At 62.0% G+C, this 42837-nt stretch carries 39 protein-coding genes and 1 pseudogene; 19 read left to right on the forward strand and 21 right to left on the reverse strand.

From position 1 onward, the window contains the following. Positions 1–665: alpha/beta fold hydrolase (locus tag VFB05_RS11495; protein WP_325012306.1), on the forward strand; the 665-nt coding region annotated here is incomplete at its 5' end. Between the two features lie 31 nt (positions 666–696). Here the strand turns inward: VFB05_RS11495 and VFB05_RS11500 are convergent. From VFB05_RS11500 to VFB05_RS11525, 6 genes are all read right to left on the reverse strand, one after another. Beyond that, positions 697–1644, reverse strand: a complete 948-nt coding sequence (locus tag VFB05_RS11500; protein WP_325012308.1) for a sensor domain-containing diguanylate cyclase — start codon at positions 1642–1644, stop codon at positions 697–699. A gap of 260 nt (positions 1645–1904) precedes the next feature. After that, positions 1905–2726, reverse strand: a complete 822-nt coding sequence (locus VFB05_RS11505; protein ID WP_325012310.1) for a TIGR04222 domain-containing membrane protein — start codon at positions 2724–2726, stop codon at positions 1905–1907. A gap of 4 nt (positions 2727–2730) precedes the next feature. Further along, a complete protein-coding gene (locus tag VFB05_RS11510; protein WP_325012312.1) occupies positions 2731–3285 on the reverse strand; it encodes a hypothetical protein in 555 nt (184 codons plus the stop codon). A gap of 150 nt (positions 3286–3435) precedes the next feature. Then, a complete protein-coding gene (locus VFB05_RS11515; RefSeq protein WP_325012314.1) occupies positions 3436–4242 on the reverse strand; it encodes a pentapeptide repeat-containing protein in 807 nt (268 codons plus the stop codon). A gap of 45 nt (positions 4243–4287) precedes the next feature. Then, positions 4288–4572, reverse strand: a complete 285-nt coding sequence (locus VFB05_RS11520) for a GYD domain-containing protein (protein ID WP_325012316.1) — start codon at positions 4570–4572, stop codon at positions 4288–4290. Positions 4573–4733: 161 nt separating this feature from the next. Then, entirely contained in the window at positions 4734–5435 is a 702-nt protein-coding gene (locus VFB05_RS11525) for a TetR/AcrR family transcriptional regulator (protein ID WP_325012318.1), read from the reverse strand. Between the two features lie 172 nt (positions 5436–5607). Here VFB05_RS11525 and VFB05_RS11530 point away from each other — a divergent pair, with 172 nt between their 5' ends. Next, on the forward strand, positions 5608–6864 hold the full coding sequence (locus tag VFB05_RS11530; RefSeq protein ID WP_414643182.1) for an HlyD family secretion protein: 1257 nt from the start codon (positions 5608–5610) through the stop codon (positions 6862–6864). Next, entirely contained in the window at positions 6861–8459 is a 1599-nt protein-coding gene (locus tag VFB05_RS11535; RefSeq protein ID WP_325012320.1) for a DHA2 family efflux MFS transporter permease subunit, read from the forward strand. The genes VFB05_RS11530 and VFB05_RS11535 overlap by 4 nt, the downstream gene beginning before the upstream one ends. 54 nt (positions 8460–8513) lie before the next feature. Here VFB05_RS11535 and VFB05_RS11540 read toward each other — a convergent pair whose 3' ends face one another. Further along, the gene (locus tag VFB05_RS11540; protein WP_325012322.1) at positions 8514–10205 is read right to left on the reverse strand and encodes a methyl-accepting chemotaxis protein; all 1692 of its coding nucleotides are present in this window, start codon (positions 10203–10205) and stop codon (positions 8514–8516) included. Between the two features lie 311 nt (positions 10206–10516). On the opposite strand from VFB05_RS11540, the gene serA reads away from it, so the two are divergent. Then, positions 10517–11752, forward strand: coding sequence for a phosphoglycerate dehydrogenase (serA, locus tag VFB05_RS11545; protein WP_325012325.1), 1236 nt, complete (start codon positions 10517–10519; stop codon positions 11750–11752). Between the two features lie 62 nt (positions 11753–11814). Here serA and VFB05_RS11550 read toward each other — a convergent pair whose 3' ends face one another. Then, positions 11815–13107, reverse strand: a complete 1293-nt coding sequence (locus VFB05_RS11550; RefSeq protein WP_325012327.1) for an aminotransferase class I/II-fold pyridoxal phosphate-dependent enzyme — start codon at positions 13105–13107, stop codon at positions 11815–11817. 335 nt (positions 13108–13442) lie between these two features. Here VFB05_RS11550 and VFB05_RS11555 point away from each other — a divergent pair, with 335 nt between their 5' ends. Continuing rightward, entirely contained in the window at positions 13443–14234 is a 792-nt protein-coding gene (locus VFB05_RS11555; protein ID WP_325012329.1) for an outer membrane protein, read from the forward strand. A gap of 49 nt (positions 14235–14283) precedes the next feature. On the opposite strand, the gene VFB05_RS11560 is transcribed toward VFB05_RS11555, so the two are convergent. Continuing rightward, positions 14284–14676: a response regulator gene (locus VFB05_RS11560; protein ID WP_325012330.1), complete on the reverse strand. Its 393-nt coding sequence runs from the start codon at positions 14674–14676 to the stop codon at positions 14284–14286. Next, positions 14669–16147: a sensor histidine kinase gene (locus VFB05_RS11565; RefSeq protein WP_325012332.1), complete on the reverse strand. Its 1479-nt coding sequence runs from the start codon at positions 16145–16147 to the stop codon at positions 14669–14671. Before VFB05_RS11565 ends, VFB05_RS11560 begins: the two co-directional genes overlap by 8 nt. 213 nt (positions 16148–16360) lie before the next feature. Between VFB05_RS11565 and VFB05_RS11570 the strand changes: the two genes are divergently transcribed. From VFB05_RS11570 to VFB05_RS11580, 3 genes are all read left to right on the forward strand, one after another. After that, positions 16361–17785: a sensor histidine kinase gene (locus tag VFB05_RS11570; RefSeq protein ID WP_325012334.1), complete on the forward strand. Its 1425-nt coding sequence runs from the start codon at positions 16361–16363 to the stop codon at positions 17783–17785. 2 nt (positions 17786–17787) lie between these two features. Then, positions 17788–19683, forward strand: a complete 1896-nt coding sequence (locus VFB05_RS11575; RefSeq protein WP_325012336.1) for an EAL domain-containing response regulator — start codon at positions 17788–17790, stop codon at positions 19681–19683. A gap of 286 nt (positions 19684–19969) precedes the next feature. Beyond that, positions 19970–20506, forward strand: coding sequence for an antibiotic biosynthesis monooxygenase (locus VFB05_RS11580; RefSeq protein WP_325012337.1), 537 nt, complete (start codon positions 19970–19972; stop codon positions 20504–20506). Here VFB05_RS11580 and VFB05_RS11585 read toward each other — a convergent pair. From VFB05_RS11585 to VFB05_RS11610, 6 genes are all read right to left on the reverse strand, one after another. Next, positions 20503–21570, reverse strand: coding sequence for a hypothetical protein (locus VFB05_RS11585; RefSeq protein ID WP_325012339.1), 1068 nt, complete (start codon positions 21568–21570; stop codon positions 20503–20505). The genes VFB05_RS11580 and VFB05_RS11585 overlap by 4 nt on opposite strands. 5 nt (positions 21571–21575) lie before the next feature. Beyond that, positions 21576–22604, reverse strand: coding sequence for a hypothetical protein (locus VFB05_RS11590; RefSeq protein WP_325012341.1), 1029 nt, complete (start codon positions 22602–22604; stop codon positions 21576–21578). A gap of 5 nt (positions 22605–22609) precedes the next feature. Then, positions 22610–23446, reverse strand: coding sequence for a hypothetical protein (locus VFB05_RS11595; protein ID WP_325012343.1), 837 nt, complete (start codon positions 23444–23446; stop codon positions 22610–22612). Beyond that, positions 23439–24893 (reverse strand): hypothetical protein, encoded by a 1455-nt coding sequence (locus tag VFB05_RS11600; RefSeq protein ID WP_325012345.1) that lies wholly within the window; start codon positions 24891–24893, stop codon positions 23439–23441. The genes VFB05_RS11595 and VFB05_RS11600 overlap by 8 nt, the downstream gene beginning before the upstream one ends. A 206-nt stretch (positions 24894–25099) precedes the next feature. Then, positions 25100–25894: a 2-keto-4-pentenoate hydratase gene (locus VFB05_RS11605; protein ID WP_325012347.1), complete on the reverse strand. Its 795-nt coding sequence runs from the start codon at positions 25892–25894 to the stop codon at positions 25100–25102. 117 nt (positions 25895–26011) lie between these two features. Next, the gene (locus VFB05_RS11610) at positions 26012–27553 is read right to left on the reverse strand and encodes a PAS domain S-box protein (RefSeq protein ID WP_325012349.1); all 1542 of its coding nucleotides are present in this window, start codon (positions 27551–27553) and stop codon (positions 26012–26014) included. Between the two features lie 166 nt (positions 27554–27719). On the opposite strand from VFB05_RS11610, the gene VFB05_RS11615 reads away from it, so the two are divergent. Then, positions 27720–28952 (forward strand): rhodanese-like domain-containing protein, encoded by a 1233-nt coding sequence (locus tag VFB05_RS11615; RefSeq protein ID WP_325012351.1) that lies wholly within the window; start codon positions 27720–27722, stop codon positions 28950–28952. A 57-nt stretch (positions 28953–29009) separates the two neighbouring features. On the opposite strand, the gene VFB05_RS11620 is transcribed toward VFB05_RS11615, so the two are convergent. Beyond that, positions 29010–29771 carry an alpha/beta hydrolase gene (locus VFB05_RS11620; RefSeq protein ID WP_325012353.1) on the reverse strand — a complete coding sequence of 254 codons (762 nt, stop codon included), beginning with the start codon at positions 29769–29771 and terminating at the stop codon, positions 29010–29012. Between the two features lie 115 nt (positions 29772–29886). Here VFB05_RS11620 and VFB05_RS11625 point away from each other — a divergent pair, with 115 nt between their 5' ends. From VFB05_RS11625 to VFB05_RS11650, 6 genes and pseudogenes are all read left to right on the forward strand, one after another. Continuing rightward, a complete protein-coding gene (locus tag VFB05_RS11625; RefSeq protein WP_325012355.1) occupies positions 29887–30285 on the forward strand; it encodes a metalloregulator ArsR/SmtB family transcription factor in 399 nt (132 codons plus the stop codon). Further along, the gene (locus VFB05_RS11630; RefSeq protein WP_325012357.1) at positions 30272–30721 is read left to right on the forward strand and encodes an SRPBCC domain-containing protein; all 450 of its coding nucleotides are present in this window, start codon (positions 30272–30274) and stop codon (positions 30719–30721) included. Before VFB05_RS11625 ends, VFB05_RS11630 begins: the two co-directional genes overlap by 14 nt. 40 nt (positions 30722–30761) lie before the next feature. Then, positions 30762–31259: a hypothetical protein gene (locus VFB05_RS11635; RefSeq protein WP_325012359.1), complete on the forward strand. Its 498-nt coding sequence runs from the start codon at positions 30762–30764 to the stop codon at positions 31257–31259. A 15-nt stretch (positions 31260–31274) separates the two neighbouring features. After that, positions 31275–32708 (forward strand): adenylate/guanylate cyclase domain-containing protein, encoded by a 1434-nt coding sequence (locus VFB05_RS11640; RefSeq protein ID WP_325012361.1) that lies wholly within the window; start codon positions 31275–31277, stop codon positions 32706–32708. 288 nt (positions 32709–32996) lie between these two features. After that, positions 32997–33881 (forward strand): annotated as a pseudogene (locus VFB05_RS11645) (bifunctional transcriptional activator/DNA repair enzyme AdaA); the annotation flags it as partial. Positions 33882–34021: 140 nt separating this feature from the next. Beyond that, on the forward strand, positions 34022–34708 hold the full coding sequence (locus VFB05_RS11650) for a type 1 glutamine amidotransferase domain-containing protein (RefSeq protein ID WP_325012363.1): 687 nt from the start codon (positions 34022–34024) through the stop codon (positions 34706–34708). A gap of 101 nt (positions 34709–34809) precedes the next feature. Here VFB05_RS11650 and VFB05_RS11655 read toward each other — a convergent pair whose 3' ends face one another. After that, a complete protein-coding gene (locus VFB05_RS11655) occupies positions 34810–35505 on the reverse strand; it encodes a flavin reductase family protein (RefSeq protein ID WP_325012365.1) in 696 nt (231 codons plus the stop codon). Between the two features lie 283 nt (positions 35506–35788). Between VFB05_RS11655 and VFB05_RS11660 the strand changes: the two genes are divergently transcribed. From VFB05_RS11660 to VFB05_RS11675, 4 genes are all read left to right on the forward strand, one after another. Further along, positions 35789–36250, forward strand: a complete 462-nt coding sequence (locus VFB05_RS11660) for an ester cyclase (RefSeq protein WP_325012367.1) — start codon at positions 35789–35791, stop codon at positions 36248–36250. Positions 36251–36374: 124 nt separating this feature from the next. Next, positions 36375–37580: a serine hydrolase gene (locus tag VFB05_RS11665; RefSeq protein WP_325012369.1), complete on the forward strand. Its 1206-nt coding sequence runs from the start codon at positions 36375–36377 to the stop codon at positions 37578–37580. 39 nt (positions 37581–37619) lie between these two features. Then, positions 37620–38312 carry an HAD hydrolase-like protein gene (locus tag VFB05_RS11670; RefSeq protein WP_325012372.1) on the forward strand — a complete coding sequence of 231 codons (693 nt, stop codon included), beginning with the start codon at positions 37620–37622 and terminating at the stop codon, positions 38310–38312. 79 nt (positions 38313–38391) lie between these two features. Then, positions 38392–39108 (forward strand): isoprenylcysteine carboxylmethyltransferase family protein, encoded by a 717-nt coding sequence (locus VFB05_RS11675; RefSeq protein WP_325012374.1) that lies wholly within the window; start codon positions 38392–38394, stop codon positions 39106–39108. A 91-nt stretch (positions 39109–39199) separates the two neighbouring features. Here VFB05_RS11675 and VFB05_RS11680 read toward each other — a convergent pair whose 3' ends face one another. From VFB05_RS11680 to VFB05_RS11690, 3 genes are all read right to left on the reverse strand, one after another. Next, a complete protein-coding gene (locus tag VFB05_RS11680) occupies positions 39200–40969 on the reverse strand; it encodes a PQQ-dependent dehydrogenase, methanol/ethanol family (protein WP_325012376.1) in 1770 nt (589 codons plus the stop codon). A 41-nt stretch (positions 40970–41010) separates the two neighbouring features. After that, entirely contained in the window at positions 41011–41502 is a 492-nt protein-coding gene (locus VFB05_RS11685) for a Rieske (2Fe-2S) protein (RefSeq protein WP_325012378.1), read from the reverse strand. A gap of 422 nt (positions 41503–41924) precedes the next feature. Continuing rightward, positions 41925–42509, reverse strand: a complete 585-nt coding sequence (locus tag VFB05_RS11690; RefSeq protein WP_325012380.1) for a hypothetical protein — start codon at positions 42507–42509, stop codon at positions 41925–41927. Between the last annotated feature and the right edge of the window lie 328 nt (positions 42510–42837).

A 42837-nucleotide genomic window follows, 5' to 3' on the forward strand; every position in this document is an offset into this window, starting at 1 on the left:
CCTATTTCGATCTCGCGCGGCACACGCTTGTTGTCATGGATCTGCGCGGCTACGGCTGGTCGCGCGGCTTGAGCGGCAGCTACACGCTGGAGGAGGCCTCCGCGGACGTGCTGCGCACTGCCGACCGGCTCGGGCTGACACGCTTTCATCTGATCGGGCATTCGATGTCCGGACTCGTCGCCCAGCGCGTGGCATTGGCGGGCGCCTCGCGCATCCAGAGCGTGACCCTGTTCTCGCCGGTGCCGCCGACGGCCTTTCACGCCGATGAGGCGGCGCTCAAGGCGCTCAATGCCGTGATTGACGAGGACGAGGCGGCCGCGCGTGCGATCACCGCACGCACCAGTAATCGCTACGGTGCAGGCTGGCTGCAGCGCAAGCTCAAGATTGCGCGCGATGCGGCCACGACCGAGGCGGCGCGCGGCTATCTCGCGATGTTCACGACCCCCATCGCGGACGACCCGCACCGTCTCGCTGCGCCGATGCACGTCGTGAACGGGGCGCAGGACATCGCCTTCTATCGCGGCGAAGCCTCGCACAGCGCCTTTGCCGCGGCCTACCCGCAGGCGACGTTCGAAATGATCGACGATGCGGGCCACTATTCGATGCTGGAGACACCGGTGCGCGTCGCCAGCATCATCGAGAAGCACGTGGCGGCCGCTGGTTGAGACAGGCAGGGCGATTGCAGCCAAAAGGATTTCAAGCCGCCCGGCTGTGTCCCTCGTCGCCGAACAGATGCACCTTGTTGCGGCCGGCCGCCTTCGCGTCATAGAGCGCGATGTCGGCCTCCGCGAACAATTCGGCAATCCGCCGGCGATGCGGGCGGCCGATCAGGGCAGCTCCAATCGACGCGCCGACCTCGATACGAAGACCGTTCCAGAACAGCGGCCGGCTCAACATCGCGACCGTCTGCTGCAGCACGTGGGCGATCCGGGCCGGGTCTGTCGGAGAGCGCAGGATGATGGCGAATTCGTCGCCGCCGAGCCGGCCGACCAGGCCGGCATTGTGGAAGGCGCGCCGCAGGCGCCCGGCGACCTCGCACAGGCATGCATCTCCGGCCGAATGGCCGTGCGTATCATTGAGCTCCTTGAAACGATCGAGGTCGATCAGAACAAGGGCTGATGCGAAGCCATGATTCAGATTGTCGTCGATGACCTCGCGATAGCGGGCCTGGAAAACCAGGCGATTGGCGAGCCCGGTGAGAGGATCGGTTTCGGCTTGCCGCCGCAGGCGCTCGATGATTTGCCGGTCGGAGGTGATGTCCTGTTTGGAGCCGAAGATTCGCGCCGTCCGTCCGTCTTCTCTCATCGCGTTGATCGAGAGCCGCATCCAGCGTCTTTCGCCGCGCCAGGTTCTGATCTCGGTATCGAGCGTGACCGCGCGGCCGCTGCGGATCACCTCGGCCCGAGCGAGTTCCATGTTGCGCCGCGACTCGTCGATATAGAGATCGACGATGTTCGCGCGCCGCAGCGGGTTGCCTGTCGGGTAGCCGAAGATGTCGTAGACGCCCGGAGTCCAGGTCAGGCGTTCCGTCTCGAGTTCACATTCCCAGGCGCCGACGCGCGCGGCGTTCAAGGCCTGATCATAGAGGCGGACGCGAACGTCGTCCGGCAGACCCGCGGCAGCATGGTCTGCTTCATCTCTCATCGATGATCCGGCGGCATTTCGGGATTCTGCCCATCTGCTTAACGAGTAGGGCCGCCGTGTTAACGAATTCTATACGTCCGGCGGCGCGATCGCCGCCTGCCGGCAAACCGAAGCTCGCTTTCGCCCGGGGCAGATGATGGTCTGTTACAAAATCACATAACTATTTGAATCAAGAGCGCACCGTTTCGGCAAACCGATTGCGCGACAACCCGCCGATCGACATGCCGTTCGGTGGTCCGATTGGGGTCCGCTCCCACCGCTCAGCTGCAACCGCCGCAGCCGCCACCACCGCCGCCTCCGCCGCAGCCGCTGCCGCCGTCACCGCCATTGTTCATTGTGCGTGAGGCGGCATAGACCGATGCGTAGGCGGTCCCGGAGAGAACGATCGGGCCCGAAAGCGCCAGCGCAAGCAGCAGTTCGTGTTCTAGCGGCGCGCGTGAGGCCCGCGCATTGAGGTTTTGGTAATTCTGGAGCGCCTCCTTGCCGGCGCGTGTCCGCTTCGGCCGCGTCGCCACGGCGAAGCCGAAGACTGCCGTCAACACGAGCAGCACGATCAGAATCCCGACCGGGTGATGCCGTTCGACGCCGCCGATGAAGACCTTGATGATCCCAAACAGCATGAGCAGTCCGACAAAGGGCAGCACGTTCCAGCGGAGCGACGCCATCTGCTCGTCGCTCGGCACATAGCCGAGTTTTTGCAGGCGCTCGCGAACCCGCTCGACGATCGCCGTGACCGCTTTCTGGAACTGCTGTCGGGTCATGTCGGGCTGGAACGACAATGGGCCCGATCGGCCGCCCATCAGCTCAGCCAGCGGCGTCTGATTGGTGACGGTGATCTTGTTGCCTGCGGGCGCGATGCTGACGCCGTTGCCCGATGCCAGACCAAGCAGGATCGCATCACCGAGGCGGTGCGCGCCGCCGGCGAGATAGGCAAGTTCCGGCACGTCCAATTGATGGGTCATCCGCGCAGGCGGGCCGATCGTCGATCTCTGAAGGAAGCCCCACGCGAAGACGATCGCTGCGATGGCAACGTAGAGACTGAGGAAAGGTTCGGCAGTCCAGTTGAACGGATTCCATGTCATGGGATCATCTCTGCAACAGACGCCGAATCCATGCGAAGGGTCGGGGTATGATAAGCCAGCGGTCGCGGTCGGTCATATGATATCGAGGGCCCGCAAAGCGCAGATGCGTCGCCGGCCAGAGCTTGGGGCGCGGCGGCCCGAAAGCGAGCTCGTGCAGCGCCAGCGTTTGCGCATATTGGCGGCGATAGGTCATTTGTGCTGCCTCGCCGCCGGGCGTGGGGTCGTGGTGCAGCGGTGTCTGCAGCGTCTCGCCGCACCAGGTTTTCCAATAGTCGCGCGAGTAGACGAGGTGCTGGTGCCAAACCTCATCGACGACCTCGCTTGGCGTGACCGGCGTCGGCGAGACGACGGCGAGAAAGCAGAAGCGGCGATAGGCATCGACGGCCGCGCGGGCCTCATCAGGACTCCAGCCGTGGTCGCGGGCGAGCCTGCGGGTGAAATTCAGCGGTGTATCGGGTTCGAAATCGTGGCTCTCGATTCGCCGCCACAGCTCCTGGCGTGCAGGCGTCCAGACCGGCTCGTCCGACTGAAGATCGATTTTGAGCTGTGCCCGTTGCAACGAAAGCTCGAAGCTGATCATCCACGGCCAATGATAGCACGGGATCACGAAAAAAGCGGCTATCGAACGTGGCGCATTCTTACATAAAACGGTAACAAAACAGGCGCGCTGGATTACCCGTCATTGCGGCACGCGGTCGTTTGTCGACCGTTAACGCGGGCGCTGCGCCTGATTGAGGTGCAAGGCCTTGTCCAGATTACGCGCCTTTTCCAGCGCAGCCGGGCTCGGCAACAGGCTCGAGGCGAGATCGGTCCCGGTGAAATCGGCGCCGGCGAGATTGGCGTCGGAGAGATCGGCTCCCGAAAGGTCGGCATGGCTGAGGTTGCAATTCGCCAGATTGGCATTCCTTAGCTTCGCGAATTCGAGATCGGCGCGCGCCAGATTGGCGCCGGAAAGATCCGCATTGGTCAGATCGGCAGATCTGAGCACGCCACGCATCATGCCCATCGATTGGTTGCGCATGTCAGCGCTCAGGTCGGCGCCCGCGAGCTTCGCCCCGACGAGGCTCGCACCGGAAAGATCCGCCGTGATGCGGCTGTCGGACAAATCCGCCCCGCCAAGCCTGGCGCGTTGCATCTGCGTGCCGAGCAGCGATGCCCTTGTGAGCGAGGCCTGCGTCAAATCCGCGTCGATGAGCCAGGCCTGGTTCAGGATGGCGCGATCGAGGCGCGCGCCTTTCAGGCTGCTCCGGTTGAGCTTGACGAGGCGGAGATTGTTGCCTGAGAAGTCGAGGCCGGAGAGATCGAGGTGCGACAGCCGCTTTCCTTGAAATGGGCTTGCGGCGTCGTGAGGCGGTGTTTTGAGAAGCGCTTCGACCTCGGCGCGCGTCATCTCCGATGTCGACATTTCGGGTCCGTTGAGATCGACATTACTCAGCATGCCCTGCGAGACGGCTTCAACGGGATCGAGCAGCAGCGCAGTCACGGGCACAAGGGCAAGCGCGAGACGAAACAACATCGCCTTTTCCAGTTCTGCGATCGGTGCGCCGGCGCGTGGCGCGATTTAAGCCGCTGCGTCCTTGAGCGCGGTCTCGAAGCTCTTCGCGTCGAAGGCCGGCATGCTTTGGATTCGTCCCAGACCCTGGGTCGCGTACCAGACCGAGAACGCAAGGACCGCTTGCGGATTTGGGGCATCGACGACGTCGATGAAATCGTAGTGGCCTTGCGTGTAGTGGATCGACTCGATCTTGATGCCCAGCTTCTCGAGCTTTGCCTTCGCCTTGCCGACCCGATCGGCCTGCCTGCTTGCCCACTCCGTGTTCAAATTGCCAAGCAGCACATATTTCATGGCTACCTCCACAGGAGATTGATCATCCTGCCTTGGCTCAGATCATACGCCTTCCGGCGGTCCGCGGCCATGCCGTCCGGCATGCCGGGAACGGTTCCGGGCCGTCTAGCTTGGCCGTCAAGCGCGACAGCGGCTTTGACGTCGGTCGATTTCGTCGACGCTCACCAGCCGTGCCGGCAGGCCGCCAGAAAGAACGGGACACGGCGCTTGACGTGATCGTCGATCTCTTCACTTAAGAGGTCGGTCTCCTGCACGAACAGCGCACGTGTCAGCATCGGGATCACGATCAGGTCCAGGAACGTTCTCGCCGTGAGGGCGATGCGGTCCGGAGCGAAGGCCGGAAGGGCTCCGATCTCGTCCGATTGCGCCATTTCGCCGAGGAAGCCAACGGCGACTTCGGTGCTCAGCTGTTGCGCCATCCGGCTGACCTCGCTTGCGAGTTCGGGAAAGCGGTTGACCTCGGCGACGGCAAGCCGCAGCAGCGCCATCCTTTCGCTCTCCAGTACCCATCGCAGCAGCGCGGTCGCCACGCGCGTGAGGCGCTGCTCGATCGTGCCGCCGCCTGCCGGGACCCGGTCCTTGAATTGCGTGATCCTTTCCACGACGTCACGCATTACCACCGCAGTGAAGAGGGCGCGCTTGTCGCCGACGCGTGCATAGATCGTCGGCTTCCCGGCGCGCGCTTCCACCGCGATCTCATCGACGCTGCTGCCCTCGAAACCGTGGGCGAGGAAGACCTTTCGCGCCGCCCTGAGAATGCGCTCCTCCACCTCGCCCTCGAGCTCCTTGGGCGGCCGCCCGAGGCGGACGCTGGCGCGAGCGTGAGGCTTGCGGCGGGCCGGCTTTTCTTTCAAGTAATTCATTTCATTCACTAATTCTGAAGTTTGCTGCCCCAAAAGGGGCTGATTGCCTTCTGCAATCTATGCGCATCCGGCCTCGAAATCAAATAAAACTGAACAGTAAAGTTCTTATTGACGAGGCGGATCCAAAGGATTATAGAACGATACAGTTTCGTTTCTTTCCGAGGAGCAGACGATGTTTGACGACGGAGTTCTAGAACGAGGGGCGCGCGCGACGATGGAGGCGGGCACACCGCCGACAACCAACGAACTGTCCTGGCAGCGCGAGGTCGCAACGGATGTGACGGCGAAGGCGCCCGCTCCGAAAAATCCGGAACAGCCTCAGCCACGGAACGACAACGCGCCGCTGGTCGCCAAGCCGAACCAAAAGGGTTTTCTGCGCCGGCGTCCGATGTTCGCGACGATCGGCGCGCTGCTTTTGGCTTCCGTTGTGGGCGGCGGCTATCTCTATGTCGATCAAGCCGGTCATTTTCAGTCGACCGACGATGCCTTCATCGCCGCGCGGCAATCCTCGATTGCCCCGAAAGTGTCCGGTTACATCACCGCCGTTCCCGTGACCGACAACCAGCATGTCGAAGCCGGCCAGGTCATCGCCCGCATCGATGACCGCGACTATCGCATCGCGCTGGAGCAGGCCGAGGCGCAGGTCGGAGCCGCTCAGGCCAGCATCGAAAACATCGATGCGCAGCTTGAAGTGCAGAAGGCGCAGATCAATGCCAACCAGGCGCAGGTCGACCAGACGCAGGCTGCCCTGGTGTTCGCGCAGCAGCAGGCGACGCGCTACCAGCATCTTGAGCAGACCGGCTACGGCACGGTGCAGAATTCCGAGCAGTACACCTCGCAGCTGCGTCAACAACAGGCCGCTCTGCAAAGCGCGCAGGCGACATTGAACCTGGCGCAGCGGCAGGTGGAAGGGCTCAAGGCGCAGCGCAAGAGCGCGGAAGCCAACCTCGCCCAGGCCCAAGCGCAGCGCGATCAGGCCAAGCTCAATCTGTCCTATACGACTGTGACGGCGGCGCAGCCCGGTCGCGTCGTCAACCTCGGCGCGGCGGTTGGACAGTTTGCGCAACCGGGGACGAGCCTTAGCGTGTTCGTGCCGGACGAGACCTGGGTCACCGCGAACTTCAAGGAAATTCAGCTCGATCGGATGCGGCCGGGCGATCCGGTGACGCTGAAGATCGACGCCTATCCCGGCCGTGTGATCCAAGGCCATGTCGACAGCGTCCAGCCGGGATCGGGCACCGCGTTCTCGCTTTTGCCCGCGCAGAACGCCACCGGCAACTACGTCAAGATCGTCCAGCGCGTACCGGTCAAGGTCGTGATGGACAATCCGCCCCAGGATGTTGCGTTGGGGCCGGGCATGTCGGTGGTCCCGACCGTGCGCGTCGACACCACCCCGTCGCTCTATGAACGCCTGAGGAGCTTCCTATGAGTGCCGCAGCAATCGAAGCGAACGGCATTCCCGAAAGAGGCAGTGCCGTTCCTGCCGTCAATCCGTGGCTGATTGCGATCGTAGTTGCGCTGGCGAGTTTCATGGAGGTGCTCGACACTACCATCGCCAATGTGGCGTTGCCCTACATCGCCGGCGGAATGGGCGTGAGCGAAGACGAAGCGTCCTGGGTGGTGACCACCTACCTCGTTTCCAACGCCATCATCCTCACGGCCTCGAGCTACCTTGCGCGGATGTTCGGCCGCAAGACGTTCTTCCTGCTCTGCCTCGGCCTGTTCACCCTGAGCTCGATCCTGTGCGGGCTGGCTCCCAACCTGAACGCGCTGTTGTTCTTCCGTATCCTGCAAGGCCTCGGCGGAGGCGGCATGGTGCCGGTTGCGCAGTCGATCCTGGCGGATGCCTTCCCGCCCGCAAAGCGCGGACAGGCCTTCGCCCTGTTCGGCGTTGCCGTGGTCGTGGCGCCCGTGGTCGGGCCGACGCTTGGCGGTTGGCTTGCCGACAACATTTCGTGGGAGTGGTGCTTCCTGATCAACGCGCCGGTCGGCGTGTTTGCGATGGCCATGATCGCGCTCGTCCTGCAGGAGCCCAAAACCGGCCACGCTACTCGGCCTCAAAGCCGCTTCGACCTGACCGGCTTTCTGCTGGTGGCGACGTTCCTGGGCGCACTCGAAGTCGTGCTCGACCGTGGCCTGGAGGATGACTGGTTTTCGTCCCACTTCATCGTCGTCTTCGCCGTGATCTGTGCTCTGGCTTTCGTGGCGATGATTCCGTGGGAGCTGACCCGCCGCGATCCGATGATCGATTTGCGCATGGTCGCCAGCCGTCAGTTCGGTGCGTCGTTCCTGGTGATGCTGGCGACTGGCGCGATCCTGCTCGCGACCACGCAGTTCCTGCCACAACTGGTGCAGCAGGATTTTGGCTACACCGCGACCTGGGCCGGCCTTCTGCTGTCACCCGGCGGCATGGTCACCATGGTGATGATGTTCGTCGTCGGACGCATCGCCGCCAAGGTCCAGCCGAAATATCTGATCATGGTGGGCGCCGTTCTGATCGCGCTCTCGATGTATGCCATGACCAACGTCTACGGTGATCTCGGCTTCTGGTTCATGGCGCGCTCGCGCATGCTGCTCGGCGTCGGCCTGCCGCTGATCTTCGTGCCGCTGATGGCGGCGTCCTACGACGGCATCCCGTCGTCAAAGACCGACCAGGCCTCAGCCCTGATCAACGCCGCGCGCAATACTGGCGGCTCGATCGGCGTCTCCATCGTTTCCAACGTGCTGACGCATCGGGAGCAGTTCCACCAGAACCGGCTCATCGAGCAGATCGTGCCCTCGAACATGCCGTATCAGAACACGCTCCAGCAGGTCACGGCCTACTTCCAGGCGCACGGGTTTTCGCTGGCGCAGGCCCACGATCAGGCGACGCAATGGATCGGCGCGCAGGTGCAGGCGCAGGCATCGTTTCTCGGTTACATGGATGCGTTCTGGGTGCTGATGCTGATCGCGCTTTCAGCCGTGCCGCTGGCGCTGACGCTGCGTAATGTCAAACTCGGCGGTGCCGTCAGCATGGGCCATTGATCGAAGGCTTCGATCGTTTCCGAGCATTAAGGCCGGGCGGCAATCTGCCCGGCCTTACGCCGCCGCAGAACCGCGGACAGCCGTCACGATCACCCGGCGCAACGAAGACACCGCCTCGGTGACGTCGGCCGCGCTGCCGTGCACCCGCCCCGCTTCGTCGCCGAGCCGCGTCGCTTCGCCCGATACTTCGGTGATGCGGGTCGAGACTTCGCGGGCGCCGTTGGCGGTTTCGGTGACGTTGCGGGCAATCTCGGTGGTGGCGGCATGCTGCTCTTCGACGGCGGCGGCGATCGAACTGGCGATTTCGTCGATCGTGCGCACGGTGTCGCTGACCTCGTCCATCCCGCGCACGGTTTCCTGGGTGATGCTCTGGATTTCGCTGATCTGCCGGTTGATCTCTTCGGTCGATCGCGCGGTCTGGGTCGCGAGCGACTTCACCTCACTCGCCACCACCGCGAAGCCCCGGCCGGCTTCGCCGGCCCGCGCGGCCTCGATCGTGGCATTCAAGGCGAGGAGATTGGTTTGCGATGCAATCTCCGAAATCAGCGTCGTCACCTGGCCCACCCGCGTGACGGCTTCGGCGAGGGTTGCGATCGTCGTGCGCGCATGTTCGCTGCGGCTGACGGCTGCGCTTGTGGCCTTGGTCGCATTGGCCACCTGGGCGCTGATCTCCCGGATCGAGCCCGACAGTTCTTCGGTGGCGCTGGCGACGGTTTGCGCGTTGGCAAGCGCCTGCGACGAAGCTGCCGCGACGGTCTGCGCGCTCGAGCCGACCAGTTCGGCGGAGCGGCTCATCACGGCTGCCGCTTCGGTCATCGACTTCATCCGCTTGTCGATACCGGTCACGGCGGTGTCGGTTTCGGCCTCGACCGTTCCGACCATGTCGACGAGGGCCTTGCGGCGCGCCGCCTCGGCCTCGGTCTTCTGGACGTCGACCTCGCCGCGCAGACGTTCCGCTTCCACCGACTTGTCCTTGGAAACCTGGAGCGCGCGCGCCAGCGCGCCGATCTCGTCGTTCAGGCGCAGATCGCGTTCGAAATCGGAGGAGGGTGCAGCCGACAGCGGCTGTTCGGTAAACTGCACGAGGCGGTTCAAGGGCCGGGTGATCTGGCGCGACAGCCAGTAGGCGCAGCCTGCCATGAACAGGCCGACAAGGCCCGCGATCAGGAAGAACTGCCAGGAGACTTCGGCATAGCGGGCGTCGATGTCGTCGACGAACATGCTGGTCGAGACGATCCAGTGCCAGGGCTCGAAGGCCATCGCATAGCTCAATTTCATGACCGGCTCGGTCGAACCGGCGCGGCCGAGCGGGCTGATTGCAAACACTGCGCCGGTGCCGGCGCGGCCGGCATCGATCTGCTCCTTGATGATCTGCCGGCCGTTACCGTCGACGAAGCCGTAGTAGTTCTGGCCCTCGCGTTCGGGCTTCATGCCATGCATGACGCATGTGCCTTCGAAATCGTGAATGTAGTAGTATTCGTTGCTGGCGCCGTACCGCACGGTCCGCAGCTGGTCCTTGACCAGCTTCTTGGCGGCGTCTTCCGTCAGTTCGCCGCTCTTGAAGCGGGCATAAGCGGTCTTGACCGCCGAGAGCGCGACTTCGTCGACATGGCGGACCATTTCGATGCGCTCGGCGGTGATGGTCTCGTGGATCTTGTGACTGGCGAGCCAGGCGAGAAAGGCGTAACCGGCAAAGGCGATCGCGGAAAACAACAAAAGCTTTGCGCTAATTCCAAACTTCGGCATCGAAAAACTCCGCAATCATCAGCAGAGTCTACCTGCCATTAATTCATAAACTCCCCGTTAATCTTAAAGGCTTTGGTTGGGCAGTCGCGCCTTTACTCGCGCAAGTCGGCATATTGTTTTCGCTGCGATCAATTTCCGATCGGGTGGCGGAGCGAACGGCCGCAGCCGACGTTATCCAAGGCATACTGGATACCTGAGCACGGCCGCAAACAGCCGGGAGAACGGCTTCTCCGCTGGAACGAATCAGCTCTTCTCACTAAGAACGGCCGTATTAAACGCCGTTTCCCGAGCCGCCAGTCATCGGACCCGCAATGCCAACTGCAAACGCCGAACAAGCAAAGCTGCTGCTGCTGGAGAACGTGAATGACAGCGCGGTTGAATTGCTCGCCAGTTCCGGCTTTTCCGACATCGAGCGGGTGCCGAAGGCGCTGGAGAACGACGCTCTGTGCGCGGCCATCAAGGGCGTTACGCTGCTTGGCATCCGCTCCAGAACGATGCTGACCGATGAGGTCTTCGCGGCGGCCGATCGGCTGACGGCGGTGGGCTGCTTCAGCGTCGGAACGAACCAGGTCGATCTCGACGCCGCGCGAAAGCGCGGCATTCCCGTCTTCAACGCGCCGTTTTCAAATACGAGGAGCGTGGCCGAACTCGTCATCGGCGAAATCGTCATGCTGCTTCGGCAGATCTTCCCGCGTTCGGTCGCGGCGCATGACGGAGGATGGGACAAGTCGGCGGCCGGCAGCCGCGAGGTGCGCGGTCGCACGCTGGGCATTGTCGGTTATGGCAATATCGGCTCGCAGCTTTCGACGCTCGCCGAAGCCATGGGGATGCGCGTTATCTATTTCGACCGCACCGACAAACTGCGCCACGGCAACACTGAGCCGGTTGAGCGGCTGGAGACGCTGCTGGCGCAAAGCGACGTCGTCAGCTTGCATGTGCCGGAGACGCCAGAAACATACAACATGATCGGCGCGCAGGAATTGCGGACGATGAAGCCGGGCGCCTTGCTGATCAACAACAGCCGCGGCACGGTGGTCGATCTTGACGCGCTCGCCGCGGCGCTGCGCGACGGTCACCTCGCAGGCGCGGCGGTCGATGTGTTTCCGGTTGAACCCTCCTCGAACTCCGAGCGCTTTCAAAGCCCGCTTCAGGGTCTCAAGAACGTGATCCTCACCCCGCATATCGGCGGATCGACCGAGGAGGCGCAGGAGCGGATCGGAAGGGAAGTCGCGCGCAAGCTGATCGATTACCGCATCAACGGCTCGACCATGGGTGCGGTCAATTTCCCGCAAGTCCAGCTTCATGAGCGCGCCCACGGCGTGCGCTTCAGCCATGTCCATCATAACGTGCCTGGAATGCTGCGGCGGCTGAACGAGGTCTTTCTCCAGCGCGACATCAATATCGCTGCGCAGTATCTCGAGACCGACAGCGAGATCGGCTACGTCGTGCTCGATCTTGATCTCGTGGGTCACGACTGCGGCGAGTTGCTGGACGAAATCCGCGGGCTCGACGGCACGATCAGCGCAAGGCTCATCTACCAGCATTAAAGCAAAAGACTGCCTGCGGAGCGCGAAGGCAGTCTGCTCACTGAAAAAGACGAAGTCCGGAATTACGCGGCGATGCGCTTGGCCGACGGGTTGTTCACGCCGAGCTCTTCCAGTTCCTGCTCGGCAAGCGCCTTGGCCGCCTTGAGGATCTGAACGGCATCGCTGATATTTTGTTCGCTGTGGTTTGCCATCACCTGCATGCGAATGCGCGCTGCGCCCTTCGGGACCGCAGGAAACTCGACCAGATTGGCGACGAGGCCGAGATGGGGCAGGCGACGGGACACCAAACGGGCAAGCCCTTCCGATCCCATCTTGACGCAAACGATCGCGGAGGGATCGCCGTAATATTCGAGGCCGGCCTCGGTCAGCTCACGGCGAAGCGTCGTGACGTTGGCAAGCAGTTCAAGCCGCAGCACGCGTCCTTCGAAGGAATCAACGATGTCGAACGCCTTCAGGATCGTAGCTGCCTGTGCCGGCGACAGCGCGTTGGAGAATGTCGCCGGCGCGCTGTAGAAGCGCAGATATTCCTTCACGGCGCGGCTGTTGGTGGCGACGAAGCCGCCGTTCGAGGCGAACGTCTTCGAGAAGCTGCCCATCACCACGTCGATCTTGCCGAGCATGTCCTGCATGCCTATATGGCCGCGGCCTTCCTTGCCGAGGCAGCCGAGATCATGTGCGACGTCGACGACGAGTGTGGCGTTGAATTCGTGGCAGAGCGTCTGAAGCTCGAGCAGCTCGGGCGTATCCGAGTCCATCGAGAACAGGCCTTCGGTGATCACCAGAATGCCGTTCTGTTTGTCCTTGCTGCGGATCTTGGTGAGAACGTCGCGGCAATAGTTGTTGTCGAGATGGCGGTACAGATGAACGTTGTTGGTGGCGGCGCCCGCACCTTCCTGAAGGCAGGAATGCGAGAGCATGTCCATGACGATATGGTCGGCGGAGCGAACCAGTCCCTTGACGACGCCGAAGCCGGCGCCCCATCCCGTCGGATACAGGACGACGTGCTCCATGTTGATGAACTCGGCAATCTTGCGCTCGAGCGCCACCGAATGCGAGGTGTTGCCGACCAGAGCCGGCGAGCCCGCGCTGTGAACGCCGCAGCGCTCGATGGTTTCGATCGCGGTTGCCACGATTCCGGGATGTGAGGCCAGGCTCAAATAGTCCTGCGATGCAAAGTTGACGCCTTGCATCTTGTTGCCGCTGTCGTCTTGCGCGGCGCAAACGGTCTTCGGCCCGTCTTCAGTCGCGCGCGAAAACGGCCATAGACCGTTTTGCCGGCGCAGGTCCTGCCAGCGGTAGAAGCCTTCGGTCCGGCCCAACAGATCAGCACCACCCGGCACGCGAAAATCGCGCATGCTCCCGGTCAAGGCAGCAGGTGGTACCGACGTATGAGCCTCGCTAGTCATCATCATCCCCGTTCGGCGAAATTAGATTCTTATTTTGCCGAGTGAGCACGATGCGGCGTTTAGATTAATATCCGATGCGGTTGCACCCAAAGCGCGGAAGTCCCTCGGGCTTTTTGGTGACGTCATGAATTTTTGGTTGGCGTCGTCGCATCTTCGAAGTTGCAACCTTTTTTCATTTAGCGAAATATTAACCATAACGGCTGTATTCCGGCGATCACGGGCCAATGGTGCCGCGAGGCGTTCGCGGCGTCCGCATGGCCAGCTGAGATTGCGGTGGGTCGTTCATGATTAGGTCAAGCGCGCTTGTTTCCGTAACCGTTGCCGCAAGCACGATTCTCGGAACGTACTCTTCTCTCGCAGCGGACCTGCCGGCCTATACCAAAGCGCCTCCGATTTACGCGCCGCCGCCGAGCTGGAGCGGCTGCTATCTTGGCGGCAATATCGGCGCAGGATGGGACAGCACCTATGATCTCGGGACCGCCTTCGGTGGGACCCCGTTCGCGCCGCCGTTCGATTACGGTAGCAGCCACGGCAGCAGCATTATCGGTGGTGGACAGATCGGCTGCGACAATCAGTTTGCGTCGAACTGGGTCATCGGCATTCAGGGCAAGGCGGATTTCGGGTCGATCCGTTCGCAAAATCCGGTGCTGCCGTTTCCCGGGATCACTGCCGCTTACGAGCTGAAGAACACCGAGGATATCACCGCGCGCCTGGGCTACGTCATCGTGCCGACCGTTCTCGCTTACGTCAAAGGCGGCGCCGCGTGGTCCAATATCAACGTTTCCGCATCGGCGCTGCCGACCTTGGCAGAGCAGGCCAACTTCACCCGGATGGGCTACACGATCGGCGGCGGTGTCGAGTGGAAGTTTGCGCCGAACTGGTCGGTGTTCGCCGAGTACAACTACTTCGATTTCGGCACCAAATCCGGCAATCTGTTTTCGACCGGTCTTGTCCCTGCGTTCGGCAACGCCGGCGCGCTGGCCGATACTGTTTCGCTGCGGCTGCACAGCCAGCAAGCGATTGCGGGCGTGAACTACAGGTTCGATTGGGGGAGCCCAGTCGTAGCGAAATACTGATCGAGCCAAGCTCGAGAAAAAGGGGCGCCGGAAACGGCGCCCTTTTTCTTTATGCGACGGCCGCGTCCTTTTGCTTGGCGTCGGGCAGCAGCGCCCGCATCTTGCCCAGGAGCCGCTGCAAATCGACGGGCTTGGTGTCGAAATCGGAGCAGCCGACTTCCACGCTCTTCGCGCGGTCGCTGGCCAGCGCATGCGCCGTCAGCGCAATGATCGGGATTGCCGAGGTCGCCGGATTGGCCTTGATCAGCTGCGTCGCTTCCCAGCCGTCCATTTCGCCAAGCGCCACATCCATCAGGATCAGATCCGGAGCTTCGCTTGCGGCCATGGCGACGCCGCTTGCGCCATCAATGGCACAACAAACCGAAAAGCCGTGACGCTGCAGACGCCGGGTCAGCATGTCCCGGTTCATCTCATTGTCTTCGACCAGCAGGATCTTATGCATGGTGGGCTTTCGCGGCGTGCTCGAAAAACTCGTCCGAAGCTTCCGGAACCAGCGTCGCCGCAACGTGCGCGTCGGTCTTTCGCCGGCCGGCCACGAGCGGGATGCGGATCGTAAAACGGCTGCCCTGGCCGAGCGTGCTTTCGACCGCAATTTCTCCGCCCATCAGTTTGCAGAGCTTTTGGCTGAGGGCCAGCCCCAGCCCCGTCCCGCCGTATTTGCTGGTAGAGGAATCGTCGGCGACGGTGAATTTTTCGAAAAGATGCGTGATCTTGTCGGGTGCAATGCCGATGCCGGTATCGGTGATGTCGACCACAAGCTGGTCGCCGTCCTGTCCGGGAACGCGATTGGCGATGATCCCGACCTTGCCGTTTTGGGTAAATTTGGCGGCATTGTCGAGCAGCTGCCCGGCCATGTTGCGGAACCGACTCGTGTCGCAAAGCGCGAAGCCGAGATCAGGCGATATCGCGCAGCTGAACTCGTTTCCGTTGCTTACCGCGGCGGGCTTTGCGTTCTCGGCGATGTCCTCGATCAGCCTGCAAATATCGACCTCTTCCAGGTCCAGCTCCATCTTGCCCGCCTCGATCTTCGATAGATCAAGGATTTCGTTGACGAGCTTGAGCAGATGCTGGCCGGCCATGTGAATCTTGGTCAGGTCCGAAACGCTGGCGCTGTCGCCTTCGATCTCGGCGTCCTCGAGCAGGATCTGGCTATAGCCGATGACGGCATTCAGCGGCGTGCGCAGTTCGTGGCTCATCTTGGCGAGAAACTCGGCTTTTGCAGCGCCGGCTCGCTCGGCCTCTTCGGTCGCAGCGCGCAATGCGGTCGCGGTCGCCATATGCTGGCGCATTTCGCCTTCGAGCTCGCTGTGCGAGGCCTGAATTTTTGCGTAGTAGAGCGCCATCATGGCGACGTAGATGGCTGCCGCGGTCGTCGACACCAGCCCGAGGCCCTGCATGGCAGCGACGGGCAGGCTGCTATTGATCTGGAAACCAAAGAAGTAAAACAGGCCGAACACGGCGACGTTGACGACGAACATCCCCTCGACGATCAGGCGCAGCTTGGTTGAGGAGCCGAGATAGAAGAATGCGAGCAGCGGGATGACGAGCACCCAGGCGAGCGTCGGCGAGGTGACGCCGCCATAGAAATAGCAGCTCCACAGAATGCAGAAGATCAGGTTCTCGATCGAAACCAGCGCCAGCGGATTGTAGGGGATGCCTGCGCGCAAGATGAAGGGGAAGGCCCAGAAGGCGATGATCGATGCTGCCAGCACGGCGACATCGTATCCGGGCGCGGGATCCAGCACGAAAATGGCGATCGGAACCACGCTGCCGATGAAGGGCCCGAGGATATGGCTGACGAGGAAGACGTGCGCCCGGTTTCTGGTATCCCGGTCGGCCGCAATCGCGGGCGGAATGAAATAGTTAACCAGACGATCAAGGGCGGCAAGCGCCGTTGCAAGTTTGGCTTTCATGAAAGTCGCGCCGCCTTACGCAAATGATTTTGTCAATATCCGTGCGTCAGGATCGACGACGCATCGCAGGGCAGGCACGCACAACTGCCCACGCCTAACATTTTCAGGCCCAGCTTAAAACCGCGTTAATGCCTGAAAAGGCATAGCTAAACCGATTTTTAAAGCCGGCCGCGCTAAGTTCCGCGGTGATCAAGTGCAGCGGGGCGCACAATAATGCAGATCTGGGGTCAGATCGTCAGGTTGATCGACTGGTTCATTCCGCCTGAGGCCAGGCTGGAACGCTCCGAGTTTGGCCGGGCGCAGAACTTCGTCTTCACCCATCTGGCTGGACCTGCGCTGTCACAGTCGATCAGCGTCTTCCTGTATCTGAGCGATCCGCATCCAGGCCTTGCGTGCTGGACCATCATCGTCGGCATCTGGTTGTTCTGGACCCTGCCGTTTGTCTACAAGTACACCGGCAATTTGCAGCTCTCGGCGTTGATGTCGGTCGAGCTGCTCGCATTCGCCTCGCTGTTCGGCGCGTATTTCTATGGCGGTGTCTCTTCGCCGTTCCTGCCGTGGTTGCTCGTCAGCCTGCTGCTCGGGTTCTTCTATCTGTCGGAGCGGCCGGTCCTGGTGGTCGGGCTCTTCACCTTCAACATCGCAGGCTTTACAGCCGCCTACCTCGCCTGGGGCTTTCCCGATCGGCTCTCCCATGAGCAGCTCTCGATGGTCGGCTGGATCTCGATCCTTTCGGCCACCATCTACATGTCCTGGATGGCGATCTATTACGCCAACATGATCTCGATGCGATCGGACCTCGAGCGCGAGGCCGAGCTGCATCGCGAAACGTCGATCCGGCTGCGCGAGGCCAAGGATATGGCCGAAAAGGCCAACCGCGCGAAGTCGATTTTCCTGGCCAAGATGAGCCACGAGCTTCGCACGCCGCTGAACGCGGTGATCGGCTTTTCGGAAATCCTGCTGGACGACGTCGAAGCCGGCAAGGACAGCCGCAAGAAGGCCGATCTCGAGCGCATCAATTCCGCAGGCAAACATCTGCTGTCGCTGGTGACGGGCGTTCTCGATCTTTCGAAAATCGAATCCAACCGTATCGACCTGAAGATCGAGAAGTTCGATCTGAACGAGATGGTGCGGGAAGTCGTCGCCACCGTCGAGCCGATGGTGGTCGAGAACAAGAACAAGCTCGTCGTCAAATGTCCGCCGGATCTCGGCATCGTCTCGACCGATCCGACCAAGCTGCGCCAGGCGGCGCTCAATCTGCTCAGCAACGCGGCGAAATTCACCCAGAACGGAACCGTGACGCTCGCCGTCCAGCGCAGGAAACGTCAGGCCGGCGACTGGATCGAGATCCAGGTGCAGGACACCGGTATCGGCATCGCCGAAGAAGAGATCGGCCGGCTGTTCCAGAATTTCGGTCAAGCCAACCGTTCGACTTCAAGCAAGTTCGGCGGCACCGGCCTCGGGCTTGCGCTCAGTCAGAAGCTGTGCGCGCTGATGGGCGGCGCGATCTCTGTCAGGAGCGAGGTCGGGCAGGGCTCGTGCTTCTCCATCCGCGTGCTTGCCTGGATGACCGAGCAGCACGACGCCGAAGACAACACCGCGACCGTATTGAAATTCGCCCATTCAGCAGCAGTATGAAAATGTCTAATTCCATTACGAATGTTGCCGAGGCTTTTTCGCCTCCTGACCAAGAGGCTGAGGCCCCCGAGGGCCAACCCCGGCTTCTGATCGTCGATGACATCAGTGACAACCGCACGATTTTGAAGCGGCGTTTTGAGCGCCGCGGCTTCGAGGTGACGGAAGCGGAATCGGGCCTGGTTGCGATCGATCTGATCGAACGGAATCCGTTCGATCTCGTCCTGCTCGACGTGATGATGCCCGGCATCGATGGCATGGAGACGCTCAAGCGTATCCGTGCCCAAAAGTCAGCCTCGGCCCTGCCGGTGATCATGGTCACTGCCAAATCCGAAAGCGACAACATCGTCGATGCGCTGGAGCAGGGCGCCAACGACTACGTCACCAAGCCGGTGGACTTCGCCGTGGCGCTGGCGCGCGTCAACACGCAGATCAGCCGCCGCCGCGCGGAACAGCAGGTGGCGCTGGCTAACGAGGGATTGCGCAAGGCGAACGAGGATCTCGAGCGCCGCGTCGAAGAGCGCACTCACCGCCTGATCGATGCCAACCAGCGGCTGAAGGAAGAAATCGCCGATCGCGAGGAGCTCCAGGCAAAGTCGCAATATCTCGCCTATCACGATAGCCTCACCGGACTCGGCAACCGCTTGCTCTTCAAGGAGCAGCTCGACGAGGCGCTGCGCGATGTCTCGGTGGCGCCGCATCCGCTGGCGGTTCTGTTCCTCGACCTCGATGGTTTCAAGGCGGTCAACGACACCCTCGGACATTCCGTCGGCGACTTGCTGCTCAAGCACATCGCGGCTCACCTGCGTGATCTGCTTCCGTCGACGGACCGGATTGCACGACTAGGCGGCGACGAATTCGCCATCCTCCAGATGTCGAGCCCGCAGCCGACGTCTTCCACGCATCTGGCTGAGCGCATCATCGAAATCGTCGGTCGCCCGCACAACATCGACGGGCACGATGTGACCGTTGGCGCCAGCGTCGGCATCGCGGTCGCGCGTCCAGGCGAAATGAGCACCGAGAGTCTGCTCAAGAGCGCCGATCTTGCGATGTACAGCGCCAAGTCGGAAGGCCGTGGCACGTACCGGATCTTCGATCCGCAAATGGACGCTGTCGTTCAGACGCGCCGCTCGCTCGAGCGCGACATGCGCACCTCGCTCGCGCAGGGCGGGTTCGAGCTCCACTATCAGCCGCTGGTCAACCTGCAGACCAAGCGCGTCACCGCTTTCGAAGCGCTGATGCGCTGGGATCACAAGGAGCGCGGCGCCGTGCCTCCGTCGGAGTTCATTCCGGTCGCCGAAGACATGGGCCTCATCATCCAACTCGGTGAGTGGGCCCTGCGGCAAGCCTGCATGGAGGCCGCGACTTGGCCGGACGATATCCGGGTCTCCGTCAATCTCTCTCCGCTGCAATTCTCCAAGGGCAACCTGGTCGCGACCGTCGTCAGCGCGCTGGCCGCCTCGGGCATCGCGGCCTCGCGGCTGGAACTCGAGATCACCGAGTCGGTTCTGCTGGAAAAATCGGAACGCAATATCGCGATCCTGAACCAGCTGCGGGAACTCGGCGTCCGTATCTCGATGGACGATTTCGGCACCGGATATTCGAGTATCGGCTACCTGCGCAGCTTCCCGTTCGACAAGATCAAGATCGATCAGTCGTTCGTGCGCGACCTGCTCGTCGACGATGGCAGCCTCGCCATCGTTCGCGCGATCGCGAGCCTCGGCGTCAGCTTCGGCATGACGACGACCGCCGAAGGCGTCGAGACCGAAGAACAGATGCGTTGCCTCAATCTCGAAGGCTGCGTCGAGGTTCAGGGCTATCTTTACAGCAAGCCGGTTCCAACCAGCGAAATCCCCAACGTCCTGGCTGGCCTCGCGCACGGTCCGGTCCTCCGCCGCTGATGGGCGGCGCGCAGTCGCCTCAAGCTAGTGTGGCGGTTCAGAAGTCCGCATCGATGTTGCCGCGGGTTCGTCATGCGGACTTCTGAACCAAAGCCACACTAGATCAATAAACTAGCTAGTGTCCTTTCGATTCCGAAGTTCGAAACGTGGCTCCGAAAAATGCTACGAACTTCGGAATCGGGACACTAGCCGGCGTCTTTACTGGCGGCGCCGCGAAGGCTTTGCCTGTCCTGCGGTTATATCCTAGAAAAGCCAATCCGCCGTTGTTGCATCGGAGGCCGCGTCGATGATTGGATTGTTCTTTGAGGTGATCCCGCTCGATGAGGGGCACGCCGCGCGTTATTTCGAACTGGCAGCGATCTTGAGGCCCGAGCTCGACCGAAGCGGCGGTGTCTTGTTCATCGATCGCTACACCAGTCTCGACAGACCCGGGGTCGTTCTCTCGCACCAATGGTGGGCGGATGAAGAGGCCCTCGTGCGCTGGCGTCAGCATAGCCAGCACCGCGCGATCCAGCGTGCCGGGCGCGAGCAGCATTTCAGGGATTATCGGATCCGGATCGGTGCCGCCGTGGACTCGTCGCGCATGGCTTCCAGCGCTCGCACGCTGTGGGTTTCCTATTACGATGCCGAACCGGCGCGGCCGGTCGCCGGCGAGCTGTTCAAAAGCGTCTACCGGGACGGCAAGTTTCTGGTGCTTTCCGAAAAGGCGCCGGATGCGCAAACGGCGCCGGCAGACAGCAAGGTGTTCGAGATCACGCGCGACTACACGATGTACGACCGCGCCGAGGCGCCACAGGAATATCCGCCCGTGCAGCGCCGCTAGCGCGGCAGGGCGGCTGCAGCAGCAGGAATGCTCGCGGTCGCCTCGCCGCTTGACGATTTGCGCAGGCGGATCTCGATGCGGCGGCGCTGCTGAATGTCGCCGGGCGTTCCCGAAATCGCCAGCGTCTCGTCTGTATTCACGAGCTGCGCGCCCGACAGCGGGATCAACTTGTACCCCGCGAGCAGGGGGCTCTGGCGCAATACGCTCACCACCGCGACCGCGCGCGCAAGGCCTAGACCGGCATTGTCGGCAGGGACGAGGCTGATGATGCCGGCCTCGCTCTTCAACACCGGCAAAAGGTCGCGATCGAGGTTGGAATATTGCCGCAGCCCGATCGGACGCTCGTCGGTATGACCGACGACCTCGATGATATCGACGTCGTATTTGCGGATGTAGTTGAGAATTTCGCCGGGAGTTTTGACGAGCAGCGCTTCCTGGAAGGACGGCGACAGCTCGGCACTGCCCGATTTGAAGAAATAGCCATCGGCCTCGCTCATCCGGATGATCGGAGGCCATTGATGGCCGCCGGGACCGGGAGCCATGCCGCGCGCCAGCGTGTCCAGCACGGCCTGGGCGGAGACTTGCGGATCGCCGGGCTTGGCCATCGCGCGATTGATGGCGCCGACGATTTCCGCATCATGAATGGCCTTGTCGACGTCGATGTTGTTGGCGCGCAAGGCGGCGATATTGGCGAGGCCCTCGCGCAGTTCCTTCACCGTCAGCTTCTTCTCGATCTCCTTGACAACGGTCCGGCTGTCCACCAGCTCGCGCCAGTACTGGTCGATCGCCTGCGGATCGCTCAGGCCCGAGAGGCTCTCGACCTTCTCGGCGACCGCCGCGCTCTTGCTCAGCGCATTGACCACCTCGCGGATTTGCTCGTTCTGCGCCTTCTCCGCCGTGAGTTCCTGTTCGGCCGCGATGCGCCTGGTTTCCTCGCGCTTGAGGAAAGCCGCCATCGCGATGAGCAGGCAAAAGACCAGGAGCACCATGATCTCGGCCATGGTGAGCCCGAGCACCAGGCCGCGCCGGTACGATGATCGCTGCTCGAGTATCTGTCCTTCCATCGGCTCTATCTTCTCGGGCTCTCGTTCGACCGTGGCGCCATGAAGCCGAGCGCGCGCGGGATGATCCCTCGTCGCGTGGCCTGGATTTCGATCAGCAATTCCCTCATGGCGATGACGACGTTTTGCGCGTGCCGCAGGTTGATCTCCGCACTCCGCGACTGGTTTTGAGCGTTGTCGTTCAGCGCGTCGACCGATTCGGTCAACCGCTCGATCATCGGCACGAGCTGGGTTCCGATCGCCTCTTCGGAGGTCCGGTGCGCGGTGAGGCGCGCGAACAGCGCATCGATCGATTGCACGATGCTCGCGGTGTTCCTGGCGAGGTCTTCGCCTTCCTGCACCAGTTGCCTGGAAACTTCGAGGACCTCGACCGTCCTCTTGTTCAGGCTCGCCAGCGTCGCGCCCGAGATCTTGGAGGATTCGTCGAACGGCAGGCTCGCGCCTGTGGCTATCGTCTCAAGCTGCGCGGCAAATTGCCGATGCGCCTTGCCGATGCTTTCCCGCATCTCATCCATCGCATCGGCCATGGATTGCTGGGTCATGCGGCGGAAATAGCCGAATTCGAGTATCGAGCTCTCAAGCTCGCGCTTCACCCGCCGCGAGGCTTCGGCCAGTTCCAGGCGCGATGTGGCCTCGGTCTCGATCGGGTCACGCCGCATCTGGTTGAACATGATGCGCAAGGTGATGCCGGCGATGGTCGAGGCAATGGCGATGCCGAAATTCTGCACGATCTGTTCGGCCGAGCCGGCAGCGGAGAACTGATACAGCGAGACGGCAAGCGACGTCAGGGTGAAGAGGAAACCCATGTAGTAGAGATTGTCGCCGGACTGGTCGTCGCGCAGGCGGAACAGCCGGGCGCCGAGCAGGCCGGCATAGGCGATCATGATCAGGACCGGCGTGGTCGTGACGGCGAGCGCACCAAAATCATGCAGCTTCGAGAAAATGATGTAACCGCTGCCGACGACGACGACGGCAAAGAACAGCAGTCCGTTGACGAGCCCGGGCGGCAGACTGGGCTTGAAATCGTAAGCGGCCATTCCCGTCAGGCTCCCTGCAGTCGTTTGACGCCGCCAAACGTGCCGCGGTTGTCTTCGATCCAGGCCTTCCAGAATTCCATGTGCTTGGTGCTATCCACAAGCTGCTGGCTTCCGGTTTGCCGTGTCACGTAGCGGAGGATGACGGTGGCGCCATGCAGGTCGGTGCGAAACTTCAGGTACGCCGGCGATTGCTTGTAGCGCTGGAACGACAAATCGCCCGCGCGCGGATACTGGCTGTAGTCCCTGGTGTATTCGATCATGTCCGAAATAACATATAGCGTCTTTCGGGCATTTTCGCGCGCGGCGCTGGAAAATTCACCGATCGCGATATCCTGAATGGCCGCCATGATGGGCGAGCTGCTCGCCTTGGCGGACGCGATGCTGTTCTTGACCGCGTCGGCGGCAGGTTTGCGAAAATCCTCGATCCAGCGCAGCCGTGCGATTCGCGGGTTGTCGGTCCATTCGCTGAGGCCAGCGCCGTCGCCCGGATTGCATTTGGCGAACAGCGAACGGCTCCGCTGACCTGCGATATCGAGAACGCGGATATCGAGTTTGTAGAACGGCGGCAGCGTCGTGATCATGTCGTCGAGCTGGCCCAGGACTTCGCGCCGCGTCGTCTCCGGCAGGTCGTCCGAGGTGTCGACCAGAACGACCGTGACCCCCTTCGGGCCGTCGACCGGGCAAAGCGTTTGCGGATCGAGCACAGGACGTTCGGGGGCCGAGAAGTAGAAATAGGCCAGCGTCCCGCCGGAACCGATCGCCAGCAGCAGGAGCAGGGCGCCACCGAGGCCCGACCAGCCGAGCGCTGCGGAATGGCGCTGCCTCGGCTTACGTCTAGCCACTCTTCTTCTCCGGCAGCAACTCGTCGATCTCGCGATAGGTGCGTACCGCAGAATCGAATGCGTCGTGGATCGCCTTGATCTGCTGGCTCAGGAGTTCCTGGGTTTCAGCGATCATGGCGCGCAGGTTCTCACGGGCGCCTGTGCTCGGCTCTGCGCCCACATAGTTGATCCGATCCAGGCTGTAGGCCCTGCCAAAGTAGCCGGGAGCGGGTGTCGAACGGGCCCTGCGATTGGCCTCGCGGTAGACTTCCAGCAGGGCGCGCGCGGTCTGCTCGATCTGGCTTTGATGCTGCTCGAAGCGCTGGGCGAGCCGCGAGCGGCCTTGCAACAAAGAATCATATTCGCTGCGCCGGACCGAGAGGTCGCGCGCGGCCTCGTTCATGGCTTCGGTTGCATCCTCGCGAATGTCGCGCAGCCGCTCGATCAACTCGCCGCGCGCGTCGGCGAATTGCCGCGTCGCTTCGATCCATCGCCGCTCGAGGCCGGCATAGCCCATATAGGGATCGAAGAACATCAAGCCGTCCGCCATCGCGATCAGCGAGAAGACGAAGCCGAGCGCGAACAGCAGCCATGAATTGATGTCGGTCAGCCCATAAGGCGAGGTGAGGAGCCGGTGCAGGACTTCCTGGCCGACATTGTCGCTCAGGGCGACCGCGGGCGGGATTTCGCGCAAATGCGACAGCGTGAGATTGAGTGCGATGGCGAAGGCGAGATAGGCGAGGAATGAGAGGACGCCAACCAGCTTCAGGACATAGTTACGGCGATTGACCAGCCGGACCAGCACCATGCCCCAGAAGAAACTGGCAATGATATTGAGCGCGGCGAACGTCACCGCTTGCACCGCGCCGCCAAGCAGGCCGCCGAGATTGGCCTTGGCGAGAAAGCTGCCGTTGATCACGACTTCGATGATGAACAGGATGGCGAGAACGCCGATCTTCAGGATGATCTTGCCGGGGCTCGCCAACCGCGCCGGCCGTTCGATGCGATGGTGTTTGCGAAACAGCTCACGCTCGATTTCCGATTCGTTGAGGCGGCGGCGCAATACAAAGAGCTCGTCGCGACCCACGGTTGCTTCGGCGCGAAAATCGCCGACCGCTTCCGGCGCGGCCTGCTGGATGGTGGCAAAGCGTTCCTCGAAAGAGAGCGCATTGAGCCGCTCGTCGTAGGTGTGCAACTGGTCGAGATAGATGACGTTGGCGTCTTGTTTGTGCGCCTCGATGCGTTCCACAATCTTGTGTTCGACATCATCCATCGTCTGTGCGTCGGACGTCGGCCGGTTCTCCGCACCACGCTCGGTTCCGAGCGTGGTGAGCCCGAATTCGTCGGCGACGCGGTCGGCGTTCAGATCGAGGAAAACCGTGGTGGCGGGGCGGTAATGATGGGCCGGCTGACTCAACAGGGCCCGGATGCGCGCGATCGCTGACGGGCGGGTTCCGGGGACGCTCACGATGTCTTCAGCCTGCTGGTCACGGGGTAATGGCCTGATTCGGAATTATCATGAATTAAACACTCCTGTCCGTACCAGCCAGCAATCCTCCCGATGATTTTAGCTTGTCGACTTAGCCGGGCGGAACACGGTTTATCCATGGCGGGCCGCACGCCGAACAGGACACCGGATCGGCCTTGCCGGCGATAACCTGAGATACTCCGCCCCTAAGGGGCCGACGCGACTTGCACCGCGACGGCGCCCAGCCCCTCGAGCTCAAAACGATAATGCGCGTCGTGCTCGGGGAAGACCGTTTTCATGACGCTTCCGGTCATCACGACCTGCCCGGCTTTCAGCGCCGCGCCGCGTGCCGCCAGATGTGTGGCGAGCCAGGCCACCGAATTGAAGGGGTGGCCGAGGATGTCGCGCCCATACCCTTCGCCGCAGGGATCGCCATCCTTGCTGGCGCGTCCAAGCATGGGCGACAGATCGAGCCAGCTTGATTTAAAGTCCGAAAGTACGATGCCGGCGTTCCAGGAATTATCCGCCACCAGCGATCGCACATCGAGGCTCGCATAGTCGGCTGCCCTGTCATCGACCAGCTCGATCGCCGCGCAAACGCCGTCAATGTGAGGTTCGATCGCGGCGGCCGTGTAGGCTGTCGCCGCTATCGGGATGTCCGACTTGATGCGGACGGCAATTTCGAACTCAAGCCCAAGCCGGCCGAAATCCGAACGGCGGACCTTCGCACCCGAACGATGCACGCGAGAAGCCAGCACGAGGCCCGCAATCGGATGGTCGATCCGGCAAAAAGCTTGCATCGTCGCCGATGTCAACCCGACCTTGTAGCCGGCCACCTCGCCATTCGCGCGGCGCAGCAGCGCAACATATCGATCCTGAATATCATAGGCGTCGGCGATAGTGACCGGCGCAGCCGGAGGGCCCAGTGTTGCGAAGCGATGTCCGGCCTGGTGTTCGGCCAAAAGCCATTCACCTGCGCGCTGCGCCGCGACGTCCTCCATGTTCTTCTCTCCCTTTTCTTGCAAATCTTAGCGGCTTGCCAGCCGTGGTCAAACACGGCCTGCAAATCCAAGCGGCGCTTCATGAGGAGGAAAGATAAACCAGTTACGCCGCCGGCTTTAAGACCCGACCGCGCGCGCGATCGCTTCGGCCAGTTCACGCTGGCTGAATGGCTTTGCGAGCCGCGGCAACCCTTCGCCCTCGCCAGGCGCGAGTTCGGCATAGCCGGTCGCAAGAATGATCGGAATCTCCGCGTTTTCGGTGCGGATGCGGGCAGCCAATTCCGAACCCGTCATGTCAGGCATCAACTGATCTGTGATCATCAGGTCGATTTGGTTTTCCCCGTGCAGAATGTCGAGCGCGTGAAGCGCGGATGGCACGCTGTAAACCGTGTGGCCGAGTTCTTCGAGCAGTGCCGATGTGTTGAGAGCGACCAGGGGATCATCGTCGACGGTGAGAATCGCGAGTTTCCTGTCGCCCGGCGAGGGGACGTGAACTGCCGCGCTGTTTGCCGGCAGCACCGCCTCATCCGGTGCAACCGGCAGATAAATTTCGGCCGACGTTCCCTTTCCCGGCTTGCTTTTCAGCAACAACTTTCCGCCGGACTGTTCGGCCATTCCATGAACCATCGGCAGCCCAAGCCCTGTGCCTTTGCCGACGCCCTTGGTCGTGAAGAAAGGCTCCATCGCACGCGCGAGCGTTACTTCGTCCATGCCGGCGCCGGTGTCGGTCACGCTCACACACAGATATTTCCCCGCTTTCTGGCCCGGCACATCGGCGCGCTCGTGCGCGCCGATCGTGATCTTGCCGCCTTTCGGCATCGCGTCGCGGCCGTTGATCGCAAGATTGAGCAGCGCGAGTTCAAGCTGCGTGGCGTCGGCAATCACTTTCGGGAGTTTCGGCGGGAAGTCCGTTTCAACCCGGACCAGCGGGCCGAGCGAACTCTGCAAGAGATTGGTCATCTGTTGCACCACGTCGCGCACGTCGAGCGGTGCGAGCCGCAATTCCTGGCGCCGCGCAAAGGCCAGCATCCGTTGCGTCAGCGCGGCCCCGCGGCGCGTCCCTTGCACGGCGTTGTCGATCAGCCTGGAGACTTTCGGATCGTTTCCCGGCAGGCGTCTTTGCAGGAGCTCAAGGCTGCCCTGTATGGCCATCAACAGATTGTTGAAGTCGTGGGCGATGCCGCCGGTGAGATGGCCGATCGCTTCCATCTTCTGCGACTGCAGCAGCGCTTCGCGCGCCTCCTCGAGTTCGCGTTGGGTATTTCTCCGCTCGGTCAGGTCGCGCGTGATCTTGGCGAAGCCGACCAACCTGCCGGCATTGTCGCGGATCGGATCGATGATGGCCAAGGCCCAGAACTTGGTGCCGTCCTTGCGAACGCGCCAGCCTTCACTTTCGAACCGGCCGTCGCGCGCCGCGATCGCCAGCGCCCGCTGGGGGCGACCCGCTTTGCGATCTTCCTCGGTGTAAAAGCGCGAGAAATTCTCGCCGAGGATTTCGGATTCCTCGTAACCCTTGAAACGCCTGGCGCCAGGATTCCAGCTGGTGATGGTCCCGTCGGGATCGAGCATGTAGATGGCGTAGTCGGTGATCGCTTCGATGAGCATGCGGAATCGGCCTTCGTTTGATTTCGAGGCCTCGAACCGATCCGTACGCTCCACGCCAGTCCCCCGCTTCCCTTAGAGGGCTAAGATTTAACGGAAATAAACGCCCGTCCCCAATGGAAGTTCCCGGGATCTGGCAGGAAAGGTCGAGCGTGGCCGCCGGTTGAAATATCCGCCGCTGCCGTGCAAGGCTAAAGTCTTAGTCCCTCCAAGCGATATCTCGATGAACATCCCTTCCGTTACGCCTTCGCAAGTTCGCAAGCTGCTGCTCATGCGCGCGGAACTTGCCTTGCTCGATCTGCGCCATGAGGCCGCCTTTGCCACCGGCCATCCCCTGTTTGCCGCCAACATGGCGGCCGGGCGGATCGCGCTCGAAGCCGAGTTGAGATTGCCGCGCAAGGACGTGCCGATCGTGCTCTACGATGGCGGTGAAGGTCTCGTCGCCGAGGCCGCGGCGCGTTTCGCCAGCCTCGGCTATCGCGATGTTCGCCAGCTCGAAGGCGGGCTCGCGGCCTGGCGCAAGGCAGGCTTTGAGATTTTCATCGACGTCAATTCCTACGCCAAGGCCTTTGGCGAACTGGTGGAACATCGCCGCCACACGCCTTCGCTTGCCGCGGAGGAAGTCGCTGCGCTGATGGCGAGTGAGGCCAATATACGCATTCTCGACGTGCGGCGGCCCGACGAATACACGACCATGAATATCCCGGGTTCGGTCAGCGTGCCCGGCGCGGAACTGGTGCTTCGTGCCGGCCATGTCGCGCCGGATGCCTCAACCACCATTGTCGTCAACTGCGCCGGCCGCACCCGGTCGATCATCGGCGCGCAATCGCTGATCAACGCCGGCATCGCCAACAAGGTGGTGGCGCTTCGCAACGGCACGATGGGCTGGACGCTCGCCGACCAGACACTCGAACACGGCGCCGATCGATCCGGCGGTGTCGGTCTGTTCGACGGCGCGCGAGAGCGCGCGCGGGACGTCGCCTATCGCGCCGGCGTGAAGCATGTGAACTCCGACGAGGCGGACGCGCTTGCGAGCGATGCGACGCGCACGCTCTATCGCTTCGACGTTCGCCCGGTGGAGGAATATACGGCCGGGCATGTTGCGGGCTTTCGCCACTATCCGGGCGGTCAGCTCGTTCAGGAGATCGATATGGCGGCGCCCGTGCGCGGCGCGCGGATTCTTTTGACTGACGACAAGGGCGTTCGCGCCGACATGACGGCGTCATGGCTCGCGCAGATGGCCTTCGACGTCTATGTGCTCGACGGCGGCTATGATCGCGCGCTCGAGGCCGGAGCGCCGCAAGTGGTGCCGAAGCCCGATCCATCGCATCGCTATCGACGCCCTTACGAAGGCATCACGGCGTCGAGGGAAGCGATGCAGGCCTATTTCGACTGGGAATATGGCCTGGTCGAACAGCTCAGGCGCGACGGCACTCACGGCTTCTTTGTCATTTGAGATGGCTTCTTCGTGATCTGAAAGGGCCGTCGCCTGAACCGTACTCGAGCGGAAGGGTTACTTGCCGGACGCCTTTGCAGCCCGTTCGATCAAGCGCGCCACGTCCTCCGGCTTGGAAACGTAGACCGCGTGGCTCGCCACAACTTCGATGGTTTCGCTCCCCGCTCGCTTGGCCATGGTGCGCTCGAGGTCGGGATTGATGTTGTGGTCGCGCGAGGCGACGAGCGCCCAGCTCTTCTTCTGATGCCAGGCGGCCGTCGTCACAGGCGCGCCGCCGGCGGCCTTGGCCAGCATCGCCTGCGAATGCGCCATGAAGTTTGCATCAGTGGGCGACAGGTCTGCGGCAAAATCGGCCGGGAAAGCGGCCGGGTCGATGTACAGGAAATTGTCGTCCTTGGTGACGCGCATGTCGTTGTTGGCGGGCGGAGCCGTCGAGAGCAGGCTCACCGCGCTCTCGCCCTTGTCGGGGATGAAGGCGGCGATGTAGACGAGGCCCGCGACATTGTCCGCGTTGCCCGCCTCGGTGATCACCACTCCGCCGTAGCTGTGGCCGACCAGAAGGGCGGGGCCCTGTTGCAGATCCAGCACGCGCTTGGTGGCCGCGACGTCGTCTGCCAGTGATGTCAGCGGCTCCTGCACCACGCTCGCCGTGTAGCCGTCTTTGGCCAGAATATCGACGACACGCCGCCATCCGGAACCGTCGGCGAATGCGCCGTGGACGAGCACGATGTTCTTGACCGGCTCGGCCCGGGCCGGGACGGCGGCAGCTGACAGAAGTGCGATCGCTGCAGCGGCAACAGCAAATGACTTGTTTGGCATCGAATTCTCCCTCCAGGTCAAATTATTCAACCTATGGGTTGAATAAAGGCGCCGATTTGACAGATTGTCAACCGTTGGGTTGAATATGATCGAATCATGACACGAGCGGATCGCGGTGATTGAGATCGAAAGACGGAAGGAAGCGGCCACGCGCACCGCGCGGCTCGACGCGGTCTTCGCGGCATTGGCCGATCCGACGCGGCGGGCGATCATCGAGCGGCTGTCACGCCGCGAAGCGCGCGTGACCGAGATCGCTGAACCCTTCCATATGTCCTTGAACGCGGTGTCGAAACACATCCGCGTGCTGGAAGCGAGCGGCGTGGTGGTGCGGCAGAGGAAAGGGCGCGACCATATTCTGTCCATCAATACCCGTTCGCTGGACGAGGTTGATGGCTGGATCGGGCGGACACGCCGCTATTGGGAGGAGCGGCTGGACGCCATGGAGCGCCTGCTGCTAGAGCTCAAGCAGGACCAGAAGCCGGGGCCAAAGGACCGCAAGCATGGTTCGCGATGACGCGACGGGCGGAAGCGTGCAGATACGCCGGCGCGTCAGGGCCACGGCGGAAGAGATCTTCGAGCTGTGGACCAAACCTGACTTGATGGCGCGGTGGATGAGCCCATTTCCGGGCGCGGTCGATTGCAAGGCGAGGAGTGACCTCCGCCCCGGCGGAGCCTTCAGCCTTGTCATGACATCGCAAGACGCAAGCCGTGAAGTTTCCGGCACCTATGTGCAGATCGACCGGCCGCGCAAGCTTGTGTTCACGTGGGTCGGTCCGCTGACGAATAACGTGAATACGTTGGTCACCGTCGAACTCACGCCAAGCGGCGACGAAACCGACCTCGTGCTGACCCATGAGCGTCTGCCGACATCGGCAATTGTCGAAGGACATACCAGGGGCTGGGGACATATACTGGACCATCTGACGGACGCGGTTTCAAACGACCTTTAGGTCGAACTTTCAGATTCGAAACGCAAGCTTGGGGGATAGCGTGGAGGCGATCAGTTATCTCTATACAATCGCGGCTGCCGGCATGTCCTTTGCCGGCTTGTCAGTCCTGACGATGATCCTGCGGCAAATGCTCGGCGGGCAGATGACCAAGTTCGACACCTTCGTTGCACGCTCCTGGATCCAACTTGGGTTCCTGGTCACGTTCGGCGCCCTCGTGCCGCCGCTGTTGGGCTTGTTTGAGCTGCCGGCGCCGATGGTTTGGCGGATTTCGAGTGGCCTGATCGCGATCATGCTCGGATGCTGGGCGGCGACATTCCCGCGGCGCCGCTATGCGACGAACCCTGAACCCTTGCCGCTGCCGGTGACGATCTTCGTGGCAGCCATGGCTCTCATTGCGCTCGCACTCGCGGCGAATGCGATTACAGTGCCCGTCGCGCGCTTGCCGGCGGCCTATTCCGCATCGACCACTGCGATCCTGGTTGCCGCTGCGATGTGGTTCCTGTGGGCGTGTGCGCATTGGTACGACGCGCTTCGTTGAAACGGTGTCATCCAGATGATCGACGAGAAGAAGCTCGAAGAGCGCTTGGGTGCGCTGGAAGCGGCCAAATCCTGGAGCCCGCGCGTCGTCTCGCGGCTGGAGACGCTGCTGCGCTCGGGCGCGGACGAGGCGCTCTACCGCATCAATCCGATCCAGTTCGCCACCGAGAAATCGATTGCGGAAGGCGAGGCGATCGATCTCTTTCTCCACGGCTGCGTGGCCGGGCTGTTCGACATGGACTGGCAGCTGGTTTGTCCGATGTGTTCCGACGTCGTCGAGAGCTTCCGATCCCTGCGCAAGCTGCACACGCATTTCCGCTGTCATCTCTGTCGAAGCGATTACGACGCGGCGCTCGACGATTTCATCTCGGTGACGTTTACGGTTTCACCCGCCGTGCGCAGCATTCGCTTCCACAGGCCTGACGCGCTTTCGGCCTGGGATTACGTCTTCCACTATAAATTGACGGACGGCGGCCTCTTGCCCGACGGCATGCCCTGGAGCGAGGCCGCCAAAACCCTGGTGAGAGAGCTGGCCCGCATCGAGCCGGGTGCGACAGTCCGTCTTGAGGTCGATGCGAGCGAAGGCGCGCTGTTCGGCCAGGATTTCGACAGCGACGCTCAATGCTTTTTTCCGGTCGAAAAAAAGCAGACCGATGCAACGCCGGCATCTCCTGTGCCGTTGCTCCTCGACGGCAGCACATGCGAATTCACCACGGCAACCCTCGCTCCCGGCAAGGTCGTGTTCGAGGTTCGCAACACCAGCAAGCGGCCGGTGATTTTCGGTATCCTGCAGCTTCCGCCGGGCGCGCCGCAGCGTCCGCCGCTTCACTTCATGCCGTCACTGTCCGGCAAGCGCCTTTTGATGACGCAGACTTTTCGCGACTTCTTCCGCTCCGAGGTGATCGGCGCAACGGAAGGCATCGCGGTTCTCGACGTGACCCTCGTCTTCACCGATCTGAAGGGCTCGACGGCGATGTACGAGCGGATCGGCGATCTCAACGCCTACGTCCAGGTGCAGCGGCACTTCCAGCATCTTCTCGACGTCACCGTCCGGCACAATGGCGCCGTCACCAAGACGATCGGTGACGCCGTGATGGCGGCGTTCTCGACCTCGGCCGATGCGGTGCGAGCTGCGATTGAAATGCGCGAGGCCGTGGATGAGCTCAATCGCGACCGCGCGCAGCGTGATTTCATCCTGAAGATCGGCGTGCATCGCGGCGCCTCGATCGCGGTCACGCTCAACGAGCGGCTCGATTATTTCGGCCAGACGGTGAATATCGCGGCAAGGGTGCAGAACCTTGCCGATGGCGACGAGATTTGCATCACCGAGGACGTTCATGACGCCTCCGGCGTGGCGGACATCATTGCACCGTTCCCGGTGACAAAGAGCCAGGCGGAGCTCAAGGGCGTCAGCAAGGCCATGTCGGTCTATCGCCTAGGACGCGCTTGATCTGACGCTGCCGGGCTCAAAGCTCGGCACGGAAAACGGGTGGTCCCACCGCCAAAAAAGCGCGATCGATTGAACGAAGCGCTAGTGTGGCGGTTCGGAAGTCCGCATCATTGCTGCTGCGAGTTCACCATGCGGACTTCCGAACCAAAGCCACACTAGATCAATAAATTAGCTAGTGTCCTTTTCGATTCCGAAGTTCGCAACGTGGCTCCGAAAAACGCGACGAACTTCGGAATCGGGACACTAGTTGGCGATCGAGTCCTTTTAAGGACTCGCGAAGGGACAGACATGACCGCGAAATCGCAAGCTGCATTCATTCGGCCCAAACTCGCGGTCGAGTTCGATCCGCGCTGGCGGCGCGTGCTGGCCCGCGACCGTTCGGCTGACGGGCAATTCTGGTACTCGGTTGCGACCACCGGGGTCTATTGTCGGCCGTCGTGTCCTTCACGAACGGCAAATCCGGGAAATGTCGGTCTCTACAATTCATTGGCGGAAGCGAAAGCGACCGGCTTTCGTCCGTGCAAGCGCTGCAATCCGGACGGTCCGTCGGCCGATATCGAGAATGCGGCGATCGTCGCCAAAGCCTGCCGCCTGATCGAAGAGAGTGAAGAAGTCCCGACATTGAAGAGCCTTGCGCTCGCCGCCAAGCTGAGCACCAGCTACTTCCATCGCCTGTTCAAGAGTGTCACGGGCCTGACGCCGAAGGATTATGCCGAGGCCCATCGAGCTTGCCGCGTTCGCGATGGGCTCGCGAAGGGGCACAGCGTGACGCAAGCGATGTACGGCGCGGGCTTCAACTCCTCGGGCCGCTTCTACGAAAAATCCCGGACCATGCTCGGCATGACGCCGACGCAATATCGCGCCGGAGGCGCGAATGAAGACATCCGTTTCGCGGTGGGGCAGTCCTCGCTGGGGGCCATCCTGGTGGCGTCAAGCGAGAAGGGCGTGGCATCGATCCTGATCGGCGACGATCCGGATGAACTGGTGCGCGATCTCGGGGATCGGTTTCCGAATGCGCGGCTGGTTGGCGGCGACAGGGAATATGAGTCCATGGTTGTCCGCGTCATTGGTTTCGTCGAGACGCCGCAGATCGGTCTCAACCTTCCGCTCGACGTGCGCGGCACCGCGTTTCAGCGGCGCGTGTGGCAAGCTCTGCAAACGATCCCGGTTGGATAAAACCAATTTCAAGGCAAAAAGCGGAGTGCAGCGCCGCCGGGTTGACGATATGTCCCGCCGCGCAAGGGCGGCTCACTCCATCGCATCGAATTTGCGAAGAGCCCGTCAGCTTCCTGCGATAAGCAAAAGGGCTCAACATGAACATATTGATGGTCTTGACCTCGAACGAGCGGCTCGGCGCTTCGGACAAGAAAACCGGGATCTGGCTCGAGGAATTCGCCGCGCCTTACTATGCGTTCAAGGACGCAGGCGCCGACGTCACGCTGGCATCGCCGCTCGGCGGCGAGCCGCCGCTCGATCCCAGAAGCGACGCGGCGAACTTTCAGACCGAAGACACCCGTCGTTTCCGCGGCGATCGTGCGGCCCAGGCAACCCTTGCCGCGACCGTCACGTTATCCAGCGTTTCCGCTGATAACTATGACGCGGTCTTCTATGTCGGCGGTCACGGCGTGATGTGGGACGTGACCGAAGACGCAGCATCCATCAAGCTGATCGAAACCATGTTCGCGGCCAACAAACCCGTGTCAGCCGTCTGCCACGGCTCGGCTGTTTTCCGGCATACCAGGGCGCCGGACGGTTCGCCGCTCGTTCGCGGGAAAAAAGTCGCTGGATTTACCAACACCGAGGAAGTGGCGGTCGGATTGACCGAGGCGGTCCCGTTCCTGGTCGAGGATATGCTGAAGCAGAACGGCGGCATCTACTCCAAGGCCGACAATTTCCAGGCGCATGTGATGACGGATGGCAATCTGGTGACGGGACAAAACCCGGCGTCTTCAAAGGGCGTGGCGGCGGCGGTGGTGAATTTGCTGTCGCGGTCCCGCTAAAACCGTCATTGCGAGCGGAGCGAAGCAATCCAGAAAGCCACGAGCCCAAGTCTGGATTGCTTCGTCGCTATCGCTCCTCGCAATGACGGCGGCGCGCGCCGCTACACGCTCCGCGACCGCTCGATGTCCACGTGCTTGTAGAGCGGTTCCGGGATCTGCGACAGGCGCGATGTGCGGGCTTGTCGATCGGAAAGGCCATAGAGCTTTTGAAAGCTCATGATCAGCGGCCGCCATTTGTCGGGATCGATCCGATCCGGCTCGCCGTCGGCGAGGATGGAGGAGTCCGCAAAAACCCGCTGGATGCGCAATTCAAACAGGATGCGGCGGCCGCGGAACGCCGGGTCGTTATCGGACATCTCGTAGGTATGCTCGACGACGGCTTCCATCTGGATCGGACATTCTTTTGCCCGCGGCGGATCGATGGTCTCCGATGCAATCGGGGTCAGCCCGGCCGTTCCGAACTTGTCCTTCTCAAAGCGGTAGCCGCGCGCGACCTTGTGCGGCGGCAGCACCTCCGATCCCGTCGTCAGCGCGATGCGGTCGACCGCGTCGGCCTGTGCGACCGACGGCAGGTTGAGCACGCATTCTTTGGTGCGGAGCATGTTGGCGACCGTCTTCGACGACCGGTCAAGACCGAGCACGCCGCGCCATCCGAGCCAGAACGCCGATGACATCGGCGCGAGATTTGGCAATCCGTCTTCGTTGCTTGTGCTGATCAACACCACCGGCGTTCCGACATAAAGGATCGGCGGCTCGCTTCGTTGCAGCGTCGGCGTTGTGGCAACTCTCATATCCATGATCGTGACATCCTCCTGGCGCGCAGGCCGCGCAGCGGTTTCGATGCCGCGCGCCCTTTCGTTTCATCGGCCGGAACGAGGCCTATCGGCCGACCGGGGAGACGACACTCCGCTTATTGCTTTTGAATCGAAGGTGCTGCGCCGCCTCTCTGCCGGCCGGCGCGTGAAGATTTCGATACGCGCGCAAGAAACGGAGCGTGGTTCTGAAGCCGGCTGTCTAGCCTCTCAGCCGGAAGCTCGATGCTTCCTCTGACGAATCGGAACAAACGAAAGAGATCAAGACATGTCGAAGGAAGAAGACAACAAGGCGGTGGTCGGCCGCTGGTTCACCGAATTCTGGGGCAAGACCTTCAATCCCGCTGTCATCGACGACCTTGCGGCCCCCGACATGCTGCAGGACTACTCGCTGCACGAACCTCGCCGCGGCCGGGCCGAGATCAAGGCAGCCATGACCCAGTTCCGCGCCGCATTCCCCGACCTCAACTTCTGGGGCACGGCGGACCTGATCGCCGAAGGCGATTATGTGGTCGGTCAGTGGGAAGGCGGCGGCACGCACACTGGCGCGGCGTTCGATGATCTCCTGATGGGGAGCCTGCCGGCGGCAACCGGCCGCAAGCTGCAGTTCACGGGAACCACGGTCCTGAAGGTGATCGACGGCAAGATCGTCGAAGAAATCGGACTGGACGATGGCGTGAAGGCGCTGACCCAACTCGGCCTCATCATGCATCCTGCGACGCCGTCGTAAGGGCGGAAAGGCCGTCAACCGCGCAGAAAACGTGAAGCGGCATTCCTCTTGTGCCGCTTCACATGCATGGAAAAAGCAATAGGGTGCTACGGCTCTCGCCGATCATTCCCTGGAGAATTCGTTCATGTCGTCGCCCTCTCTCATGTCAGGCTTCCCGTCCGCGGAAGCCGATCAGGTGACCTTGGCGAACTGGCGAACGGCCCCGTACATGACATGGGCATTTCAGCATGTGCGGGAAATCGTGCCGTCGGCGGATATTCCGAGCGCGCCGGGCGATGTTTGGAAGCTCACGCCCGAGCCGGTCGACTTCTCATCCCTCGGCTTCGAACACGGCGGCAAGCGATACGGCCTCGATCGATTCGTCGACGAGACCGATACGGATGGCCTTGTCATCCTGCATCGGGGCAAAGTCGTTCTCGAGCGTTACGGCAACGGAATGGCAGCGGATACGCCGCACATTCTGATGTCCGTCTCGAAATCGCTGACCGCGATTGTTGCCGGCATTCTCATCGAACAAGGCAGGCTCGATCCGGAACAGAAAATTGCGTCGATCATCCCGGAGCTGAAGGACACCGTTTATTCCAGCGCGACGGTACGCCACGTGCTGGATATGCGCGTCGGGATCGATTTCGACGAAGACTATCTCGCGACGTCGGGGCCGATCGTCGAATACCGCAAGGCCACGAACTGGAACCCGCTGGCTCCCGGCGAGCGCCCGAATGATCTGCGTACCTTCCTCGGCAGTCTGACGGCGCGGAGCGGTCCCGATGGCGGGCCCTTCCACTATGTGTCGACCAACACGGATCTATTAGGCTGGGTCCTGGAGCGCACCAGCGGCATCCGGTTCGCCGATCTCATCGGCAATTTGTTGTGGAAGCCGATCGGAGCTCAATGCCCTGCCTATATCACCGTCGATCGCCTCGGCGCGCCACGCTGCGCCGGCGGCATTTGCATCACGACGATGGATCTCGCCCGCGTCGGCCAGTTGATCGTGCAGAACGGCAAGAGAGGCGACACGCAAATCATTCCCGCGCGCTGGATCGAAGATACGCTCAGTGGCGGCGATCCGAAGGCGTGGGCGGCCGGCGATATGATTTCCTATTTCGGCGATCGTCCGATGCATTATCGCAACAAGTGGTATGTTCTCCGCGACAGCAACATTGCTTTCGGACTGGGCGTCTACGGCCAGAATGTCTTTGTCGACAAGGCCAACGAAATCGTCATCGCGAAACTGTCCTCGCAGCCTCCGCCGCTTGATAAGAACCTGATCGACTTGACTGTCAAATTTGCCGAGGCCATGAGCGATCACGTGAGCCGTCACCTGGCGTGAAACTTGGCGGATTGAAGAGTGCCCCTGAGTATCCCATCGATGAACAGTGAACGACGCCCCGAACGCCTGCAACCGAAGTTGATGTCATTCGATGTGTTCGGCACGCTGATCAGCGTTCGTGACAGTTCGTACGGCGCATTCGAGCGCATCCTCGGCGATGTCGGCGCTAACGGCGTCGACGTCAAGGCGTTCTGGGAGCACTGGGAGCATCGCAATATCGCCCACTACTGGGAGCCGTACCGGACCTATCGCGAGATATGCGAGCTCTCGCTTGAGGAGACATTTGCGCATTTCGGCCTGAGCGGCGAGGGCAAGCTGATCAACCGCTATTTTGACGCCTTTCCCCGGTTCTTCCTTTACGACGACGTCGTTCGGACGCTTGACCGGTTGTCCGGACGATACAGGCTCGCTGTCGTGTCCAATATTGACGACGACCTTCTGGCGCTGACGCCGCTGCGGCGCGAGTTCGATCTGGTCTGCACGGCACAACGCGCACGGGGCTACAAGCCGGACGGCGCGCTCTTTCGGTACCTGATCGCGCATGCGGGCTGCGCTCGGGAGGAAATTCTCCATTCCGGGCAGTCCCAGTTCACGGATCTCGTTGGCGGCAAGCCGCTCGGCCTGACGATCGCCTGGATCAACCGTCGTCAGGTCGCGCTGGATAGCTCCGTTCCGCGCCCGGATTTCATCTTTTCCGACGTTCAGTCGCTCGGTTCCCTGGTCGAGCTGTAAGCACGGCTGTTAGCTTCTGATCGCGAAGGGCGCTAAGGGTAGGCGGGACCTGCGCGTTCGCGGGAGGGGGTTGGGCCAAATGGAAATCGCCACGGTGAGGGAGCGTCTCAAGGCGCTGCGGCGGACCAAACTCTACGATCTGTTGACGGCCGTGCCTCTGATGGCCTGGTTTGCCTACAGCGTTGCGCAGATGCTGCCACAGCTGTCGCACCGGATCGCGCTGGTCACGCTGTTTGTCCGGACCGATCCGTCCGTGCTTCCCGCGTCTCTCGTCCTTCGTACCCTCTCGGAGGTCGCCGCGCTGATTTTCTTCGCGCTGTCGATCGTGCTCTATGCGGTCCGCCGCGTTCCGCAGCAGGCCGCGCTCGGCTTCTTTCCGCGCGTTGCTGCCGTGGCTGGCACGTTTTCGAGCCTCGGCTTCCTGTGGCTGCCGCCGCAAGAACTTTCATCGCCGCTCTTCCTGACCTCGCTTCTTCTGATTCTCGCCGGCATTGCTTTCGCGCTTTGGGCGCTGCTCGTTCTCGGGCGTTCGATCAGCCTGCTGCCGCAGGCGCGGCGGCTGGTGACCAGGGGCCCGTATGCCATCGTCCGCCATCCGCTTTATCTTGGCGAGATGGTCGCGGTCACGGGAATCGCGCTGCAGTACTTCTCGCCATGGGCGCTGCTGCTAGTGGGAGTGTCCTGGGTGTTCCAGTTTTTGCGCATGACCTACGAGGAGCGGGTGCTATCGCAAAGCTTCCCGGAATATAAGGACTACATGATGCGGACGGCCCGTTTGGTGCCGGGCGTGTATTAGGGCAGAGACTCGGCAATCGAGACGCCTGCATTTCGGCCTCGGCGCGTTCTGACCGCGGGACGCATCCCGCGGCCAGTCGTTGATGACAAGGTCAGTTCACCGCGAAGACATAGACGGCGCCGCCCTGCGGCACCTCCGGATACCTGCCGGGGAAGGTCTGGTTCAACCTGCCCTGCATGCGGGCGGCGTCGACGCCCCAGCCAGTCTGCACGGCAATGTACTGCTTGCCGTCCACCTCGAACGACACGGGGACGCCGTTGACGCCCGAGATCGTGGGATACTGCCACAGGATCTTTCCGGTCTTCGCGTCGAAGGCGCGGAACAAGCGGTCGCTGGTGCCGCCGGAGAACAGCACGTCACCACCGGTCGCGAGGATCGGCCCCCAGTTCTGCGATGGCAGGTTGGTGGTCCATGCACGCTTGCCGGTGTCGAGATCCCATGCCTGCACTTCGCCGATGTGATCCGCGCCGGCGCGCATCCGCAGCACGTTGTTGGTGACGCCCATGTAGCGTTCTCCGACCACGTATTTCGGCACTTCCGTCGTCAGCTCGGTACAGAGGTTTTCGTTCGCTGGAATATACAAGAGCCGCGTCTTCGGACTGTAGGCTGCCGGCGGCCAATCTTTCCCGCCCCACGTGCCCGGGCAAAACAAGGTCGTCTTGCCGGTCGTCGGCTTGTGTTCGGGATCGACGATAGGCCGCCCGGTCTGCGGTTCGACGCCCTTGAAGACGTTGTGGCTGACGAAATTCTGCGCCGTGATGAAGTTGATCTTTCCATCCGTGCGCTCGAGTTGCCAGAGATAGCCATCCCGCGCGACGTCGACGAGACCCTTCACGGTCTTGTCGCCGTGCTTGTAGTCGACGATGATCGGCGGCGAGACCTCGTCCCAGTCCCAGGAGTCATTCTGGTGATACTGGAAGTGTCCCTTGATCGATCCGGTCTGGCCGTCGAGAGCAACGACCGACGAGGTGTAGAGATTGTCGCCCGGGCGCTGATCGCCCATCCAGGGTCCGCCGTTTCCGGTGCCCCAGTACGAAAGATGGGTCTCCGGATCGTAGGTTGCCGGCACCCAGACCGACGCGCCACCGGTCTTCCACTGATCGCCGTTCGGCCACGTCTCGCTACCGGGCTGCCCGGGCTCCGGCACCATGAAGGTGCGCCAGGCTTCCTTGCCGGTTTCGGCGTCGTAGGCGGCCACGAAGCCGCGGATGCCGAGTTCACCGCCCGACGTTCCCATGATGACCTTGCCGTCGGCGACGAGCGGCATGATCGAGGTGTAGTAGCCCTTGCGATAGTCAGCGACCTTCGCGGTCCACGCTTCCTTGCCGGTCTTGGCGTCGAGCGCCACCAGCGTCGTATCTGCCGATGCGAAGTAGACCTTGTCGCCCAGGAGTCCGACGCCGCGACTGGTCGGGTGCAGGTTCACCAGATCTTCCGGCAGCGGCCGCTTGTAGCGCCACAGCACCGTTCCGGTCTTCGCCTCGACGGCGATCACCTGGTTGCCGGGTGTCGCGACGAACATCACGCCGTTGTTGACGATGGGCGGCGCCTGGTGTCCCTCGACCTGACCGGTGGCGAGACTCCACACGAGCTGCAGACGACCGGCGTTCTCCGGCGTGATCTGGGCGAGCGGGCTGTAACCCCATCCGTCATAGGTGCGCCGAAACAGCAGCCAGTTCGAATCTTCAGGCTTGCGCAACCGATCCGCGGTGACCGGCGAATAATTCTGCAGCACGGCAGGCAATGGCGCCGGACCCGGGGGCGATGCCATCATTTCCTGCGCCGATCCGTTTCCGAGACCGGCAGCCATAATCACCGCAACGGCTGAAATGCCGTGCAGCCACTTCTTCCATCCAGACATGAACTCCTCCTCCCGAACTATTATTATTTGGGATTCATCGATCAGGACGATACGACACCCAGCCTCCCGATGAATGGTTTGGCGACGGCAAGCTTGCCATCGACAATCTTGAGCGGAAGCGACGCCAGTGCGCGCATGGTCGGGCCATCCACGATCGCTGCCGCCTCGCGCGGATTGTAGCGAGAGTTGTGACACGGACACTCGAGCATGAGTTGATCCGCCTGCCAGCCGGTCACTTCGCAGCCGGCATGCGGGCAGATCGCCGAATATCCGACAACGCCATCGGCGGCGCGCGCCAGCGTCGGCTGTTCGAGAGTCGCCGGATCGAGGCGGACCAGCAGCACCTTGTTGAGGCGCGATCCGTCGCGGACCGTTTTCGTCGCCGGATCCATCGGCCAGGCGATCACCTGCGGAGCCGAGATGTCACCTGGTCCAAGAGGGGTCGGAGGGCCATCGGTGCGAACCAGAAAGTCGCCTTCCTGAGGCCGCTCGTCGGCCGGCTCGGCCGCAGCCGGCAAAGCTGTCGCAGCCACGAAGGCTGATCCCAGCAGCAGCACATCGCGGCGGCTCGTTACGCCATCGTCCGTGTTGCAACAGCACGAACACCCGCGCGCCTGATCACGATCGCTGGCAGCCGCCACGCCTCCCCGCTTTCTCCCGGCACATTGACTGGCCGAGTTGCTGTTTTGACGACGCATTGCACAGAGGCCGGAAGGATCGTTGCTGTTCCGCACCCCGTCAAGCGCAATGGCAGCGGAGCAGGCTCGCATTTTCGATCGGACCGACCGAGACGACCTGCGACTGATCCATCTCAGTCAAGGGTCACCAGCCGACATCGGTGGTCGCTGGTCTCTAGGTCCGGTCTATTCCCGAAGGCAGACGTCTCCGGCAATCCTCGTTGAGGTCCGCTATGGGGCCATTAGGAGATATTCAAAGGCTTACCGGATTGCCGCCGCTAGATGCCTTCGACGGCGCAAGAGAAAGACGCTCGTTCACGGAGTAATTTTGTCCGCCGATATTCCTCTGTCAAAGGACGGCCCTGCCCAAGCCCATCAAGTGCTCCACCGGAATTTACGAAGCTGTGATTAATTACCTCTTCAACGTCCGCGAATTCGTATCCGTCTGGGAGTTGCAAGAATTCCATACGGAACGATGAACCGTAAGAAAATACACTTCGGTCTTTCATTCGAAATACCCAGCCAGTCCAGCCCATTGTCGTCTCTCCCTCGATCCGCGAGAGCAATTGCAGAGGGGGAGCAAATCGCGATGGTATTGCGTCCGCGACATCGTATGCGGCAACTCTATTGTGACTGGCGACAAAGCTGGGGACGATCTGTCCGTATGGGTCTTCGCCTCCAATAAACCCCCGACCATTCAGTTCCTCTTGGATGCGCCGCTTGGCGAATTCGACGAGGCGTTTTTTTGATTGAAGGACGACACAGGGGAGGAACGTGCCATCATTGAGAGTGAGCGAACACCGGTATTTGAAGCCGAAAAACTTGTCGTCGAGAGGCTCGACATTGGCCGTAATCTTTCGCACCCAATTCACTTCCAACCCCCTCTCGCCGTATCGAGATTACTCCTAGCAGCCGACGCGGTGGCGGATTGTCTTCCCCGCCCCCAGACTGCAATAGTCCGAGTATAGCTTCTGCCACAGTGGCGCGAAGAGGTCCGCCTTGGGTTAATCGCCGTATTTCTGGGAAAGGAAGCGAACGTCCGTTTCGGTTCCGATTGTGTTGAAGAAGTCGGCTCGCGATCGAAGTAGGCAAAATTCGCGGCAAGCCGGCCGTCTCTCAGGCCGGCTTTGGCGTCGGCATTGGTATCAGCTTGGCTAGTTTCCGAAGGTTCTGGGCTGTTGCTGCGAGGAG

It is taken from the genome of Bradyrhizobium sp. (assembly GCF_035652035.1).
Classification (GTDB): domain Bacteria; phylum Pseudomonadota; class Alphaproteobacteria; order Rhizobiales; family Xanthobacteraceae; genus Bradyrhizobium.

What these genes read in the sequence shown, in the direction of transcription:
- VFB05_RS11500 (WP_325012308.1), bottom strand. Translation starts at nt 1,644, where the DNA reads ATGAGAGATGAAGCAGACCATGCTGCCGCGGGTCTGCCGGACGACGTT.
- VFB05_RS11505 (WP_325012310.1), bottom strand. Translation starts at nt 2,726, where the DNA reads ATGACATGGAATCCGTTCAACTGGACTGCCGAACCTTTCCTCAGTCTC.
- VFB05_RS11515 (WP_325012314.1), bottom strand. Translation starts at nt 4,242, where the DNA reads ATGTTGTTTCGTCTCGCGCTTGCCCTTGTGCCCGTGACTGCGCTGCTG.
- VFB05_RS11520 (WP_325012316.1), bottom strand. Translation starts at nt 4,572, where the DNA reads ATGAAATATGTGCTGCTTGGCAATTTGAACACGGAGTGGGCAAGCAGG.
- VFB05_RS11525 (WP_325012318.1), bottom strand. Translation starts at nt 5,435, where the DNA reads ATGAATTACTTGAAAGAAAAGCCGGCCCGCCGCAAGCCTCACGCTCGC.
- VFB05_RS11530 (WP_414643182.1), top strand. Translation starts at nt 5,608, where the DNA reads ATGTTTGACGACGGAGTTCTAGAACGAGGGGCGCGCGCGACGATGGAG.
- VFB05_RS11535 (WP_325012320.1), top strand. Translation starts at nt 6,861, where the DNA reads ATGAGTGCCGCAGCAATCGAAGCGAACGGCATTCCCGAAAGAGGCAGT.
- VFB05_RS11540 (WP_325012322.1), bottom strand. Translation starts at nt 10,205, where the DNA reads ATGCCGAAGTTTGGAATTAGCGCAAAGCTTTTGTTGTTTTCCGCGATC.
- serA (WP_325012325.1), top strand. Translation starts at nt 10,517, where the DNA reads ATGCCAACTGCAAACGCCGAACAAGCAAAGCTGCTGCTGCTGGAGAAC.
- VFB05_RS11550 (WP_325012327.1), bottom strand. Translation starts at nt 13,107, where the DNA reads ATGCGCGATTTTCGCGTGCCGGGTGGTGCTGATCTGTTGGGCCGGACC.
- VFB05_RS11555 (WP_325012329.1), top strand. Translation starts at nt 13,443, where the DNA reads ATGATTAGGTCAAGCGCGCTTGTTTCCGTAACCGTTGCCGCAAGCACG.
- VFB05_RS11560 (WP_325012330.1), bottom strand. Translation starts at nt 14,676, where the DNA reads ATGCATAAGATCCTGCTGGTCGAAGACAATGAGATGAACCGGGACATG.
- VFB05_RS11565 (WP_325012332.1), bottom strand. Translation starts at nt 16,147, where the DNA reads ATGAAAGCCAAACTTGCAACGGCGCTTGCCGCCCTTGATCGTCTGGTT.
- VFB05_RS11570 (WP_325012334.1), top strand. Translation starts at nt 16,361, where the DNA reads ATGCAGATCTGGGGTCAGATCGTCAGGTTGATCGACTGGTTCATTCCG.
- VFB05_RS11575 (WP_325012336.1), top strand. Translation starts at nt 17,788, where the DNA reads ATGTCTAATTCCATTACGAATGTTGCCGAGGCTTTTTCGCCTCCTGAC.
- VFB05_RS11580 (WP_325012337.1), top strand. Translation starts at nt 19,970, where the DNA reads ATGATTGGATTGTTCTTTGAGGTGATCCCGCTCGATGAGGGGCACGCC.
- VFB05_RS11585 (WP_325012339.1), bottom strand. Translation starts at nt 21,570, where the DNA reads ATGGAAGGACAGATACTCGAGCAGCGATCATCGTACCGGCGCGGCCTG.
- VFB05_RS11590 (WP_325012341.1), bottom strand. Translation starts at nt 22,604, where the DNA reads ATGGCCGCTTACGATTTCAAGCCCAGTCTGCCGCCCGGGCTCGTCAAC.
- VFB05_RS11605 (WP_325012347.1), bottom strand. Translation starts at nt 25,894, where the DNA reads ATGGAGGACGTCGCGGCGCAGCGCGCAGGTGAATGGCTTTTGGCCGAA.
- VFB05_RS11615 (WP_325012351.1), top strand. Translation starts at nt 27,720, where the DNA reads ATGAACATCCCTTCCGTTACGCCTTCGCAAGTTCGCAAGCTGCTGCTC.
- VFB05_RS11620 (WP_325012353.1), bottom strand. Translation starts at nt 29,771, where the DNA reads ATGCCAAACAAGTCATTTGCTGTTGCCGCTGCAGCGATCGCACTTCTG.
- VFB05_RS11630 (WP_325012357.1), top strand. Translation starts at nt 30,272, where the DNA reads ATGGTTCGCGATGACGCGACGGGCGGAAGCGTGCAGATACGCCGGCGC.
- VFB05_RS11640 (WP_325012361.1), top strand. Translation starts at nt 31,275, where the DNA reads ATGATCGACGAGAAGAAGCTCGAAGAGCGCTTGGGTGCGCTGGAAGCG.
- VFB05_RS11650 (WP_325012363.1), top strand. Translation starts at nt 34,022, where the DNA reads ATGAACATATTGATGGTCTTGACCTCGAACGAGCGGCTCGGCGCTTCG.
- VFB05_RS11655 (WP_325012365.1), bottom strand. Translation starts at nt 35,505, where the DNA reads ATGGATATGAGAGTTGCCACAACGCCGACGCTGCAACGAAGCGAGCCG.
- VFB05_RS11660 (WP_325012367.1), top strand. Translation starts at nt 35,789, where the DNA reads ATGTCGAAGGAAGAAGACAACAAGGCGGTGGTCGGCCGCTGGTTCACC.
- VFB05_RS11665 (WP_325012369.1), top strand. Translation starts at nt 36,375, where the DNA reads ATGTCGTCGCCCTCTCTCATGTCAGGCTTCCCGTCCGCGGAAGCCGAT.
- VFB05_RS11670 (WP_325012372.1), top strand. Translation starts at nt 37,620, where the DNA reads ATGAACAGTGAACGACGCCCCGAACGCCTGCAACCGAAGTTGATGTCA.
- VFB05_RS11675 (WP_325012374.1), top strand. Translation starts at nt 38,392, where the DNA reads ATGGAAATCGCCACGGTGAGGGAGCGTCTCAAGGCGCTGCGGCGGACC.
- VFB05_RS11680 (WP_325012376.1), bottom strand. Translation starts at nt 40,969, where the DNA reads ATGTCTGGATGGAAGAAGTGGCTGCACGGCATTTCAGCCGTTGCGGTG.